This window comes from Sorangium sp. So ce385 (assembly GCF_051474135.1).
In the GTDB taxonomy this organism is placed as follows: domain Bacteria; phylum Myxococcota_A; class Polyangia; order Polyangiales; family Polyangiaceae; genus Sorangium; species Sorangium cellulosum_D.
On record NZ_CP150337.1, the window covers coordinates 3,224,594 to 3,282,264 of the forward strand.

42 protein-coding genes (2 of these 42 running past the window's edge) are annotated in these 57,671 nt (G+C 70.6%); 20 read left to right on the forward strand and 22 right to left on the reverse strand.

All coding sequences use genetic code 11. From position 1 onward, the window contains the following. Window positions 1–472 carry the 5' portion of a sulfite exporter TauE/SafE family protein gene (locus WME83_RS12065; protein ID WP_437319424.1) on the reverse strand. The gene continues 422 nt to the left of window position 1, outside the view, so the window shows 472 of its 894 coding nt (coding positions 1–472); it begins with the start codon at window positions 470–472; its stop codon lies off the left edge, out of view. Between the two features lie 108 nt (window positions 473–580). Here WME83_RS12065 and WME83_RS12070 point away from each other — a divergent pair, with 108 nt between their 5' ends. Further along, a complete protein-coding gene (locus WME83_RS12070; protein ID WP_437319425.1) occupies window positions 581–2,638 on the forward strand; it encodes a hypothetical protein in 2,058 nt (685 codons plus the stop codon). Between the two features lie 83 nt (window positions 2,639–2,721). Further along, complete coding sequence (locus WME83_RS12075) at window positions 2,722–4,506, forward strand: ABC transporter ATP-binding protein (RefSeq protein WP_437319426.1); 1,785 nt, start codon at window positions 2,722–2,724, stop codon at window positions 4,504–4,506. On the opposite strand, the gene WME83_RS12080 is transcribed toward WME83_RS12075, so the two are convergent. Then, the gene (locus tag WME83_RS12080) at window positions 4,487–5,146 is read right to left on the reverse strand and encodes a hypothetical protein (protein WP_437319427.1); all 660 of its coding nucleotides are present in this window, start codon (window positions 5,144–5,146) and stop codon (window positions 4,487–4,489) included. The two genes, WME83_RS12075 and WME83_RS12080, sit on opposite strands and share 20 nt — an antisense overlap. 347 nt (window positions 5,147–5,493) lie before the next feature. Here WME83_RS12080 and WME83_RS12085 point away from each other — a divergent pair, with 347 nt between their 5' ends. Then, window positions 5,494–7,275, forward strand: coding sequence for a hypothetical protein (locus tag WME83_RS12085; protein WP_437319428.1), 1,782 nt, complete (start codon window positions 5,494–5,496; stop codon window positions 7,273–7,275). Window positions 7,276–7,327: 52 nt separating this feature from the next. On the opposite strand, the gene WME83_RS12090 is transcribed toward WME83_RS12085, so the two are convergent. From WME83_RS12090 to WME83_RS12105, 4 genes are all read right to left on the reverse strand, one after another. Further along, window positions 7,328–8,758 carry a DUF1552 domain-containing protein gene (locus WME83_RS12090; RefSeq protein ID WP_437319429.1) on the reverse strand — a complete coding sequence of 477 codons (1,431 nt, stop codon included), beginning with the start codon at window positions 8,756–8,758 and terminating at the stop codon, window positions 7,328–7,330. 2 nt (window positions 8,759–8,760) lie between these two features. Next, complete coding sequence (locus tag WME83_RS12095; protein WP_437319430.1) at window positions 8,761–10,509, reverse strand: DUF1592 domain-containing protein; 1,749 nt, start codon at window positions 10,507–10,509, stop codon at window positions 8,761–8,763. A gap of 563 nt (window positions 10,510–11,072) precedes the next feature. Next, entirely contained in the window at window positions 11,073–12,119 is a 1,047-nt protein-coding gene (locus WME83_RS12100) for an SGNH/GDSL hydrolase family protein (RefSeq protein WP_437319431.1), read from the reverse strand. Window positions 12,120–12,214: 95 nt separating this feature from the next. Further along, a complete protein-coding gene (locus WME83_RS12105; RefSeq protein WP_437319432.1) occupies window positions 12,215–13,960 on the reverse strand; it encodes a glycoside hydrolase family 43 protein in 1,746 nt (581 codons plus the stop codon). 1,136 nt (window positions 13,961–15,096) lie between these two features. Here WME83_RS12105 and WME83_RS12110 point away from each other — a divergent pair. The 3 genes from WME83_RS12110 to WME83_RS12120 all read left to right on the forward strand — a co-directional run bounded on the left by WME83_RS12110 (window position 15,097) and on the right by WME83_RS12120 (window position 19,175). Next, a complete protein-coding gene (locus WME83_RS12110; RefSeq protein WP_437319433.1) occupies window positions 15,097–15,861 on the forward strand; it encodes a hypothetical protein in 765 nt (254 codons plus the stop codon). Window positions 15,862–16,024: 163 nt separating this feature from the next. Then, the gene (locus WME83_RS12115) at window positions 16,025–17,464 is read left to right on the forward strand and encodes an endo-1,4-beta-xylanase (protein ID WP_437319434.1); all 1,440 of its coding nucleotides are present in this window, start codon (window positions 16,025–16,027) and stop codon (window positions 17,462–17,464) included. A 211-nt stretch (window positions 17,465–17,675) separates the two neighbouring features. After that, on the forward strand, window positions 17,676–19,175 hold the full coding sequence (locus tag WME83_RS12120; RefSeq protein WP_437319435.1) for a non-reducing end alpha-L-arabinofuranosidase family hydrolase: 1,500 nt from the start codon (window positions 17,676–17,678) through the stop codon (window positions 19,173–19,175). Between the two features lie 232 nt (window positions 19,176–19,407). On the opposite strand, the gene WME83_RS12125 is transcribed toward WME83_RS12120, so the two are convergent. From WME83_RS12125 to WME83_RS12135, 3 genes are all read right to left on the reverse strand, one after another. After that, window positions 19,408–20,421: an alpha/beta hydrolase family esterase gene (locus WME83_RS12125; RefSeq protein WP_437319436.1), complete on the reverse strand. Its 1,014-nt coding sequence runs from the start codon at window positions 20,419–20,421 to the stop codon at window positions 19,408–19,410. A 235-nt stretch (window positions 20,422–20,656) separates the two neighbouring features. After that, window positions 20,657–22,015: a DUF1552 domain-containing protein gene (locus tag WME83_RS12130; RefSeq protein ID WP_437319437.1), complete on the reverse strand. Its 1,359-nt coding sequence runs from the start codon at window positions 22,013–22,015 to the stop codon at window positions 20,657–20,659. Window positions 22,016–22,029: 14 nt separating this feature from the next. After that, window positions 22,030–23,727 (reverse strand): DUF1592 domain-containing protein, encoded by a 1,698-nt coding sequence (locus tag WME83_RS12135; RefSeq protein WP_437319438.1) that lies wholly within the window; start codon window positions 23,725–23,727, stop codon window positions 22,030–22,032. A 667-nt stretch (window positions 23,728–24,394) separates the two neighbouring features. Between WME83_RS12135 and WME83_RS12140 the strand changes: the two genes are divergently transcribed. Next, entirely contained in the window at window positions 24,395–25,732 is a 1,338-nt protein-coding gene (locus WME83_RS12140; RefSeq protein ID WP_437319439.1) for a PAS domain-containing protein, read from the forward strand. A 100-nt stretch (window positions 25,733–25,832) separates the two neighbouring features. Here WME83_RS12140 and WME83_RS12145 read toward each other — a convergent pair whose 3' ends face one another. From WME83_RS12145 to WME83_RS12160, 4 genes are all read right to left on the reverse strand, one after another. Continuing rightward, on the reverse strand, window positions 25,833–27,209 hold the full coding sequence (locus tag WME83_RS12145; RefSeq protein ID WP_437319440.1) for a DUF1552 domain-containing protein: 1,377 nt from the start codon (window positions 27,207–27,209) through the stop codon (window positions 25,833–25,835). 73 nt (window positions 27,210–27,282) lie between these two features. After that, the gene (locus WME83_RS12150; protein WP_437319441.1) at window positions 27,283–28,644 is read right to left on the reverse strand and encodes a DUF1552 domain-containing protein; all 1,362 of its coding nucleotides are present in this window, start codon (window positions 28,642–28,644) and stop codon (window positions 27,283–27,285) included. Between the two features lie 31 nt (window positions 28,645–28,675). After that, on the reverse strand, window positions 28,676–30,367 hold the full coding sequence (locus tag WME83_RS12155; RefSeq protein WP_437319442.1) for a DUF1592 domain-containing protein: 1,692 nt from the start codon (window positions 30,365–30,367) through the stop codon (window positions 28,676–28,678). Between the two features lie 367 nt (window positions 30,368–30,734). Then, complete coding sequence (locus tag WME83_RS12160; protein WP_437319443.1) at window positions 30,735–31,787, reverse strand: LacI family DNA-binding transcriptional regulator; 1,053 nt, start codon at window positions 31,785–31,787, stop codon at window positions 30,735–30,737. Window positions 31,788–32,124: 337 nt separating this feature from the next. Between WME83_RS12160 and WME83_RS12165 the strand changes: the two genes are divergently transcribed. The 8 genes from WME83_RS12165 to yjfF all read left to right on the forward strand — a co-directional run bounded on the left by WME83_RS12165 (window position 32,125) and on the right by yjfF (window position 42,490). Next, complete coding sequence (locus tag WME83_RS12165) at window positions 32,125–33,732, forward strand: glycoside hydrolase family 43 protein (RefSeq protein WP_437319444.1); 1,608 nt, start codon at window positions 32,125–32,127, stop codon at window positions 33,730–33,732. A gap of 150 nt (window positions 33,733–33,882) precedes the next feature. Beyond that, window positions 33,883–35,562, forward strand: a complete 1,680-nt coding sequence (locus WME83_RS12170; RefSeq protein WP_437319445.1) for a ribulokinase — start codon at window positions 33,883–33,885, stop codon at window positions 35,560–35,562. 11 nt (window positions 35,563–35,573) lie between these two features. Then, window positions 35,574–37,079 (forward strand): L-arabinose isomerase, encoded by a 1,506-nt coding sequence (araA, locus tag WME83_RS12175; protein ID WP_437319446.1) that lies wholly within the window; start codon window positions 35,574–35,576, stop codon window positions 37,077–37,079. A gap of 10 nt (window positions 37,080–37,089) precedes the next feature. Next, window positions 37,090–37,788 carry an L-ribulose-5-phosphate 4-epimerase gene (locus tag WME83_RS12180; RefSeq protein WP_437319447.1) on the forward strand — a complete coding sequence of 233 codons (699 nt, stop codon included), beginning with the start codon at window positions 37,090–37,092 and terminating at the stop codon, window positions 37,786–37,788. A gap of 134 nt (window positions 37,789–37,922) precedes the next feature. Beyond that, window positions 37,923–38,840, forward strand: coding sequence for an ABC transporter substrate-binding protein (locus tag WME83_RS12185; RefSeq protein WP_437321987.1), 918 nt, complete (start codon window positions 37,923–37,925; stop codon window positions 38,838–38,840). A 43-nt stretch (window positions 38,841–38,883) separates the two neighbouring features. Continuing rightward, window positions 38,884–40,407 carry a sugar ABC transporter ATP-binding protein gene (locus tag WME83_RS12190; RefSeq protein WP_437319448.1) on the forward strand — a complete coding sequence of 508 codons (1,524 nt, stop codon included), beginning with the start codon at window positions 38,884–38,886 and terminating at the stop codon, window positions 40,405–40,407. Beyond that, complete coding sequence (locus WME83_RS12195; RefSeq protein WP_437319449.1) at window positions 40,404–41,462, forward strand: ABC transporter permease; 1,059 nt, start codon at window positions 40,404–40,406, stop codon at window positions 41,460–41,462. The genes WME83_RS12190 and WME83_RS12195 overlap by 4 nt, the downstream gene beginning before the upstream one ends. Next, window positions 41,462–42,490 carry a galactofuranose ABC transporter, permease protein YjfF gene (gene yjfF / locus WME83_RS12200; RefSeq protein ID WP_437321988.1) on the forward strand — a complete coding sequence of 343 codons (1,029 nt, stop codon included), beginning with the start codon at window positions 41,462–41,464 and terminating at the stop codon, window positions 42,488–42,490. The genes WME83_RS12195 and yjfF overlap by 1 nt, the downstream gene beginning before the upstream one ends. Before the next feature lie 90 nt (window positions 42,491–42,580). Here the strand turns inward: yjfF and WME83_RS12205 are convergent, their stop codons facing one another. From WME83_RS12205 to WME83_RS12235, 7 genes are all read right to left on the reverse strand, one after another. Beyond that, entirely contained in the window at window positions 42,581–43,654 is a 1,074-nt protein-coding gene (locus WME83_RS12205; protein WP_437319450.1) for a S41 family peptidase, read from the reverse strand. Window positions 43,655–43,665: 11 nt separating this feature from the next. Continuing rightward, complete coding sequence (locus tag WME83_RS12210; protein WP_437319451.1) at window positions 43,666–44,340, reverse strand: DUF3540 domain-containing protein; 675 nt, start codon at window positions 44,338–44,340, stop codon at window positions 43,666–43,668. Between the two features lie 10 nt (window positions 44,341–44,350). Beyond that, window positions 44,351–46,087, reverse strand: coding sequence for a pentapeptide repeat-containing protein (locus WME83_RS12215; protein WP_437319452.1), 1,737 nt, complete (start codon window positions 46,085–46,087; stop codon window positions 44,351–44,353). Continuing rightward, a complete protein-coding gene (locus tag WME83_RS12220; RefSeq protein ID WP_437319453.1) occupies window positions 46,084–48,510 on the reverse strand; it encodes a DUF2169 domain-containing protein in 2,427 nt (808 codons plus the stop codon). The genes WME83_RS12215 and WME83_RS12220 overlap by 4 nt, the downstream gene beginning before the upstream one ends. Before the next feature lie 24 nt (window positions 48,511–48,534). After that, window positions 48,535–49,629 (reverse strand): hypothetical protein, encoded by a 1,095-nt coding sequence (locus WME83_RS12225; protein ID WP_437319454.1) that lies wholly within the window; start codon window positions 49,627–49,629, stop codon window positions 48,535–48,537. Window positions 49,630–49,676: 47 nt separating this feature from the next. After that, complete coding sequence (locus tag WME83_RS12230; protein ID WP_437319455.1) at window positions 49,677–50,930, reverse strand: hypothetical protein; 1,254 nt, start codon at window positions 50,928–50,930, stop codon at window positions 49,677–49,679. Window positions 50,931–51,107: 177 nt separating this feature from the next. Continuing rightward, a complete protein-coding gene (locus tag WME83_RS12235) occupies window positions 51,108–52,229 on the reverse strand; it encodes a DUF4419 domain-containing protein (protein WP_437319456.1) in 1,122 nt (373 codons plus the stop codon). 512 nt (window positions 52,230–52,741) lie between these two features. Here WME83_RS12235 and WME83_RS12240 point away from each other — a divergent pair. Together WME83_RS12240 and WME83_RS12245 are read left to right on the forward strand one after the other, a co-directional pair. After that, entirely contained in the window at window positions 52,742–53,488 is a 747-nt protein-coding gene (locus WME83_RS12240) for a Bax inhibitor-1/YccA family protein (RefSeq protein WP_437319457.1), read from the forward strand. 128 nt (window positions 53,489–53,616) lie between these two features. Beyond that, window positions 53,617–54,015: a cupredoxin domain-containing protein gene (locus WME83_RS12245; protein WP_437319458.1), complete on the forward strand. Its 399-nt coding sequence runs from the start codon at window positions 53,617–53,619 to the stop codon at window positions 54,013–54,015. 43 nt (window positions 54,016–54,058) lie between these two features. Here WME83_RS12245 and WME83_RS12250 read toward each other — a convergent pair whose 3' ends face one another. Continuing rightward, window positions 54,059–54,598, reverse strand: a complete 540-nt coding sequence (locus WME83_RS12250) for a hypothetical protein (protein WP_437319459.1) — start codon at window positions 54,596–54,598, stop codon at window positions 54,059–54,061. Between the two features lie 447 nt (window positions 54,599–55,045). On the opposite strand from WME83_RS12250, the gene rplC reads away from it, so the two are divergent. Together rplC and WME83_RS12260 are read left to right on the forward strand one after the other, a co-directional pair. After that, window positions 55,046–55,747 carry a 50S ribosomal protein L3 gene (gene rplC / locus WME83_RS12255; protein WP_437319460.1) on the forward strand — a complete coding sequence of 234 codons (702 nt, stop codon included), beginning with the start codon at window positions 55,046–55,048 and terminating at the stop codon, window positions 55,745–55,747. An 85-nt stretch (window positions 55,748–55,832) separates the two neighbouring features. After that, window positions 55,833–56,450, forward strand: a complete 618-nt coding sequence (locus tag WME83_RS12260; protein WP_437319461.1) for an SAM-dependent methyltransferase — start codon at window positions 55,833–55,835, stop codon at window positions 56,448–56,450. Window positions 56,451–56,493: 43 nt separating this feature from the next. Here the strand turns inward: WME83_RS12260 and WME83_RS12265 are convergent, their stop codons facing one another. Continuing rightward, window positions 56,494–57,555, reverse strand: coding sequence for an NAD(P)H-dependent flavin oxidoreductase (locus WME83_RS12265; RefSeq protein WP_437319462.1), 1,062 nt, complete (start codon window positions 57,553–57,555; stop codon window positions 56,494–56,496). A gap of 110 nt (window positions 57,556–57,665) precedes the next feature. On the opposite strand from WME83_RS12265, the gene WME83_RS12270 reads away from it, so the two are divergent. After that, window positions 57,666–57,671: the 5' portion of a LysR substrate-binding domain-containing protein gene (locus WME83_RS12270; RefSeq protein WP_437319463.1), read on the forward strand. 897 nt of this gene lie beyond the right edge of the window; 6 of the gene's 903 nt are visible here — the first part of the coding sequence; its start codon is at window positions 57,666–57,668; the stop codon falls past the right edge of the window.

A 57,671-nucleotide genomic window follows, 5' to 3' on the forward strand; every position in this document is an offset into this window, starting at 1 on the left:
TCACGAGGAACTGGAGCAGGAACACGAGCCACGGCCGCGAGGGCAGGGCGAACTCCTCCGCCGCGCCGCCCTTCTCCGAGGGCTTCGCCGGCGCCGAGGGCTTCGCCGGGCGCAGGTTCTGCCAGAGCAGGAGCAGCGTCGCGACGAGCACGAGCCCGGGCACCGCGGCGTCGAACACGCGCTGCGGCGTCACGAGCAGCAGCGCCGAGCCCACGACGCCGCCGAGCAGCGACGGCAGGAAGAGGACGCCGAGGACCCGGTAGTCCCGGGCGAGCTCGCGGCGGTACGCCCACGCCGACGCGAGCGACGCGGGCGTGAGCGCGACGGCGTTCGTCGCGTTCGCGGGTAGCGGCGCGAGCCCCGCCGCGATCGCCGCGGGGAACGACACGAGCGTGCCGCCCCCGGCCACCGCGTTGATGACGCCGGCGACGGCGGCGCCGCCGGCGAGGAGTGCGGCTCGCGTCAGATCCACGCCGCGACATGGCCCGAGCCCGGCCGCGCTGTCAACCGCGGCCCGGAGCCCCTAGCATGGCGCTGCCGCCGATCCCGTCGGCCGCTCCTCCTTGGAAAGCCGAGCGCCATGCCGCGATCCCTCACGTTCTTTCCCGCCGCGTTGCTCTCCGCGCTGTCGCCGTGCGCGCTGCCCGCGAGCGCCGCCGCCGGCGAGGCGCAGCCGGAGCGCGCGCTCGTCTGGGTGGCCGACGACGGCACGCGCGTCCGGCGCAAGGACGTCGGCCTGCCGCTCTCGCGCGGCGACGGCAACGCGCTCTTCCGGCCCGGCGCGCCGATCCGGCTCGGCGCGCTCCGCGCCGAGGTCGTCGCCTTCCAGGTGATCGTCGAGGCGGGCGCCGAGCCCGTGCGCGGCGTCACGGTCGAGCTCTCCGGGCTCGCCCCCGCGGCCGCCGCGGGCGCGCCGGCCGCGGCGCAGCAGGCCCCGGGCGCCGCGCCCGCGGACGCGATCTCGATCGCCCGCTTCGTCGAGCACTACGTCGAGATCCGGCAGCGCTCGCGCAACGACCAGCGACCCCTGGAGTCGCTCGGGTGGAGCCCGGCGGCGCGCCCGCCGGACGACCGGCACCTCGGGTTCCTCCCCGACGCGCTCATCCCGATCGAGCTCGCGCCGCCCTGGGCGCCGTATCCGCTCGAGGTGGGCGCCCGCGAGACCCGGGCGGTCTGGGTCGACCTCCACGTCCCGGAGGGCGCCGCCCCCGGGCTGCACGAGGGCAAGGTGGTGGTCCGCTCGGCCTCGCACGGCGAGCTCGCGTCGCTCGATCTGAGGCTCGACGTCGCGCCGGCGACGCTGCCGTACGGCCCGGTCGACTTCATCGCCTTCTACGAGATCGACCGCGTCGCCGAGCGGATCGGCGACGGACCTGCCGTCGAGCAGCAGCTCTGGCAGCTGCTCCACGAGCACCACGTCGACGGCTTCGCCTCGGTCCGGAGCCCCGCCGAGGTCGAGCGGCTGCGGCCGGCCATCGACGGCTCGCTCTACACGAAGGAGCGCGGCTACCGCGGGCCGGGCCAGGGCGTCCCGCCCGCCGCGGTGGCGCTCGGCGCGTACGGCGGCTTCGGCGATCCGAAGGAGGACACGCTCCGCCGCGTCGAGGCCGTCGCCGACAGCCTCCCGCCGGCGGTGGACGACGTGATGCTCTACGCGGTCGACGAGCAGTGCGAGAGCCCCCGCGGGCCCGGGTGGCGCCGGCTCGTCCGCGGCTCGCGCCTGTCGTCGCGCATCCTCGTGGGGCACTCGTGCGGCGAGGTGCACCCGCTGCAGCAGGACGTCGACCTCGTGCTCACGCCGGCCAACCGCTTCGACTCCGTGTGGGCGCGGGCCGCGCGCGAGGCCGGCAAGCGGCTCTGGGTGTACAACGGCGCGCTGCCGCGGACCGGCACCTTCATGATCGACGCGCCGCTCACCGGGCTCATGGCCGACGGCTGGATCGCGGCGACCCACGAGGTGGGCCGCTGGTTCCTCTGGGAGACGGCGTTCTGGCACGACGGCAACCGCGGCGGGAAGGGGCCCGTGGACCCGTTCACGGTCGCCGAGAACTTCCACAACCGCGACGGCGATGCCTGCCTCGGCGACGGCATGCTGCTCTACCCCGGGACGCAGCGCGGGCGGTTCGCCGCCCGCTCCGTCGGCTTCGCCGGCGTGCTCCCCTCGATGCGCCTGAAGAGCCTGCGCCGCGGCATCCAGGACGCCGGCTACATCGCGCTGGCCAGGTCGGCGTCGCCCGGCGCCGCGGACGCGATCGTGAAGGCCGTGATCCCGGCCGCGCTCGACGAGACGCTCGACGCCTCGCCCACCGCGTGGAGCGGCGACGGCGCCGCGTTCTTCGACGGCAGGGCCGCGCTGCGCGCCCTGATCCCGGCGGGCGCCTCGCTCGACGCCGCCGGCGTCCGCCGCGCGCTCGCCGAGGCGGCGGCCGCGCGGCGCGCGCTCGTCCCGCTCGCGCGGCCCAAGAGCGCCGGGGACGCGCCGCCGGCGGAGGGCCCGGGGCAGGCCGCGCCGGGGCCGCTGCGCCGCTGGGGCGCGACGGGGCTGCTCCTCGCGGTCGTCGGCCTCGGCGCCGCGGCGCTCGCGCTGGCCGCGGCGCTCTACCGGCGGCGGCGGAGGCGCGGGGCCGACCGGCGCTGAGGCCGACGACCGCGCGCCGGCCGCGACGCGGCCCGGCCCGCGACGCGGCCGCCGCCGCGCCGCCTGCTACGCTCGCGCCCGCCATGCAGAGCCCAGACGACGGCCGGCGCCCCGGCCCAGCGCACCTCCGGCGCCTCCTCCGCCTCGCCCGCCCCGAGCTCGGCAAGCTCGCGCTCGGCACCCTCTTCCTCGGCGTCGGCAGCGGCATCAGCCTCCTGCTCCCCCAGGCGATCCGGAAGATCATCGACGACGCGCTCGGCCCGGGCAGCGGCGTCGAGGCGATCGACGACGCCGCGCTCTGGCTCGCGCTCCTCATCGTGGTGCAGGCCGCCGCCGTCGCGCTGCGGTACGTCCTCTTCTCGACCGCCGGCGAGCGCGTCGTGGCCCGGCTCCGGGCGCAGCTCTTCGAGCACCTCCTCCGGCAGGAGGTGGCGTTCTTCGACGACCACAGGACCGGCGAGCTGACGAACCGCCTCGCCTCGGACACCACGGTCCTCCAGAGCGCCGTCAGCGTGAACGTGTCGATGGCGCTGCGCTACGCCGCGTCCGTGATCGGCGGCGTCGCGTTCCTCTTCTACACCTCCCCGCGGCTCACCCTCCTGATGCTCGCGGTGGTCCCCGTCGTGGCGATCGGCTCGGTGGCCTACGGCCGACGCGTCCGCCGGCTCTCCCGCAGCGTGCAGGACGCGCTCGCGCGCGCCAGCGAGGTCGCCGAGGAGGCGCTCTCGGGCATCCGCACCGTCCGGGCCTTCGCCGCCGAGCAGCACGAGGCGGCGCGCTATTCCGGCCGGGTCGCCGAGTCGTTCGACCTCGCCAAAAAGCGCATCCGCGCCTCGGCGAGCTTCATGGGCGTGGTCACGTTCGCCGGCTACAGCGCCGCCGCGCTCGTCCTCTGGTACGGCGGCCACCTCGTCGTCGAGGGCCGCATGACGCTCGGCGGGCTGACCTCGTTCCTTGTCTACACCATCGTCGTCGCCTTCGCCCTCGGCGGCCTCAGCGACCTCTGGGCCGACTTCATGAAGGCCACCGGCGCCGCCGAGCGCATCTTCGACCTCCTCGACCGCGCGCCGGCCATGGCGGACGCGGGCGGCGCCCAGCCGAGCGCCGTCGAGGGGCGCCTCGAGCTCCAGCGCGTGCGGTTCAGCTACCCGACCCGCAAGGACGTGCCCGTGCTCAAGGGCATCGACATCGCCGTTCGCCCCGGCGAGGTCATCGCCCTGGTCGGGCCGTCCGGCGCGGGCAAATCCACGATCGCCTCGCTTCTGCTGCGGCTCTACGACCCCGACGAGGGCCGCATCCTCCTCGACGGGCGCGATCTGCGCGAGCTCTCGCCGACCTGGCTCCGCCGGCAGGTCGGGATCGTCGCGCAGGAGCCGCTCCTCTTCGCCGCGAGCGTGGCCGACAACATCCGTTATGGGCGGGAGGACGCCTCGGACGCGGAGGTCGAGGCGGCGGCGCGGGCGGCGAACGCGCACGGGTTCATCCAGCGGTTCCCGTCGGGGTATCGCACGCTCGTCGGCGAGCGCGGGGTGCAGCTGTCCGGCGGGCAGAAGCAGCGCGTGGCGATCGCGCGCGCGATGCTCAAGGACCCTCGGCTGCTCGTGCTCGACGAGGCGACGAGCGCGCTCGACGCGGAGAGCGAGCACCTCGTGAAGGGCGCGCTCGACGCGCTGATGAAGGGGCGGACGACGCTGATCATCGCTCACCGCCTCTCGACGGTGATGGGCGCCGACCGCGTGCTGGTGATGGATGGGGGTACGATCGTGCAGAGCGGCGCGCACGCGGCGCTCATCGCCGAGGACGGCCTCTATCGCCGGCTGGTCGAGCGGCAGTTCGTGAGCGCGCAGCTCACGACGACTGCTGTATGATGAGCTGCTGCGTCGCCTTGCGCTCGCCCACGATGGAGACGGCCGTCTCCGACGCGAGCGCCGTCGCGCCCTGCGACGTGCGGCGCAGCGTGCCGAGCAGCGCATACCAGCCATGCTGGCCGTTCGTGAGGGCGCGCGCGCTGATCGCGTCCGTGCGGACGAGCGCCTTGCGCGCGACCCGGAGCACGCTGCGCTGGATACCCTCGATCAGGTCGATCGTGGCGCCGAGCCGCTCCTGCGTCTCGACGCGCACGTCGTCGAGGAAGCCGAACCCCGCGCGCACGACCTCGTCGGCCACGCCGAGGCTGCCGTCCACCCACGTATAAATCAGCCCCTCTCGCGGATTGCTGAGCTGCGCGTGGTCGGAACCGTTGCTGCCGGCCGCAATCTGGCCGGAGATGCTCTCGTCCATCTCGAACCCCCTTTCCTCACGGTGGTTGGCAGGCGACTCGCCTGCTGCGAACCCACTATCGACAACCGAGGTCTCGGATGGGTTATCACAGGGCAACAAAGGTGTGAACCCTTTCTTTCTCGTCGCCTCCCTTTCGGATGCGGGCGCGCCGAGGTCACCTGAAGAGGCTGTCGTGAGCGTTCTGCTGAATCCGTGATAATTCAATGAAAACACGTGATAAGCGGCCAACGCGTCGGTGGGGTAAGCTAGCGTCCGCAGGAAGATCCTTAGTCCTTGGCAGGCGCGTCCTGGCTAGCTAGCGTCTCGCGGTGCCCACGCGGCCCACGAACACCGCGCGATTCATGAGGGGAACCACCTTGTCAACGCTCCTTGCCGCCTCCTGCGCCTCCGGCGCGCCGCACGGCGAGGCGCCCCCGGCGGCGCCCGCTCCTGAGCTCCTGGCCTTCGAGATCCAGGAAGGCCGGAATCGTAATCACTTCTTCCGTCGCGGTCATATCGCCGCTCATGTCCTGACGACATCGGGCGAGTCGCCGCGCCTCATCGTCGCTTTTCCGGCGGGCAACACGGGAATCGCCGTGTGGTTCGACGCGCTCCCGGCGCCGGTCGAGCTCTCGGTGGAGGGGGGCCTCTCGGGCGTCGAGCGGCCCGGCGGCATGCGCGGCGTCTCGGCGCTGCTCGCGAGCGCGGCCCCGGCGCTGCGCGTCCATCGGCTGATCCTCGGGAGCATCCGCACGGTGCGCGACGTGGGCCGCGACGCGCCGCTCCCGGCCTGGCTGCGCAGCGACGTCGAGGCGGGCGGCGCGTCGATCGCCGCGCGGCGCACCACGCTGGACGGCGAGCACCACCTCGAGCTGCTCGTCGAGCCGGAGGGCGGCACGACGGCCGCGCTGGGGCCGGACGGGCGGATCGAGCTCACGGCGGGCCCGAGCGGCCTCCGGGTCCGGGTGACGGCGCTCTCGGACGAGCCGCCGCTCACGCCGGTGCCGCTCGACGAGCTCGTCACCGAGCGCGCCGCCGACGACCCGCGCCACCGGCAGGCGCTCGCCTTCCTCGCGTACCGGGAGAAGCTCCTGGCCGGGTCCTGGCGCTTCCTCACGTACTTTGGCCGCGACACGCTGCTCGCGGTGAGGATGCTCCTGCCGGCCCTCGAGCCGGCCGTGATCGAGGCGGGCATCGGCTCGGTCCTCGATCGGCTGAGCCCGTCCGGGGAGGTCGCGCACGAGGAGGCGATCGGCGAGTACGCGGCGCTCCTGCGCCTCGCCGCGGGCCGCGCCGGGGCGCTGCGCCAGCCCGTCTACGACTACAAGATGGTCGACGACGACTTCCTCCTCGCGCCGCTCTGCGCCGAGTACCTCCTCGGCAGCGCGCCGGGCCGGGAGCGCGCGGCGGCGTTCCTCGCGCGCCGGACGCCGGCGGGCGACACGTATGCGCAGGCGCTCGCGCGGAACGTGTCGCTCGTGCTCCGCCTCGCCGCCCCGTTCGCCGAGACGGGGGACCCGAGGGCGCTCGTCTCGCTCAAGGAGGGGGAGTCGGTCGGCGAGTGGCGCGACAGCGAGGAGGGCCTCGCGTTCGGCCGCATCCCGTACGACGTGAACGCCGCCCTCGTCCCGGCCGCGCTCCGCGCGTCGGCGCGGCTGCTCGCGAGCCCGCTGCTCGGCGCCGACGGGGAGCGCGCCGGCCGGGCGGAGCGGCTCGCGCGCGCGTGGAGGGACGCCGGCGTGTTCTTCCGGGTGGAGGTGCCGGAGGCGGAGGCGAGGCGGCGCGTCGCCGCCTATGCGGCGTCGCTCGGCCTGGACGCGGCGCCGGCGCTCGCGTCGCTCTCGGGGCCGCTCTCGTTTCCGGCGATCGCGCTCGACCGGGAGGGCAGGCCCCTTCCCATCATGCACTCCGACGACAGCTTCGTCCTCCTGTTCACCGAGCCGCCGCCCGGCGCCCTCGAGGAGATCGCCGGACGCCTGCTCCGCCCCTTCCCGGCGGGCCTGCGGACGCCGGTCGGCGTCCTCGTCGCGAACCCCGCGCTCGCGCCGGACCCGGCGCTCTGGGCGCTGTTCACGCGAGGCCACTACCACGGCACGGTCACCTGGTCGTGGCAGCAGGCGATGCTGGCCGCGGGCCTCGACCGGCAGCTCGCGCGCGGCGACCTGCCGGCCCCCGCGCGCGGCGCGCTGGAGCGCGCGCGGCGCGCGCTGTGGGAGGTGATTCAGGCGTCGCGGGAGGCGAGCACCCGGGAGCTCTGGAGCTGGGCCGTCGAGGGCGGCCGTTACCGGCTGGTCCCGTTCGGCGCCGAGCGGGCGCACCACGACGAGTCGAACGCGGTGCAGCTCTGGAGCACGGTGTACCTCGCGGTGCGCCCGTGATCGGCGCGAGGCGTGATTGGAGAGGGGGAGAGCTCGCCCCGAACGCTCGCGCCTACGCGAACAGCCCCGAGATCGCCGTCGTGTGGAGGTCGGAGTCCCCGATGACGAAGTTCGGGAGGCCGAACGCGCCCGCGCACGCCATCCAGTAGTCGTTGGTCGACCGGAGGCCGCGGCCGCCGTTGTCCCACACGCGCCCGCCGAGGAGCTTGGTGCCCGCGCCGCCGAAGAGCAGCCAGGCCACCTTGTCCCAGTTGTGATGTCGGGTCCCGACCTCGGTGATGTAAGGAACGAGGGTGTTGTCGAGCAGCGATCCGCCGTTCACGTCCTTTGCGGCCGCGAGCTCCTGCAGGAACCCCACCATCTTGTTGGCATAGAACTCCTCCACGCGCGTGAGGAACTCGAGCGTATCCCGTGTGTCGGGATCGTGGCTCGTCGTGTGGTGGACCTTGAAGATCTTCGAGTCCGGCGGCCACAGATCGCCGAAGCTCACGTGGTTCGTCCCCGGGGCCCACTGGAAGGTCACCACGCGCGTCAGGTCGCACCGGAAGGCCGCCTTGACCACGGCGAAGTGCAGGGCGCCGATGCGCGCGTGCTTCTCGTCGTCGCGCTCTCTCACGACGTGCGACGAGTTGTAAGGGTCGATGTACTCGCTGACGCTGACGATCTCCGGCGGCTGCTCCATGCCGCAGAACGCGGGGTTGGTCGGGTCGGCGTCGAACTCCTTCTCCACCTCGCGGATCGCCTCCAGGTGCGCGTCCAGGAGCTCGCGCTGCGCGCTCGGCGCGAGCTCGTGGAGCCGGCCGATGTCCCGCGTCGCGAAGTCGAGCACGCTCTTCTTCTGCCGGCGCGCCCTGGCGAGCGCCTCGAGGTTGTCGTTCGTCGTCCCGCCGGGCATCAGCGTGCCGAACACCCGCTGGTAGGCGTCGAACGGCTGGTAGTACGGCGTCATCGGGGCCCGCGGGCCGGAGTACGACATGTGGCGCGTCGACACCTCCGGCGTGTCCGCGCGCTTGTCGCACGAGAGCTGGAGCGACGCGATCGCCGTCCCCTGCAGATCGGCCGACTGCTTCTGGATCAGCTGATCGACGCTCGCCGCCTCGGCCATCGGGTCGTCCCCGCCGTTGCCGGGGTAGAGCTGCTTGGTCCGCGTGCCGGTCGCCATCAGGACGGTCCCGCGCTCGTGGCCGCCGCCGACCGACCCCTCGTACGGCAGCTTCAGGTCGCGGAACACCACCATCTTGTCCTTCACCGGCTCGAACGGCTTCAGGATGCGGGAGAGCGTGAAGCTCGTCCCGTTGCCTTGCGGCCACCAGTTCTCGTAGACGGTGCCCACGGGCCGCTGGACGATGAGGAACCGCTTCGGGCTCGGCGCGCCCTCCGCGGTCCGCTCGAGGCCGCGGAGGATCGCGAACATCCCCGCGGCGGCGCCGACGCCCTGGAGGAAGCGGCGGCGGGACGAGACATAGGGCAGGTTGCGGTTCATGGTCACTCCTCCTCCGTGCGCTCGGCGAGCGCGCGCGACGTCGCGACGGCCTTCACGATGGCCGGCAGGGTGCGCTCGCCCACCGGCAGCGCGTTGATCACGCCCTCGACCTGGCAGTCGTCCGGCCTGAGCTCTTCATCGTCGGTGCTGTAGGTGACGAGGTGCCGCGTCAGGCACGCGGCGAACTCCTCCCGTTGCGCCATCACGCCGATGAACTCGACCGCGTTCGGGTAGCTCTCGTACAGCCCGAGGAGCCCGTTCATCTCGATGTTCGAGTCGATGGGCTCTCCATCGAGCGTGTCTCGATAGCGACCCAGCGGATCGTAGTTCTCGAGCATCAGGCCGAACGGGTCGAACCCCCGGTGGCACACGCCGCAGGTGCTGTTCATCGCGCGCGCCTCGGCGCGCTCGCGCTCGGTCATGTCGGCCTTGAGCAGGTCCGCCACCGCCTGCGCGAGCTCCTCCGGCGGCGACGCGAGCTTCGGCAGGCAGAGCAGCGCGCCGCGGACGAACAGCCCCCGCGCGACCACGCTCGTGTTGTCCGTGCGCGAGAGCGTCGCGAGGACGCTCGCGTGCGTGAGCAGGCCGGCGCGCTGGGTTTCGGGCAGGGTGACCCGCGCGAACTCCTCCGCCGCGCCCGTGTGCTCCACGCCGTACACCTTGGCGAGCGGCTCGTTGACGAACGTCTCGCGCGACGTGAGCAGCTCGGTGACGTCCGCGCCGCGCTCCCAGAGGGTCTCGTCCACGAACAGCTCGGTCTCGTGGAACATGGCCGCCTGGAGCCCGGGACCGTATTCGGGGAACATCCCAGGATCCTTGATCGTGCCGAACAGGTTGCTGAGCCCCCACGCCGCGAGCAGCGTCGTGCTCAGGCTGCGCCGCGTCTCCGGCAGCGCGAGCAGCCGCTCCGTCTGCCGTGCGATCTCCTTCGGGTCGCGGAGGGCCCCGGAGTCGGCGGCGGCCATCAGCTCGGTGTCCGGCTGGCTGTCCGTGAGGAAGAACGAGAGCTCGCTGGCGAGCTCGTGCGGCGTCAGCCGCACGACGCCGTCGCTGTCCTTCTCGCCGAGCTCCGTCCGGTAGGAGAAGGAGGGCGACGCGAGGACGGCCTCGACGGCGAGCACCACGCCGCGCTCGTAGCTCTCCTCCTTCCCGAGCGCGAACACCTCCATCAGGTCCGCGAGCTCGGCCTCGCCGATCGGCCTCCGGAACGCCTGCGCCGCGAACCGAGCCAGGAAGTCGCGCGCGCACGCGTCATCCCCGTCCTGCGCGCAGCCCGTCACCTCCTGGAAGCGCCCCTTGAGGGTCTCCGCGGCGTAAGCGGCGCTGTCGAGCCGCCCGCGCACCAGCGATGTGCCGGCGACCAGCCCCTTCTTCATGAACGGCTTGGTCTTGTCGTCGGGCGCCAGATCGGCCCGCACGGCGGTGTCCCCGAGCACGGTGCGCACGGAGTTCGTGAACTGAAGATCGGTGAGCAGCACGACGCGGCGCCCGAGCCGCGGCGCGCACTGCGCCTCCGCGTCCGGGCGCCCGTCGTCGGGTCGCCCGCTGCTGCCGCCTGGTTCTTGTTCGCCGGAGTTGCTCCCGAGGGTGCCCGTACACGCCGCCGCCACGAGGGCCGAGGCGCACGCGGCGAGCCACGCCGCGCGGCGCCACGCGGCGCTCCGAGGCGAGCGCTCCCGGGCGACCTGCCCCTCCCCCGAAGCGGGGGGCGCCGCGCGCTTTATCCGATCCCAAATCCGAGGTCGATGCATGAACAAACCTCCCAATCTATCCCGCGGCGCGAACGCCCGTTCACTCGCCCATCGATCGAGACCAGCCTACGGCACGGGGCGAGGTGGACTTAACCGGTGCAGAAGGCAAGCCTCCCTCGACTGGACCCCATCCCGAAACCCCCATGCTCCACACCCTAGGATGCGAAGCCGCGCAACGACAAACCGTGTCGTCGCCGCAGCGAAGTGCCACCTCGCCGTCGGGCGAGGATCCTCCGGGGGCGAGCGCGCGGTGCTGCCGAGCGCTCTGCTCACTTCCGGACATGCTTAGTTTCAACTACACACGCTCATGAGTCAAACCAATTTGTCGCGATCGGGGCGTTTGACGAGGACGCCAAGTTTACGACAATACAGCAGTTTTCCGGCGTCCGCGGCGCGTGGAGGCGCCCAGCGCGACGCGTTAGGCTGTGCTCCTCCTGGAGCAGCACCGATTCGCGCGCCGGGGCCTCTGCGCCCGCGCAAGCTACGATGTCGGTGGACCGGCGCGGTCCGGCGGCGCGGCGCGCGGGGATCGCCTCGCAGAGAGGCGATCGCGCGCCGTCGCCTCACGGCAAGAGGTCGCCGATCGCCGCGTACCAGACGTTGGCCATGCGCGCGTAGCCGGCCTGGTTCGGGTGTACCATGTCCGGGAGCTCCGACAGCGGAAACCCGGAGTGCTGGTCCACCAGCACCACGTGCTTCCCTGCGGACGCCCGGGCCTCGACGATATCCTCCAACGCATCGTTGTAGGCGACCGCCTTGGGATCGGCGAAGCTGATCGGGATGATCTTCGCCACGACCACGAGCGTGTCGGGAGCCGCGGTGAAGATCTTGTCCAGGAGCGCTCCCAGGCGCTGCGGCGCGTTGGCGAGGTCATCGTTCTGGGTCACGTCGTTGGTCCCCACCATGAGCAGCACGATGTGCGGGCCGCTCGAGAACGCGGGCGTCGGCACGAGCCCACCGATCTGGCTGATCCGCCAGCCGCTGTGCCCCTCGTGGGCCCGCGGAAACGCGACGCCGTCGACCATCGCCGGCCCGTTCATCAGCGAGCCGACGAACGTGATGTTCTTGCCCGCGGCGCGCGCCTTCTTGAACAGCTCGATCCGATAGCCGCCGCCGCCTTGCACCCCCCCGATCCCGTCCGTGATGGAGTCGCCGAGCGGCAGGATCTTGCAAGGCTCTCCGTTCGTCGGGCACGGCGTGAACCCGGCCGCGCCGCCCGCGCCGCCCGCGCCGCCTTCGCCCCCCGCGCCGCCTCCGCCCTGGGCGCCCGTGCTGGCATCGCCGCCGCCGTCCGAGCCCCCGGCGCCGCCCGCGTTGTCTCCGCCGCCGCCGCTCGCGCTGGTCGCGCCGCCGCCCGTCGTGCTCGCGCTCGCGCTGGTCGTGCTGCCGCTCGTCGTATCCCCGCTGCTCACGCTCGAGGCAGCGCCCCCGCCGGTCCCGGAGCCGGTCGACGTCGTGTCGCCCGGCTCATCGGAGCACCCGCCGAGCAGCGCCACCAGGGCGACGGCCGCCGCCCTGGCGGCCCACGTCGAACGGCGCGGCCTGCGGTGCTCCGCATCGCTCCGTTCGTGCGATCCATGCCGCGGGTACTGCATTTCAACCCGATTCATTGCATTCCTCCATGACGCGCACGCTGAATGGCAGAGCCGGGAGTGAACCCGATGCGCTCGCGGGCCCCAGGTGAGACCTCGCGCGCAGCTCGAGCTCACGCGGTCTTCGCGGAGCGTCGACCCGCGGCCCCGCGGCGCCCAGGTCCTTGCGCACGGCGCCGCCGCGCGGCGACCGCGCCCAGCGCCATCAACGCGGCGAGCGCCCCCGCGGGGGAGCTGGACCCCGAGCTGACCCGGAACGCGCACCCGGCCTCGTCGTGGCTGCCGCCATCAGCGGGGGCGGCGCCGGCGCCCCCCGTGCCGCTGCCCACCGTTGCTCCGGTGCTGGTGGTCGCTGCGCCGCTGACGCTCCCACCCTCGCCCGAGCCGCCGGTGCCCGTGGCTCCTCCTTCACCCGTGCTTGGAGCGCCCCCGCCGCCCCCGACGCCGGTGGGCTCCGGATCCGGGGCGTCGAGCGGCGTGAATTTCCACCAGTTGAAATTGAACAGGGGACCGTTTCCGCCGGTGAACTTCAGGAACAGATCGTGTATCCCCGTCGCGCCGTCGACCGCGCACGACGTGGTCACCCAGGTCTGGGCGCCGCCGGTACCCTGAACCGTGCAGGTCCCGACCAGCGTGCCGGTCGGGCTGTCGAGGCGCAGCTCGATGCTGCCGCCGCCGGTCGCCGAGGCCACCCTCGCGTCGAAGGACACCGCGCCGGTGCCAAAGTCGACGCCCTTCACCTTGATGTAGTCCCCGTTGTCGATCGAGGTGACGTTCACGCCGCCCTCGCTGCATTTCTCGGTCTCGACACCGGACTCCCAGGCGATGGTCTCAGCCTCCGTCATGACATACGGATTCAGGTTCCCGACGCCGGGCGGGCCCTCCTTGGTCATCCTGATCGTCGGGAATGTACCGTCGGCGTTGAACGTGAATTGCTCCACGGCCGCCGATCGGTGGAAGCCTCCGCCGCCCGGCAGGGCACCGTTGTGATAGAAGAAGTAGGAGTTCCCCTTGAAATCGATGACGCCCGCGTGGTTGGTGAAGCTGCTGCCCTCCGTGGGCATGATGACCCCGCGGTACGTCCACGGGCCGGTGGGGCTGGTGCTCGTGGAATAGGCGATGTATTCGGGGATGGGGCCAGCCGCATACACGAGGTAGTACAGCCCGTCGCGCTTGTAGAGCCATGGGCCTTCTTCGTACTTGGTCGTATGACGACCATCATTTTCCCCGGTGCGCTGCCCGAAGCTCGTCGCCGTCATGGGCACGTGAACGACGCCTCCCTGGTAGGAGATCATGTCCTCGTTCAGCTTGACGTAACACGAGCTCGGGTTCCCCCAGTACAGATAGGCCTGGCCGTCGTCGTCGATGAGCACCGTCGGATCGATGTCGCCGCAATCGGCCGCGACGAGCGGCTTTCCCAGGGCGTCCTTGAACGGACCGGTAGGGCTGTCCGACACGGCCACGCCGATGGTCATCCTGTTGAGCGAGCGGCTCGTCACGGGCACGTAGTAGTAGAACTTCCCGTTCCTGTGGACGGCCTGGCCTGCCCACGCGTCCCCCTTTGCCCAGCTGAAATCGCTGAATTTCAGCGGTGAGCCGTGGTCCGTCCAGTTCACCATGTCCTTGGAGGAGTACACCCTCCATTCGTTCATCCCGAACCAGTCCGTGGCGCTGTCCTCGTCATGACCGGTGTAGAGGTACACCGTGTCATCGTGGACCATGGGAGCGGGATCGGGGGTATAGATGGTCTGAACGATGGGGTTGTCCGCCAGGGAGACGGACGGGAATGCAGCCACGCCGCAAAGTATCGATGCCGCCGTGAGGGCCTTACGTTGGAGGAGCGTCGTGTTCGTTGCCATTCTCGGATCCTTGCTGGTCTCCTGAAGCTTCGTCAGGGTTCGTCGATGTCGTAGGCGGCTCGGCCCTGAATCACCGGACGGCGTGGCGGCAGGTCATCATGAGCTCGTCAGCGCTCGCGTCCGACACCACCGCGCGAACGGAGTCGGTGCCGAGCTCGGTCGAATGACGAGGGGTCGGGCGCGGACGACCCATCCCTGGGGAAGCAGAAGGATACTTCTCCTGGCCAATGTGAACGCTAACATGGCCGTAGTCAACACAGATCGACCGGCCAGCGGGTCGTCGTCCGGCCCGGGGGCGGACGAGGCTGGCGGGGCTCCTCCGGCCCGCGGCATCGAGCGGAGCGGGCGCGAGGCGCCGCGGGATATCGAGGGCGGGCAGGACCTCCAGCCCTCGATCTACCCGCTACCCGAGCACACGAGGTGTGCGTTCGCGGCCCCAGCTGCGGAGAAATCCAGGCGCACTGTCGAGTGCGGCAGCATGATGAAATGGATGAAGCCCCAGCTGCGGAGAAATCCAGGCGCACTGTCGAGTGCGGCAGCATGGATGAAATGGATGAATATAGATGAAGCCAGCGCCCGCGCTTCGTGACGCGGCGCTCCGGAAGAGCCCGGTCAATCATCTCACTTCAGTTTCGAGGAAGACGTAGCGTGGTCGATCTGGATTGACATCGTCTCTGTTAGCGTTAACATGAGAACCCATTCGTATCTCTTGCTTCGCTCCGGAGGGGTGGCCATACGCGTCGAGAGCTTCGTCAGCCGATCGATCTCGGCGCAGGTTCCGCACGCTCGGTTGTCGCGTGCGCGAGCCACGGTGAGCTCGCGGACGCCGCAGTCGCGGGTCAGCAGCGCTGGGCGCGGGGTCTCGACGACGACCCGCGCGCGTGTCGGTTCGCGAGCAACCGCTCGACGCGCTGCACATCGACCGACATGACCCGCATCGACGACCTCAGGCGGATCACGGCCTGAGAAACCCGTCGAGACGGTCATGCGGCGAGCCGCGGTGCTGCGCCGGGCCGCTCACGACCCCGGCGTGGCCATTCGAACGAGGCGCGATGTCGACGAGACGACGTTTGGCATTCCCACCTACAATACCGGCGCGCTCGCCGGACTGGTGCAAAATGAGAATTTTTCCACTCGTGGTCCCTGCATTCATGCTCCTCGTCGCCTGCGGCTCCGATGCCGACCCGCCTTCGGGCGACCAGGCCACCTCCAGCGCCAGCTCGACCGGCGTCGGGGGGGCCGGCGGCGGCGCCGCGACGAGCGCCAGCACGAGCGCCTCCAGCAGCGCGAGCTCCGCGAGCTCCAGCGGCAGCGGGGGAGACGGCGGCGGCGGCGGAGCCGGCGGCAATGGGGGAGCCGGCGGCAGCGGCGGCGAAGACCTGCTCGCGGCGGCCGCCAGCATCGACGGCTTCCGCTGGGAGATCCCCTGCGACCAGGACCCCGGCAACCGCGACGAGTGCGCGACGTCCACGCGGGTCGACGAGAAGAGGACGTTCGGCGGCTCGCCCGACACGGTCTACCAGGTGACCGTCCGGCTCCGGGGCGTGGTCGAGCCGGAGACGTATCGGGGCGGCACGCCCGACGGCATGCACTTCCGCGTGGGCGGCACGCCCGACAACCCGACGTACAACAGGTACAGCTTCTCGGTGTCCGACCCGCCCGAGGTCTACTACCTCAACGACAACCCCACCGTGGGGCACGACGTGTTCATCATCGACCACACGAAGACCATCCCGATCCGCGGCGGAGCCACCGTGTCCTTCCTGGGCGACGATCCGAATCGTACCATGATCGCCAACTTCAAGCATCTGGTCGTGGACGGCGTGCCGCCGGCGCCCGAGCCGTTCATCGGCCAGTTCATCCAGCTCGACGTGCAATCGGTCGAGCTGGCGCAGCCGTGACCTCGCGCCGCGGCGCAGCCGTGACCGCGCGCCGCGGCGCTCGCGCCCGACCGCCTTGAGGAGCGACGTTATCCTCGAGGAGTGACGTTAGATCGATGCATCCATGCGTCGAAGCATCCGGTTTTACTCTGCAACCTTACTCGCTTAAGCACAGGAGAACCTTATGAGAATGCGACTCGAACGATGGCCCCTGCTGACCGCCCTCGCGCTCGTCGCGTGCGGTCCCGTCGATCAGCTCGACGAAGCCGAGTTCGATTTCGGCGACGCAGCCGAGAGCGTCACCATCGACACCGCGGCGACCTACACGATCACCGGCGTGCAGAGCGGAAAGTGCGTCGAGGTGGCCGGAGGCAGCACCGCTGACGGAGCGGGCCTGCAGATCGCGACCTGCAACGGCTCGGCGCGGCAACAGTTCCGCATGGAATCGGCGGGCGGCGGCTACTACCGCATCCGCAACGTGGGCAGCGACCGCTGCATGGATGTCACGAGCGCCTCGACCACCGACGGCGCCCGCGTCCAGCAATACGCCTGCTGGACCGGGGAGAACCAGCAGTGGTCGTTCACGGACGTCACCGGCGGCGCCGTGCGCCTCACGGCGCGCCACAGCGGCAAGTCCCTGGACGTCTACGGCCGCGGCACCGCGGACGGCACCGCCGTGATCCAGTGGGCGTCGAACGGCGGGACCAACCAGCAATTCCGACTCGCGCCCGTGACCTCGGGCGGAACGGGGACCGGCGGCGGGGGCGGCAAGTTCGTCGGCAACATCACGACCGGCGGGCAGGTGCGATCGGATCTGGCCCGGTACTGGAACCAGCTCTCCCCGGAGAACGAGGGCAAGTGGGGCTCCGTCGAGGGCCAGCGGAACGTCATGAACTGGTCCGGCATGGACCGGGTCCGGGATTACGCGCGCCTGAACAACATTCCGTACAAGGGCCACACCCTGATCTGGGGTGCCCAGCAGCCGGGCTGGCTCGCCGGTCTGTCGCAGAGCGAGCAGCGCGCGGAGGTGGAGGAGTGGATCCGAGCGTTCTGCCAGCGCTACCCGGACGTCGCCATCATCGACGTCGTGAACGAGCCGCCCCCGCACACCACGCCGGTGTACATGAACGCCCTCGGCGGCGCGGGAGCGAGCGGGTACGACTGGATCGTTCAGGCGTTCAAGTGGGCGCGGCAGTACTGTCCGAACGCCAAGCTGCTGCTCAACGACTACAACAACATCGAGTACAGCGGCGACAACCAGAACACCATCAACATCGTCAATCGGATCCGGGCGGCAGGGGCGCCCATCGACGGCATCGGAGCGCAGGCCCACGCCGCGTTCTCGATGCCGACCAGCACCGTGAAGACCTTCCTCGACCGGCTCGCCGGCACCGGCCTGCCGGTCTACATCACCGAGTACGACATCAACCTGGCGAACGACGCGCAGCAGCTCAGCGTGATGCAGAGCCAGTTCCCCATGTTCTACGACCATCCGAGCGTGAAGGGCATCACGCTGTGGGGCTACATCAGCGGCCAGACGTGGCTCTCCAACTCGGGGCTCATGAGCAGCGGCGGCCAGATGCGGCCCGCCATGTCCTGGCTGATGGGCTACCTGGGGCGCTGACCGCGCCGACGCGCGCGTCCCCGACAGCCGCGCGCCCGGAGATCGCCGCGCAGGCTCGTCCTCACGGCGCAGGTTCGACGGAGCCTGCCCGTGAGCCCGAGCCCGCGCGGCCCATCCCGGGCGCCTCATGCGTCTTATTTACCGCTTCAGCTCCCGGTGAGCACAGGAGATGATGATGAGAGTCGTACTTCAACTATCTTTGCTGTCCACGATGGTCGTCGCCGCAACCGCGTGCGGTCCCGCCGAGCAGCTCGACGAAGCCGAGTTCGACTTCGGCGACGCGGCCGAGAGCGTCACCATCGACACCGCGGCGACCTACACGATCACCGGCGTACAGAGCGGAAAATGCGTCGAGGTGGCCGGAGGCAGCACCGCTGACGGAGCGGGCCTGCAGATCGCGACCTGCAACGGCTCGGCGCGGCAACAGTTCCGCATGGAATCGGCGGGCGGCGGCTACTACCGCATCCGCAACGTGGGCAGCGACCGCTGCATGGACGTCACGGGCGCCTCGACCACCGACGGCGCCCGCGTCCAGCAATACTCCTGCTGGACCGGGGAGAACCAGCAGTGGTCGTTCACGGACGTCACCGGCGGCGCCGTGCGCCTCACGGCGCGCCACAGCGGCAAGTCCCTGGACGTCTACGGCCGCGGCACCGCGGACGGCACCGCCGTGATCCAGTGGGCGTCGAACGGCGGGACCAACCAGCAATTCCGGCTCGCGCCCGTGACCTCGGGCGGAGGGACGGGGGGCTCCGACGGCGGGGGCTGCGGCTTGCCCACCTCCTTCCGCTGGCAGTCGAGCGGCATCCTGGTGAGCCCGAAGTCTGACTCCACGCACAATATCGTGTCCATCAAGGACCCGACGGTCGTCTTCCATAACCAGCGCTACAACATCTATGCCACCACGGCGAACACCGCCGGCAACTGGCAGATGACTCACCTGAACTTCACCGATTGGCCCCAGGCCGCCTCCGCGTCGCAGTACTATATGGATCGCACGCCTGGGTTCAGCGGCTATCGGTGCGCGCCGCAGATCTTCTTCTTCAGGCCGCAGAACAAGTGGTACCTCATCTATCAATCGCAGCCGCCGCAGTTCTCCACGACCGACGACCCGAGCCGCCCGGAGACGTGGAGCAGACCCCAGAACTTCTTCTCGTCCACGCCCTCTGGCATGCCCAGCCTGCCCATCGATTACTGGGTGATCTGCGACAGCGCCAACTGCTATCTCTTCTTCACCGGCGACGACGGTAAGATGTACCGCAGCCAGACGGCCCTGCGCAATTTCCCGAGCGGGTTCGGCCCGGTCTCGGTCGCCCTTCAGGACTCGAATCGCAACAATCTGTTCGAGGGGAGCTCCACGTACAAGATCAAGGGCATGGACAAGTACTTGACGCTCATCGAGGCCATCGGCCCGACGGGCGCCAGGTTCTACCGCTCGTTCACCGCGGATCGCCTCGACGGCGCGTGGACCCCGCTCGCGCATACCTGGAACGCGCCGTTCGCAGGCCAGAACAACGTCACCTACGCGTCGGGCGTGGCCGACTGGAGCGACGACGTCAGCCATGGCGAGCTGCTCCGCGACGGCAACGACGAGACCGCGACGATCGACACCTGCAATCTCCAGTTCCTGTATCAGGGGCGCGATCCGAGGTCGGGCGGCGAATACTCGCAGCTCCCGTATCGCCTCGGTTTGCTGAAGGCGGTGCGCTAGAGCGCCGATCAGCCTGAAACGCTCGAGAAGGAAGGGATTGGAACCACGGGGGCGCAGAGGGCACAGAGGGATGAAGAAAAGATCCTGATCTCTCCCTCTTCTCTCTTCCTCTGTGTCCTCTGTGCCCCTGTGGTTCAACCGCGGCGCGCCAAGCGACCCGGGCCGCGACCCCACGCCGGTGAGGTTCGCGTCCGGGTCGCCGGGTCTGGGCTCCGCCCGACGAGGCCTCAGCTCAGAACTGCGTGAAGAAGTCCCAGACCTCGCGAGGGTTCCAGGTCGTCGACTGGCCTCTGTCCTTCGGCGAGGGGGTGTGATCCCCGTCGAACGCACACCAGCGCGTGGGGTGTCCGCTCGAGCAGCCGGTGTACGAAACGCAGGTGTGCGTGCCGCTGCCCCTGGCCGGCTCGGGTGGATCCTGCGCCGTGCAGCCGTTGTTCTTGACGAACCTGTCGCGGATCTGCTCGCCCGAGGTGTAAGCGCAGGTCCCGTCGCTCACGCCGTGGGCGCCGTAGAACGCGAGGGGCATCGTCCCTCCGTCGCAACCGGCGAGGAAGTCGGCGCCCCCGTACACCGCGATGGCGCGGAGCAGGTCAGGTCGAGCACAGCCAAGCGCCTTGGTCATCCCGCCGCCATAGCTGAAGCCGTTCGCGAAGATCCGCGACTTGTCGACGCACAGGTCGGCCTCCACCTGCTCGAGGATGTCCTCGGTGAAGGTGACGTCCTCTCCGTTCGCGTTGCCCCAGCCAGCGTTCAGCCCGTCGGGCGCGATGAAGATGGTGCTGTCCTCGGCAAGGTCCCAGAGCCCGTAGAACGGGCTTTGCGTCGTGTAGCACCGGATCCCTTCTTTGGTGCAATCCACGACCTGCTCCGCGCTGCCCGTGTACCAGTGGTAGGCGATGACCAGCCGGTAAGGACGGTCCTTGTCGTAGCCGGCGGGGAGCCACAGGATGTACTTGCGGTCCTTGCCACCGCTGCGGATCGTGACGGTGCTCTTGTCCTTGAGCGTGGGCACCTTCCCGCAGCCTTCGCTCGGAACGACCCCGCCGCTCGAGCCCCCCGAGCCGCCGCTGCCGCCCGAGCCGCCGCTGCCGCCCGAGCCGCCGCTGCCGTCGCCGCCAGTGCCGCTGGCGACATCGCCGCCGCCGGACGTCGCTCCGCCCGAGCCCCCGTCGCCGGGGGCGCCTGCGCCAGCTGCCGTCGACCCTCCCGCGCCTGCGCTCCCGGGCGAGCCCGTGCCTGCAGACACGGCCGTACCCGATGCGTCGCCCGAATCGCCCGCTCCGCAGCCGGCGAGGAGCCAGCATAGCGCCAGCTCGGGCAACCGTGTTCTCGAATTCATCCGCGCTTCTCCGTTGTTCGATAGGTCGGACGCAGCCCGCCTCGGAATGAGACGGAGCTGGTCGCCGCGTGACCGGACGCCGCGAGCGGCGGGTCCAGCACCCGGGCTCGGCGCCTCCGAGGCGTGCGGGCCTCCTGCTCCCTCAGGCGATGATCGGGTCGACGAGCCCGCCTTCGAGGCTCTCGTCACCGAAATCGTCGAGCGGGCCTCCCTGGGCGTTCTTGCAGCCGACGGCCGCGCCGATCGTGTTCAGCAGCTTGTTGTTCGTGACCTTGACGTCGACGAACTGGCCGGTCTTCAGGTAGCCCGCGGCGCCGCCGGCGAGGATGTACGGGACCCTCCGGTACCCGTGGAACTTGTCGGCGTTGTCGTTGAGCCACACCGCCACGCCGTGGTCGAGGAGCGTCCCCGAGCCGAGCTCGTAGGACGAGAGCCTGTCGAGCAGGTACTTGAAGAGCCGCCCGTGGATCCGGTCGATCTGGTGGTGAAGCTCCTGAGCGCCCTCGATCGGCGGGCCCGAGGTGCCGTCGCTGTCGATGCGGTGGGAGATCTTGTGGTAGCTCTTCTGCCGGACGCCATGGATCGTGTACTCGGTCCCGTCGTTGCCGTCGCCCACCTGGAGCGTCGCCGCGCGCGTCACGCCGCACGCCATCGCGAGCGCGATGATGTCCATCTGCATGCGGGTGACGGTCTCCACGTTCTCGGATCTGCCGACGTTCGGCGAGATCGCATCCATCGCGGCGACCGCCTCCGCCGGGAGATTGCACGCGAGCGCGACCTCGAGGTCGCGGATGCTGTCGAAGTGGAGCTCAAGCCGCTCGCGATCGCTCTTGCTGAGGTCCTTCCGGCCCATGAGCGCCCGCATCTCCCCGCGCACCAGGTCGTTGACGCTGGCGCGGCGCTCGGTCAGCGCCTGCTGGGCCTCGGCGCCCACGTCGGCGAGCCCGAAGAGCTTCTTGTACGCGTTGGACGGGTTGCGCTCGGCGGCGCGCAGCTGCTTCGGCCCGCGGTACGAGAGCACCTCGTTGATGTAGCCGGACATCCTGCCGGCGTAGAGCGTCAGCGGCTCGACGCCGGGCGGGTTGAGCTCGGTCGCGATGCGGTTGTCGATCGACTCGCCCATCGCGAGCGACTCGTTGCCCGACGGCTGATCCGACACGCGCGCGGCCGTGAGGCACTGGTTGCCGCCGCCGGAGTGGCCGCACCCGTTGGCCTTGAACGCGAAATCCACGCCGCGAACCAGGATGAGCTGGCTCGCGTAGTCCTTGAGCTCGCTGACCGCGCGGTCGCTGTCCCGCTCCAGGGACGCCTTCGACAGCGGGCCCGTCTCGCTGGGCCAGAACATCTCGGGCTCGTCGCCGGCCGCCTGCGCCACGCCGTTCGCCTGGCGCATGAAGATCGCGAAGGGCGGCACGTCGCCCGTGCCGGCCGCGGCGCGCCGGGGCGCGAACGTCTCCAGGAACGGGAGCGCGACCGTGACGCCAAACAGGCCTCGAAGCACACGTCGTCGGGTGATCATTGCGCCTCCGCAGGAACACGGGTGAGGAAGGTGTCGGACGAGACGACCTGAAGGATGAGCTCCTTGGTGGAGGCGCCGCCGCGCGACGCCTCGCCGAGCTCCTTGATGGACTGCCGGTCCTTCGCGCCCGTGTTGCGGCCGTGCGCGAACTCGATCCAGCGCCGCGCGTAGCACGCGTGGGCCTCGTCGCTCTCGGCGAGGATCCGGCTGAACTCGATCGCGTCCGCGTAGCTCTTCAGCGCGCCGCCGAACCGGTAGGCGTCCGCGGCGTCGACCGGCACGCCGTTGTCGGTCGTGCGGTACTTGCCGATCGCGTCGTAATGCTCGAAGGCGAACCCGGCCGGGTTGATCCAGGTCCCGTGGCACGCCTCACCGCACGTGCCCTTGCCCGTGTGCGCCTCGACGCGCTCGCGGTTGGTCGCGTGCTCGCCCGGCGGCAGCCCCGTCGCGTCGTCGGGCGGCGGCGGCAGCGCGGCGCAGAGGATCCTGAGGTTCACGAAGACGCCGCGGTGGATCGAGTCCGGCTGCCGCGCCGTCGCCTTCGACGCGAGGAAGCCGAGGCGCGTGAGCAGCCCCGAGCGCTCCGCCCCGGCGAGCTCCACCTGCTCGAACTTGTCCGAGAACTCCCCCTCGATGCCGTAGACCGCCGCGAGGTGGTCGTTCACGAACGCGGTGCGCGAGGTGAGCAGGTCGGTGAGCCCACCCTCCTCGTCGAAGACAATGTGCTCCACGAACAGCTCCGCCTCGCGCTGCATGTCGTCCCCCATCTCGGGGACGAACTCGGGGTAGAGCGCCTGGTCCTTGTTGAGGTCGTGGTACTGCTCGTAATCGTAGAGCTGCCGGTGGAACGCGCCGATGACCTCGCGGGCGCGCGGGTCGTCGAGCATGCGCTCGGCGTAGGCGCGGACGGCCTCGGGGGTCGAGAGCTCACCCGCCTTCGCCGCCGCGAGGAGCTCGTCGGAGGGCATCGTGTTCCAGAAGAGGTACGAGAGCTTCGTCGCGATCTCGTGCCCGCTCAGCGGGATGAGCCCGCCCTTCGCCGGCCCGGCGCCGAGCTCGACCCGGTAAACGAAATGGGGTGATTGCAGAAACGCCTCGAGGGCAGCGCGCGCGCCGGCGGCGAACGGGTCTTCGCCCTCGAAGAGCTCCTTGCCCCGGTGGAACAGCGCGAGGTACGTGTCCCGCTCGCCGGCCGTGAGCGGGCGCCGGAACGCCCGCTCGCCGAACCGCTCGACGAACGCCTGCGCCCGCGCCTCCGGCTCGTCCGGCAGGTCCGCGGGCGCGATCCGATCGAGCTTGCCCGCGTCAGCGGTCACCATCGCCGCGAGCTCCTCGGCGGCGCGCTGGTAATCGCTCCAGAGCCCCGGGGTCACGAGGAGCGCGGCCTCGTTGTTGTCGAACACGCCTCCGAGCGGATCGGTCGTGAAGGACGCCGAGAGACCGGGCCTGTCGTCGAGCCGCAGGAGATCGCGCACCGTGTTCTCCCACTGCGCGTGGCTGAGCCGCGGGAACATGCTGCGCTCGGCGACCTGCGACGCCGCCGCGCCGCCCGGCGAGGCACCGTCGCCCTGATCCGGGTCGCCCAGGGAGCCCGTGCACCCGGCGAGGAGGAGCGCCGCAGCGCAGAGCCCCGCGCCGAGCGCCCGCCTCCAGCGCGGCCGGCCGGTGATTGAAAAAGACGGTGAGGTCATCATTGTCTCCTGAATAGGCTCTGACGAATGAGCAGCTCTTTCAGCGTGGCTAAGGGCGCAACCACCAGAGACCAGAAACGGCATCTCCTTCTGCGTCGTCGAGCGCGGCCTCGGCTTCCCCCGCAATGTCTGGCCAGCGGTCGATCGACGCCGAGTCCTTCGAGCCTGACCGGAGCTCGTGACCTCGCGCACGCGCGAAATCGCGAGAAACCGCGCGATCCCGGGGGGCGGCGCGACCGCGGGCAACCTGCGGTCACGCCGAGCCGCCGCTCGCGGCGCGCACCGCCGGGCGCACGGAGCCGGCGCCGGAATCGATCGGACGACGAAGTCCTCGGGTGCACGAAGGCCCACCGAGGCGAAGCAAAAGGATACCGCTTTGGCCGATTGTGAACGCTAACATGATCGGTGTCAACGCCAATCGACCGACGCGCCCGCTGTCCGCCGGCGGTGCCAAGTCGGATTTTTGGTGGGATCTCGACTTGCAAGTCCGTTACACTACGGACAACGCGCTTTCGGAGCAGCGCGCGAAGGGGCGAGCATGAGCCGCGACAGGAGCGAGAGCACGTCCGGACCGAGCGGACGCGCAGACGCGCACGGGAGATCCGGAGGAGATCGCCACTCGGGAGCAGCGAGCTCGGCGGGCGGGCCTCACCAGCTCGGCGGGATCCCCATGCCGAGCGGGATGTCCGTGCGCATCGATGGTTATATCGACCACGAGGCAGAGAGCGCGGCGCTGCGCGCGCGCGTCGAAGAGCTGGAGAAGGAGCTGGCCACGCTGCGCGGTGAGCTCGCGCGCGAGCGAGGGCTGGTCAGCGCGGCAGCGGCGTACCTCGGCGCGCCGTTCGCGCGGGGCGCCACGCAGGCGCCGGCGCTGGTCAACTGGCGCCTGGATGGCACCGTGACGCGCTGGAACGACGGCGCCGAGGGGCTCTTCGGTTGGCGCGAGGGCGAGGCCGTGGGCCGCCGCCTCTCCGACCTCGTGGCCGCGGATCCGGTGTCGCCCCAGGCGGCGCAGGCGTTCGACCACGACGCTGGCGAGAGCTTCTTCGCCACGACCACGAGCGCGGGCAGGACGAGAGCGGGAGACGCGATCACCTGCCGGTGGACCTATGCCGTGCTGCGCGACGAGCGAGGCGGCGTCCGAGAGATCGCGGCCATCGTGGATGACGGCGACGACCCGCGGCGGAGAGAGCGCCTGGTGCACGAGCGCTACCAGCTCCTCCTGCAGCTCGTGGACAACTCGCCGAACGTCATGTTCATCAAGGACGCGGAGGGGCGGTACGTGTTCGTCAACCGCCATTACGCGCGCGCGCTCGGGCGGCACGCCATCGAGTTCCTCGGCAAGGACGAGCATGAGTTCGGCGCCACGCCGCCCGGCGTCGCCGACGCGATCGTGGCGAAGGAGCGGGAGGTCCTCGCGAGCGGACGGCCGATGCGGTACGAAGAGGTGCTGGACTACGGCAGCCAGAATTACTACTTCTCCACGGTCAAATTCCCCGTTCGCAACGAGCGCGGCGAGCTGGTCGGCGTCGGCGGCGTCGTGAGAGAGGACACCGACCTGAGGCGCTCGGAGGCCGAGCGGGCCGCGCTGCAGGAGCAGATCATCGCCGCGCAGCAGGAGACCCTCCGGGAGCTCTCGACGCCGCTCGTCCCGCTCGCCGACGGCGTCCTGGCCATGCCGCTCGTCGGAACGCTCGACCGCGCGCGGGTGGGGCAGGTCATGGAGACGCTGCTCGCCGGGATCAGCAGCCAGCGCGCCCATACTGCGCTCCTGGACATCACCGGCGTGCGCGCCGTCGACGCGCTCGTCGCCGAGGCGCTGACGCGGATCGCGCGCGCCGCCCAGATGCTCGGCACGCGCGTGGTGCTCACGGGCATCCGCCCGGAGGTGGCGAGGGCCCTGATCGAGCTCGGCGCGGACCTCTCCGGCATCGTCACGCTGAGCAGCTTGCAGAGCGGCATCGCCCACGCGCTCCGGCCCATGGAGCGTCGGCGCGCTGCCCGTTGAGCGACCGAGCCGGCGCCGCCGGCGCTGGCAGGCCGCGCCCGGCCTCGCGGTCACGCACGGGCGAGCGCGGACGGAGCGCCCGCTCCGAGCTGCGCCGCGCTCAGACCTGGATGCCTTGGAGCGGTGCGTTGACCCGCCCCGCGTCGATGCCGAACTCGGTCGCCTTCGAGCCCATGATCTTGGCGACCGTCAGGAGCGCTTTGCTCAGGTTGTCGCCGGGGAAGTTGTGGTGCTCGTCGCCGCGCAGCCGCCCGCCGGCCTTGCCCGCGAAGAGCACCGGCCATTCCGTCCTCGAGTGGGTCTTGCCCCAGGCGGTGTCGGACGTGACGAACACGAGCGAGCTGTCGAGCAGGTTCGAGCTGCCGTGCGGCGTATTCTTGAGCTTCGTCAAGAACTCGTTGAGGCAGCGCATCGTGTAAATCACGCCCTTGTCGACGCGCGGCTGGCTGGATTGGTCGCCGGGATCCCCGTGACAGATGGTGTCGTGGAAGTCGTCGTTCATGTCCTGCGCGAGGTGCCGGTAGTAGACGTGCGCGGCGGGCAGCGAGAACATGAACGAGAGCACGCGGGTCCTCTCGCAGGCGAGGGCGAGCGCCGAGAGCTCGACCATGGCGGTGTTCACCGCCGGGGGGGCTTCGCTCTGCATGTCCTTGCCGACGGCGGGGGCCGCCGGGCTGCTGCACGCCGTCGGCGTGCCGTCGCCGGGAACCGTCGTCACCAGGCGCCGCTCGATGGCGCGGATCGACTCGAGGTGCTGCTCCACGCGTTGCTTGTCGGCCGCCCCGAGCCGTTGCTGCAGGCTCGCGCCGTCTTCCAGGACGGAGTCGAGCACGCTCTTCCGGACCCGCGCGAGCTTCGCGGCCTGCTCCGCTTGCGGGTCGCTGGGCGCGGGCGACGTGCCCATGAACAACCGGTTGAACACGGCCTTCGGGTCGAACTCCGGGTTGTTGCGCGAGTTCGGCCCCCGGTGCGAGATCGTGTGCAGCGAGTCCTGGGGGCCGTTCGGCGTCGCCGGCGTCACGCCCACCTCGAGAGAGCGGTACGGCGCCCCCTCCGAGATGGCGTCCGCGACGATCTGGTCGATGGAGGCGGCCCGCACGGCGTTGCCGCCGAGCGGCGCGCCGGTCGTCGCCCCCGCCGACCCCGTGGGGTGCTCGAGGCCGGACACGACGAGCTTGTTCTCGAGGCCGCTGATCACGGTGAGGTGCGACTTGTGGTCGGCGAGCGGCTGGAGCTCCGGGCTGAGCTCCCAGGCCGAGCCGGAGCCCGTGCGCGCCGGCTTCCAGCGGCCGGGCAGGGTGCCGTTCCCGAAGAACCAGGTGACGTAGAGCGGCGACACCGGGGTGTTCGGCTGAGCGTACGCCGTGCCGCTCTGGTTCAGCATGATCTCCAGCAGCGGGAGCGGGATGGTGACGGCGGCGCCCGTCGCCAGCATGCCCCGGAGTACGGTTCGTCGATTCAAAGCTTTGATCGCCATGGGGAACACCGTGCGATTCGGGGTGACGGGTTGGCGAGCGCGGGCGGAGCGCCCGCTCCGAGCTGCGCCGCGCTCAGACCTGGATGCCTTGGAGCGGTGAGTTGACCCGCCCCGCGTCGATGCCGAGCTCGGTCGCCTTCGAGCCCATGATCTTGGCGACCGTGAGGAGCGCTTTGCTCAGGTTGTCGCCGGGGAAGTTGTGGTGCTCGTCGCCGCGCAGCCGCCCGCCGGCCTTGCCCGCGAAGAGCACCGGCCATTCCGTCCTCGAGTGGGTCTTGCCCCAGGCGGTGTCGGACGTGACGAACACGAGCGAGCTGTCGAGCAGGTTCGAGCTGCCGTGCGGCGTATTCTTGAGCTTCGTCAAGAACTCGTTGAGGCAGCGCATCGTGTAAATCACGCCCTTGTCGACGCGCGGCTGGCTGGATTGGTCGCCGGGATCCCCGTGACAGATGGTGTCGTGGAAGTCGTCGTTCATGTCCTGCGCGAGGTGCCGGTAGTAGACGTGCGCGGCGGGCAGCGAGAACATGAACGAGAGGACGCGGGTCCTCTCGCAGGCGAGGGCGAGCGCCGAGAGCTCGACCATGGCGGTGTTCACCGCCGGGGGCGCCTCGCTCTGCACGTCCTTGCCGACGGCGGGGGCCGCCGGGTTGCTGCACGCCGCTGGCGTGCCGTCGCCGGGGGCCGTCGTCTCGAGGCGCCGCTCGATGGCGCGGATCGCGTCGAGGTGCTGCTCCACGCGTTGCTTGTCGGCCGCGCCGAGCCGCTGCTGCAGGCTCGCGCCGTCTTCCAGGACGGAGTCGAGCACGCTCTTCCGGACCCGCGCGAGCTTCGCGGCCTGCTCCGCCTGCGGGTCGCTGGGCGCGGGCGATGTGCCCATGAACAACCGGTTGAACACGGCCTTCGGGTCGAACTCCGGGTTGTTGCGCGAGTTCGGCCCCCGGTGCGAGACCGTATGCAGCGAGTCCTGAGGGCCTCCCGGCGTCGCCGGCGTCAACCCCACCTCGAGAGAGCGGTACGGCGCCCCCTCCGAGATGACGTCCGCGACGATCTGGTCGATGGAGGCGGCCCGCACGGCGTTGCCGCCGAGCGGCGCGCCGGTCGTGGCCCCGGCCGAACCCGTGGGGTGCTCGAGGCCGGACACGACGAGCTTGTTCTCGAGGCCGCTGATCACGGTGAGGTGCGACTTGTGGTCGGCGAGCGGCTGGAGCTCGGGGCTGAGCTCCCAGGCCGAGCCGGAGCCCGTGCGCGCCGGCTTCCAGCGGCCGGGCAGGGTGCCGTTGCCGAAGAACCAGGTGACGTAGAGCGGCGACACCGGGGTGTTCGGCTGAGCGTACGCCGTGCCGCTCTGGTTCAGCATGATCTCCAGCAGGGGGAGCGGGATGGTGACGGCGGCGCCCGTCGCCAGCATGCCCCGGAGTACGGTTCGTCGATTCAAAGCTTTAAGCGTCATGGGGAGCACCCTGCGATTAGCGTTGGGGGGCGACGGACGAAAAGGCCTTGCTCGTCACGACGTCGAGGACCAGCTCGCGCAGCTGGAACCCCGACGCCTCGAACGAAGCGCTCAGCTCGTTGACGACGCTGCCGTCGACGTCTCGCTCCTCGTGCCCCGCCGCGTACGTGTAGTATTTGCGGACGAGGCATTGCGCGACCTTCTCGTTCGAGCCGATGGCCTCGCCGAGCTCGCGCGCGTCGGCGACCGGCTGCTTGTCGAACGATCCGCTCGGGTCGATCGGCAGGCCGTGGTCGGTCGTGCGGTAGCGGCCGATCGCGTCGAAGTTCTCGAGCGGCAGGGCCAAGGGGTCCATGAACGCATGGCAGCCGGCGCAGGTGGGGTCGGTCCGGTGGCGCTCGAGCCGCTGACGCTTGGTGAGGGGCATATCCGCAGTCGGCTCGTCGAGGACGATGTCGACGTCGCCGGGGGGCAACGGGATGGTCTTGCACAGAAGGGCCTCGCTCATGAACCTGCCGCGCAGGGTGGGGGAGCCCTCTTTCTGGTTCGCGAACTGCGAGAGGAAGCCCGCCTTGCCGAGGATCCCGATGCGCGGGCCGTCCGCGGGCAACGAGCGGACCTTGAAGCTGTCCGAGCTGAGGCCGGTCGTGTCGAGGCCGTAGAGCTCGGCGAGCTCCGTGTTGACGACGACCTTCGTGGTCGAGAACAGGTCGAGCGCGCTCGCCTGATCGTCGAACGCGAGGACCTCCCAGGTGCCTCGCATGTCGCGGACCATCGCCTCTTGCAGCGCGGGGCCGTACTCCGGAAATAGCTCCGTGTCCTTGGCCTGCGTGCCGATCCGCTCGAGCCGCATGTACTCCTCGGCGAACGCGCCGACGGCCTCGCGCCCAGCCGGCGTGTCGAGCAGCCGCGTCGCCGCTCCACGGACCCCCTCCACCGTCTCGAGGGCGCCGCTCTCGGCCTGGTCGAGCAGCTCCTTGTCCGGCAGGCTGTTCCACACCAGGAACGCGAGCCGGGACGCCATCTCGTAGCCCGTCAGGCGGAGCGACCCGCTGGCGCTCGGCGCTCCGAGCTCCGGGCGATACAGGAAGTTCGGCGACGTGAAGAGGGCCACCGTCGCCCAGCGGGCACCCTCGACGGCGCTCCCGAGCTCGGTCGCGGCCGTCGCCGCGACCCCCGCGAGCCGGTCGACCTCCGCGGCCTCGAGCGGGCGGCGCCACGCTCGGCGCCCCTGCGTCTCGATGAAACCGCGCACGCAAGCGTCGTCCTGCGCGCCGCTGGGCGCGCAACCGATGAATCGGTCCCGCCTCGCGGAATCCGCGAACACCGTGTTCACGGCGTCCTCGATGGCCGTGTGGTACTGCTCGACGCCTCGTTCCGAGGTCACGACGGTCGCGGCGCCGATGACCGCAAAATTCCCGTTCCAGCTGTCGGAGTCGAGCTTGTTGACATCGACCTCCACGTCGAACACGTCGCGCACCGCGTTGCGGAACTGCGTTCTCGTCAAACGGCGCAGCATCCCGGCCGCGGGCTGGAACGGCGGAGGAGCCGAGCCCGTCGACGGTCCATCGCTTCCGGGGGGGGACGTCCCATCGTCGTCCGTCGAGTCATCACCCAGCGTGCCCGTGCACGCGGCCGCGAACGCGAGCGTGCACACAGCGGCGATCTCTCTTGAAGTACGGCGCTCGTGCCACCACGGCTTCTTCATCTTGCTCTCCGATAACGTAAGGGAGTGACGACGCACGGGAGCCCACGGCGGGCGATCCTGCCTCCGGGCTGCTGCACGCACCTCGAACCGCACCTCGCCCGGCGTGACCTGGGCACAACGTCGATCACCGTCAGCGATCGCTTGCGCGACGACCGTGCGAGCGGTGTCGGCGCGCGGATCGATCCCGATCCCGAGGATGGAGGGCCCGGTACGCGCAGCGGCCTCCTCCGGGGCAAAGCGAAAGAATACCCCTGGGGAGAATGTGAACGTTCACATGGCCGATGTCAAAACAAATGTGACGGCGCGTCCGCGCCCGGACCCGGTGGAGGACCGGGCCGGCGGGCCTACGCCGGAGGCCCGTGCGCGCTCAGCGATTCCGGGGGGCCGCGGCCGTGCTCTTGCGCACGACCAGCTTGGTCTCGACCACGACGTGCGCATAGGAGCGGTGGCCGCTCTCGATCTGACCGAGCAGGAGGTGGAGGCACCTTCGCCCGAGCGCGGAAAAATCCTGGTTCACGGTGGTGAGCGGCGGCGTGAAGTAGGCGGCCTCCGGGATGTCGTCGAAGCCGACGATGCTGATGTCCTTCGGCACGTCGCGCCCGGCCTCGTGCAGATACCGGAGCAGGCCGAGCGCCATCTGGTCGTTGGCCACGAACACGCCGGTGATGCCCGGCGTGCGCACCAGCTGCGGGCCGAGCTCGTACCCCGAGCGGGCGCTCCAGTCGCCGCGCAGGAGAGGGGGCCGCTCGACGCCGGCGGCGACGAGCGTCGAACGCCAGCCGTCGATGCGCTGGTCGGCCTCGAGCCAGTCGGGCGGACCGGCGATGTGCCACACCGTCTTGTGGCCCAGGTCGAGGAGGTGGCGGGTCGCGGCCGCCGCGCCGCCGTGCTGGTCGACGGCGACCACCGGGATCGAGTCGTCCGGCCCGCCCTCGACGGCGACCACCGGCACGTCGGAGGTGATGTGGCGGAGCGCGTCCACCGCCGACCGCTGCGGGGCGATGACCACGACGCCGTCGGCGCCCTGGTCGCACAGCCGCTTCACCGCGTCCACCACCGACGTGCGGCTAAGGGACTTGACGCTGGCGATGCTGACGCCGTACCCGGCGTCGTGCGCCGCCTCCTCGAGCCCGAGGAGCGTCGACGCCGGACCGTAGAGCGTCGTGTCGAAGCTGACCACGCCCAGCGTCCGCGAGCGCCCGGTGACGAGCGCCTGCGCCACGGAGCTCGGGCGGTAGTCGAGCTGGCGGATCGCTTCGAGCACGCGCTCCCGCGTCTCGCGGTGCACGTGGGGGCTGTCGTGCAGGACCCGCGAGACGGTCTGGTGCGAGACGCCGGCGAGCTTGGCCACGTCGACCATGACCGCGGCGCGGCGCCCGCCTCGCTTGACGCGCCGCTCTGGAGGGGAGTTCTCAGCCATCGGAGCGGGAGCTTAGTCGTGAACGGACGGATTGGAATCCACATCGAACACGACCGCGGCGCGTCGCCCGCCCGCCGGCTTGACGCGCCGCTCCAGGAGCGATGCGCCAGCCGCCGTCGGGCCCCGGGCTCAGCAGCGGCGGGCGGGATCAAGGTTGACTTCGGCCATGTGAACGTTCACAATGGCGTCTCATCCTTCGGCTTTGCCCTGAGCGGGCCGCCATGCGTGCCTGGACCGTCGCTGCCGGCCCGTCCGGCACCGACGCCGTTCGGCCGTCGCCGTGGGGCAGCCCAGCCGCGCGCGGGAGGGGCGAGCGAGGCCGGGACCAGGAGCCACGATGACCATGAGGAGACTCGTTCGTTCTTCGTTGATGTTTGCTGCTGCCCTCTCGGCGCCGAGCTGCGCCGGACCCCTCGACACCCCGGGGACCTCGACGGGAGGAGGTCAGGGCGGCTCCGCCGAGGGCACGACCGTCAGCACCGGCGGCGCCTCGACGGCCAGCGCCGCCGTCTCCACGACGGGCGGCACCGGCGGCGGAGCGACGACGGGCGGGGCCGATGCGACCGGCGGCGGCGGCGCCGGCGCCGGCGGCGCTCCCCCCGGCGTGGCGAACGGGTACGCCCGGAACCCGATCGTGAGCCACATCTTCACGGCGGATCCGTCGGCGCACGTGTTCGAGGGGCGCGTGTACATCTATGCGTCCCACGACCCCGACGACCAGTCGGGCTACTCGATGGTCGACTACCACGTCTTCTCGTCGGACGACCTCGTGAACTGGCAGGATCACGGGGTCGCGCTGGCCGCGGCGGACACGTGGGCCAGGTACCTGTACGCCCCGGACTGCTGCTACAGCGAGGCTAACGGAAAATACTATCTGTACTTCCCGGACTCGGGGAGCGGGATCGGGGTCGCGGTCTCCGACACGCCGGGAGGCCCGTTCAAGGAAGCGCTGGGCAAGCCGCTCATCTCGAAGAGCACGCCGGGCGTCGGGGACGTGGACTGGCTCTTCGACCCCACGTGCTTCATCGACGATGACGGCCAGGCGTACCTCTATTTCGGCGGAGGTCCGACCGGCACGGGCGACAATGCTCGCGTCATCCGCCTCGGCCGGGACATGATCAGCCTCGCGGACGCGTCGGCGACGACCATCAAGGCGCCGGCCTTCTTCGAGGCGTCGTTCATGCACAAGCGCGACGGGAAATACTACTTCTCGTACTCGACTGACTTCACGGGCCACGCCGCGTACATCGATTACATGATGAGCGACAACCCGATGACCGGGTTCACCTACGCAGGGACCATCCTGCCGAGCCCGGCCGACAACAACGGCGACAACAACCACCACTCGATCGTCGAGTACCAGGGCAACTGGTACATCTTCTTCCACAACCGCGTGCTCGCGAAGCGCGACGGCTTCTCGAACTACCAGCGCAGCATCACGGTCGACAACCTGATGTACGACGCGCAGGGCAAGATCGTCCAGGTGTCCGCCACGAAGGGCAGGGTGGCTCAGCTGAAGAGCGTCAACGCGCGCGCCCGCATGGAGGCGGAGACCATGGCCGCTCAGCGCGGCATCGAGGTCGACGTCGTGCAAGAGGGCGGCGCGCGGGCCGGGGTCGCCGTGGGCTGGATCAACAACCAGGACTGGATCGGGTACTCGCAGCTCGACTTCGGCGGCGGCACCGAGACCTTCCATGCGCGCGTGTCCTCGGGCTCGACCGCCGGCGGCTCGATCGAGGTGCTGCTGGGCGGCTGCGAGGGGTTCACCGACACGCCGGGCGAGCGCATCGGCGTGTGCGCGGTCGGCCCCACGGGAGGCTGGCAGGCGTGGACGGATGTCGAGTGCGCGGCTCCGGTTCCGCCGGGAGTCCACGATATCTGTCTACGCTTCACCGGTAGCGGTTCTGATCCTCTGCTCAACCTGGATTATTTTCAGTTCAAGTGATCGCGGCGCCGCGCTCGACGCGCCGGTCAGACGAGCTCGCCCGCCCGGGAGCCGAGCCGCAGGAGCGGCACGGCGATTGTTGTTGACATCGAAGATGTTAACGTTCACATTGAAACATCGTCACTTCGGATTGGCCATGAGCAGGTCGTCATGAGCACTGGGACCTTCGTCATCGGGATCGATTTCGGCACCGACTCCGTCCGTTCGGTCGTCGTGGACGCGCGCGACGGCGCGCTCGCGGGGGCAGCGGTCGCGCCCTACCCGCGCTGGGCGCAAGGTCGTTATTGCGACCCGCGCGAGCACCGGTTTCGCCAGCATCCGCTCGACTACCTCTCTGCGATGGAGTCGTCGATCCGATCGGCCCTGGAGCAGGCGGGCGGCGACGTGGCCGCGCGCGTGCGCGGGATCTCGGTCGACACCACCGGCTCGACGCCGGTCCTGGCCGACGCGAAGGGCAGGCCGCTCTCGCTGCTCCCTGGCTTCGAGGAGGATCCGGACGCGATGTTCATCCTCTGGAAGGACCACACCGCCGTGGCCGAGGCGGCGCGGATCAACGAGCTCGCCCGCACCTGGGGCGGCCCGGACTACACGAAGTTCTCGGGGGGCGTGTACTCCTCCGAGTGGTTCTGGGCGAAGGCGCTCCACGTCATCGAGACCAACCCGGCGGTGGCGCGCGCGGCGGTCACCCTCATCGAGCACTGCGACTGGATCCCCGCGGTCCTCACCGGCACCGAGGACCTCGGGCGGATCCGGCGGAGCCGCTGCGCCGCGGGCCACAAGGCGATGTGGCACCCGGAGTTCGACGGGTATCCGTCGAGCGATTTCCTGGCGCGGCTGAGCCCGCGGCTGTCCGCGCTCAGGGCCACCCTCGGCTCGCGCACCTTCACCGCGGACGCGCCCTTCGGGACGATCTCGCCCGCGTGGGCCGCGACGCTCGGCATCCCGGGGGACGTCGTCGTGGGCGTCGGCGCCTTCGACGCGCACATGGGCGCGGTGGGCGGCGACATCCAGCCTCACCACCTGCTCAAGGTGATGGGCACGAGCACGTGCGACATGCTCGTCGCCCCGAAGACGGACGCGCCCGAGGTCCTCGTCGCCGGGATCTGCGGCCAGGTGGACGGCTCGATCCTCCCCGGCGCGATCGGCTACGAGGCAGGGCAGTCCGCCTTCGGCGACGTCTTCGCGTGGTTCAAGCAGCTGCTCAGCTGGCCGCTCCTCGCGATCCAGCCGGACGCCCCGGCGGCCGGCGATCCCGGCCGGGCGGCGCTCGCCGAGGCGATCATGGACCGGATCATCCCCGCGCTGGACAAGGCCGCCGCGGAGATCCCGCCGTCGCGGAGCTCGGTCGTCGCGCTCGACTGGTTCAACGGGCGGAGGACGCCGGACGCGGACCAGCGGCTCCAGGGGGCGATCGCCCGCCTCGATCTGGGCACCGACGCGCCGCGGATCTACCGCGCGCTGGTCGAGGCGATCGCCTTCGGCTCGCGCGCCATCGTCGAGCGCTTCCGCGCGCAGGGGATCCGCATCGACGGCATCATCGGAATCGGAGGGGTCGCGCGCAAGAGCCCCTTGACCATGCAGGTCCTCGCGGACGTGCTCGACATGACCGTCGAGGTCCGCGCCGGCGAGCAGCCGGTCGCCCTGGGCGCGGCGATGTTCGCCGCGACGGCGGCGGGCCTGCACGCCACGATCGAGGACGCGCAGCGCGCGATGTCCTCCGGGACCGAGGCCCGTTATCGACCGGATCCCGCGCGCGCCAGGCTCTATGACGCGCTGTACAGGGATTATGTCGAGCTCGGATCGTTCGTGGAAGAGGAGCTGACGCAATGAGCGGTGTCGCGATGCAGGATCTTCGGGAGAGCTTCGAGGTTTGGTTCTTGACCGGCAGCCAGGACCTCTACGGCGAGGACACGCTGAAGCAGGTCGCCGAGCACGCGCGGGAGATCGCCGGGTATCTCGACGCCTCGGGCAAGCTCCCGGTCAAGGTCGTCTGGAAGCCGACGCTGAAGAGCCCCGAGGCGATCCTCGCCGTGTGCCGCGAGGCGAACGCGGCGCCGCGGTGCGCCGGCGTGATCACGTGGATGCACACGTTCTCGCCCGCGAAGATGTGGATCGCGGGGCTCTCGCGGCTGGAGAAGCCCATCGCTCACCTGCACACGCAGCACGGGCGCGAGCTCCCCTGGGGGAGCATCGACATGGACTTCATGAACCTGCACCAGTCCGCCCACGGAGATCGCGAGTTCGGGTACATCGGCGCGCGCCTGCGCATCGAGCGGAAGGTCGTGGTCGGGCACTGGAAGGACGACGACGTGCTCGCCAAGCTCGACGTCTGGGCGCGCGCGGCGTGCGCGATGGTGGACGCGCGGCGGCTCAAGATCGCCCGCTTCGGCGGCATGAACATGCGCGAGGTGGCCGTCACTGGCGGGGACCGCGTCGAGGCGCAGGTCAAGCTGGGGTGGTCGGTGAACGGCTACGGCGTGGGCGATCTCGTCGGGCGGATCGCGGACGTGGACGAGGCCGAGGTCGATCGCCTGGTGGCGGAGTACGACGAGGCGTACTCGGTCGCTCCCGCGCTGAGGAAGGGCGGCGCGCGCCGCAACGATCTGCGCTACGCGGCGAGGCAGGAGGCGGCGCTGCGCTCCTTCCTGAAGGAGGGCGGCTTCGGCGGGTTCACGACGACGTTCGAGGATCTGCACGGGCTCAAGCAGCTCCCCGGCCTCGCGGTGCAGCGGCTCATGGCCGACGGCTACGGCTTCGGCGCCGAGGGCGACTGGAAGTCGTGCGGCCTCGTCCGCGCGCTGAAGGTCATGGCGACCGGGCTGCGCGGCGGCGTCTCGTTCATGGAGGACTACACCTATCACCTCGTCGACGGGAAGGAGCGGGTCCTCGGCGCCCACATGCTCGAGATCTGCCCGACGATCGCCGCGGGGCGGCCGTCGCTGGAGATCCACCCGCTCTCCATCGGCGGCAAATCGGACCCGTGCCGGCTGGTCTTCGACTCCGGGACCGGTCCGGCCGTGAACGTGTCCATGATCGACCTTGGCGGCCGCATGCGGATGGTCGCGAACGAGCTCGAGGCGGTGCCGCCCGAGGAGGAGATGCCGAACCTGCCCGTGGCGCGCGCGGTGTGGATCCCGAAGCCGGACTTCAAGCGCGCGTGCGAGGCCTGGATCCTCGCGGGGGGCGCTCATCATTGCGCGCACAGCCGCGCCGTGACGATGGAGCACCTGGAGGACTTCGCGTCGATCGCCGGCGTGGAGCTGATCCGCATCGGGGTCGGGACCGACATCCACGCGCTGAAGAACGAGCTGCGCTGGAACGACCTCGCCTACCGGCTGTCGCGCTGAGGGACCTGACGTGAGCGCGACCTACCGAGAGCTGCGAGAGCGCGCCTGGGCGGCGAACCTGGAGATCCCGCGCCGAGGGCTCGCGATCTACACGTTCGGCAACGTCTCGGCGTTCGACCGCGACCGGGGCGTCCTGGCCATCAAGCCGAGCGGCGTGCCGTACGACCGGCTGTCGATCGACGACATGGTGGTGGTCGATCTCGAGGGAAACGTGGTCGAGGGGCGACTCCGACCTTCCTCGGATACCCGGACGCACATCGTCCTCTACACGAACTTCCGCGGGGTGGGCGGCATCGTCCACACCCACTCGACCTACGCGACCGGCTGGGCGCAGACGGGCATGCCGATCCCGATCTACGGGACGACCCACGCCGATCACCTGGCCGAGGACGTGCCGTGCACCGCGGTGATGCGGCCGGACGCCGTGCAGGGCGACTACGAGACCGAGACCGGCAGGCAGATCCTCGAGTGCTTCGCGGAGCGGAACCCGCTCCACACACCGATGGTGCTGGTGGCGGGACACGCCCCCTTCGCGTGGGGAGAGGACGCCGACAAGGCGGTGTACAACGCGGCGGTGCTCGAGGAGATCGCGCGGATGGCGTTCATCACCCGCACGATCCACCCGGGCGCCGCGCGCCTCCCGGACGTGCTCGTGCGCAAGCACTTCGAGCGGAAGCACGGCAAGGGCGCGTATTACGGCCAGAAGTAAGGCCCGACACCGCGGGGCCAGTACGAGCGAGTGTTCCGCGGATGAGATGTGGATAGGATGGAGCGGAAAGGAGCTGCGCCATGATGAGGAGCCGTGTCGCCGCGGTGGCGGTGATGGTCCTGGCTGGACTGTCGATGATTCTGGGTGGGCTGGGCTGTCAGTCGGAGAAGAAGAAGATCACGCTGGGGTTCTCGCAGATCGGCGCTGAGAGCGAGTGGCGGACGGCGAACACGAAGTCGATCGAGGAGGCCGCCAAGGCCGCGGGGATCGAGCTCAAGTTCTCCGACGCGCAGCAGAAGCAGGAGAACCAGATCAAGGCCATCCGGTCGTTCATCGCTCAGAAGGTGGACGTCATCGCGTTCTCGCCCGTGGTCGAGACCGGCTGGGAGCCCGTCCTGCGCGAGGCCAAGGCGGCCAAGATCCCGGTCATCTTGACCGATCGCGCCGTGGACACGAAGGACGACAGCCTCTGGGTCACCTTCATGGGGTCGGACTTCGTCGAGGAGGGCCGCCGCGCGGCGAAGTGGCTGGTCGAGAAGACGAAGGACCAGCAGGGCACCGTCAACATCGTCGAGCTGCAGGGCACGGTCGGCTCCGCCCCCGCCATCGATCGCAAGAAGGGGTTCGAGGAGATCATCAAGGACAAGCCGAACTTCAAGATCCTCCGCTCGCAGACGGGGGACTTCACCCGCGCCAAGGGCAAGGAGGTCATGGAGGCGTTCCTCAAGGCGGAGGGGAAGAACATCAACGTCCTCTACGCCCACAACGACGACATGGCGATCGGCGCGATCCAGGCCATCGAGGAGGCCGGCCTGAAGCCCGGCCAGGACATCCTGATCATCTCGATCGACGCGGTGAAGGGCGCGTTCGAGGCGATGATGGCCGGCAAGCTCAACGTGACGGTCGAGTGCAGCCCCCTGCTCGGGCCGCAGCTCATGAGCGCGGTGAACGACCTCGTGGCCGGCAAGACGTTGCCCAAGCGCATCGTGACCGAGGAGGGCGTCTTCCCGATGGAGACTGCCGCCGCGGAGTTCCCGAAGCGCAAGTACTGAGCGCGACGGAGAGCTCGGCGCGGAGGCCGGGAGGAGGAGTGCGATGATGAGCGACGCCGTGCCCATGCTCGAGATGAAGGCGATCTCCAAGCGGTTCTCCGGAGTGCAGGCGCTCCAGTCGGTCGACTTCCGCCTGCTGCCGGGGGAGGTGCACGCCCTCATGGGGCAGAACGGCGCCGGCAAGTCGACCCTGGTCAAGGTCCTCACCGGCGTCCACACCGCGGACAGCGGGCACATCCTCCTCGAAGGCCGGGAGATCCGGGCGACGAGCCCGCTCGAGGCGCAGAAGCTCGGCATCAGCGCGGTGTTCCAGGAGGTGAACCTCTGCACCAACCTGTCGGTCGCCGAGAACATCTGCCTCGGCCGGGAGGGCTCGAGCCCTTACGCCCTCCGGTGGGGGGAGATGCACCGGAGGGCCGCCGCGGCGCTCGCGGATCTCAACGTTCACATCGACGTCACCGCGCCGCTCTCCGAGTTCTCGCTCGCCGTCCAGCAGATCGTCGCGATCGCCCGCTCGCTGACCGCCCGGGCCAAGATCCTCATCCTCGACGAGCCGACGTCGAGCCTGGCCGAGGACGAGGTCCGGGTGCTGTTCTCGATCATCCGGCGCCTCAAGGCGCAGGGGATGGCGATCCTGTTCATCTCGCACTTCCTCGATCAGCTGTTCGAGATCTCCGACCGGGTCACGGTGCTGAGGAACGGGCAGCTGGTCGGCGAGTACCCGATCGCCGAGCTGACGCGGCTGCAGCTCATCACGGCCATGGTGGGGCGCGAGGTGCGCGACGAAGGTCCGAGCCGGGCCGCGCGCCCCCGGGCGGAGCGGCCGGCGGGTGGAGACGCGCCGCTCTTGCGGGCGCGCGGACTGGGCAAGAAGGGCTCGGTCCATGACATTGACATCGAGGTGAGGCCGGGGGAGGAGCTCGCGCTCGCGGGGCTCCTGGGCGCCGGGAAGACGGAGACGGCGCGGCTCCTGTTCGGGGTCGACCAGGCGGACGAGGGCACCATCGAGATCGACGGCGCCGAGGCGCACATCCGCTCTCCGCTCGACGCGATCGCGCACGGGCTCGCGTTCTGCCCCGAGGACCGGAAGTCCGAGGGCATCATCGGCGACCTCTCGCTGCGCGAGAACATCGTCCTCGCCCTCCAGGCGAAGCGCGGCATGTTCCGCAACCTGTCCCGGGCTCGACAGGACAGCATCGCCCGCGGCTACATCGAGCGGCTCGGCATCGCGGCGGCCGACGCGGAGGTGCCCATCTGCAAGCTGAGCGGCGGGAACCAGCAGAAGGCGCTCCTCGCCCGGTGGCTGGCGACCGATCCGCGCATGCTCATCCTCGACGAGCCGACCCGCGGCATCGACGTGGCGGCCAAAGGTGAGATCATGGGTCGGGTCATGGAGCTCTGCGATCGGGGCATGGCGGTGGTGATCGTCTCCTCGGAGATGGCCGAGGCGCTGCGCTACGCGGACCGGGTCGTCGTCCTGCGCGACCGGCGCAAGGTGGCGGAGCTCGACGCGGGCGAGACCGACGAGCAGGGGGTGTACCAGATCATCGCGGGAGGGCACGCGTGAGCGCGGCGGCGGCTTCCCTGCGCCGGCTCGCCGGGAGGAGCATCTCCTTCCCGCTGGCGATGCTCGGCCTGCTCCTCCTGTTCAACCTCGTCAACAACCCGCAGTTCTTCGCGATCACGGTCAAGGACGGCCACCTGTACGGCAGCGTCATCGACATCCTGAACCGCGCGTCGCCGCTCATGATCATCGCCATGGGGCTCACCCTGGTGATCGCCACGCACGGGATCGACATCTCCGTCGGCGCGGTCGTCGCCATCTCGGGCGCGGTCGCGGCCGCGCTGATCGGCGGCCAGCTCGTGCTGAGCGGCGGGACCGGCATGGCGGACGTGACCCAGGTCCCGCTGCCGCTCGTCCTCGCCGGCGCGCTGGGCGTGGCGCTGGCCTGCGGCATGTGGAACGGCGCGCTGGTGTCGCTGGTCGGCATGCAGCCGATCATCGCGACCCTGATCCTGCTCGTCACGGGCCGGGGCATCGCCCAGCTCATCACGGGCGGCCAGATCATCACGATCTACTACAGCCCGTACCATGCCATCGGGAACGGCTTCTTGCTGGGCGTCCCGGCGTCGCTGTTCATCGTGGCGGGTGTGGGCGCCGTCCTCGGGCTCCTGGCCCGCAGGACCGCGCTCGGCATGTTCATCGAGGCGATCGGCATGAGCCCGGTCGCCTCGCGGCTCGCCGGGATCCGCGCGCGCTCGATCACCTTCGCCTGTTATGCGGTGTGCGGCCTGTGCGCCGGCATCGCGGGGCTGATCGTGAGCTCGAACGTCAAGAGCGCCGACGGCAACAACGCGGGCCTGCTCTTCGAGCTCGACGCCATCCTGGCCGTGGTCCTGGGCGGGACGTCGCTCGCCGGGGGCAAGTTCACGCTGGCGGGGAGCGTGGTCGGCGCCCTCATCATCCAGACGCTCACGACCACGATCTACGCGGTCGGCGTCCCGCCCGAGGTCAACCTGGTGGTGAAGGCGCTCGTCGTCTTCGTGGTCAGCATCCTGCAATCGCAGAAGGTCAGGGGCCTCCTTGGGAGGCAGCGGGCCGGGAGAGTGGCCGTTCCATGATGGACACCGCAGCCGTGACGGGGAACACCGCAACCGTGACCAGGCCGTCGCTCCGGTTGAGCCCGCGACACCTGCCCCTGGCCGTCACCATCGGCCTGTTCGTGCTCATGTTCGGCGCCGGATCTTGCCTGTTCGACGGGTTCTTCTCGCTGCAGGTGTTCCTCAACTTCTTCATCGACAACGCCTTCCTGGCGATCGCGGCCGTCGGGATGACCTTCGTCATCCTCTCTGGCGGGATCGACCTCTCGGTCGGCTCGGTCATCGCGCTGACCACGATGGTCTCGGCGTCGCTCGTCGAGAAGCACGGCGTCAGCCCGGCGGCGGTCATCCCGCTCGTCCTGGCCATGGGCGCGGGCATCGGCCTCGTGATGGGGGTGATCATCCACTACTTCGAGGTCCAGCCCTTCATCGTCACGCTGGCGGGCATGTTCCTGACCCGCGGGCTCTGTTACCTCATCAGCATCGACTCGATCACCATCCACGACGGCTTCTACGTCGCCGTCTCGTCGCACCGCATCCCGTTCCTGTTCGACACGTCGATCACCTGGAACGTGATCATCGCGCTCGCGCTGTTCGCCGCGGCGATTTACCTCGCGCACTACACGCGCTTCGGCCGCACGGTCTACGCGATCGGCGGCAACGAGCAATCCGCCCTGCTCATGGGCCTCCCGGTGGGGAGGACCAAGGTGCTCATCTACACCTTGAGCGGGTTCTGCTCGGCGCTGGCGGGCGTCGCCTTCACGTTCTACATGGTGTCCGGCTACGCGCTGCACGCCGGCGGGATGGAGATGGACGCCATCGCCGCCGTCGTCATCGGCGGCACCCTGCTGACCGGCGGCTTCGGCACGGTCGTCGGGACCCTGTTCGGCGTGCTCATCTACGGCACCATCCAGACCCTCATCATGTTCGAGGGCACGCTCAGCTCCTGGTGGACCAAGATCGTCGTCGGGCTCCTCCTCCTGTTCTCCTGCCTGCTGCAGCGGATCTTCGAGCGGCGCCTGGCCGGCGGGACGCCGAAGCGGCCATGACGACCGACATCGGCGAACGGCGGGTTCGCGCTCATGGCCGGACCTGCGCCGGAGCCAGCTACGGTTTGAACGGGTAGAGCCTCGGACGGCTCACGGATTCGAGGTGACTCCGGCGAAGAGCTGGGCAATCGACGGCGGCACCCCGTCCGGCGCAATCGCCTCGCTCCCCAGCTCGATGTCCGGCCGGACGCCGACCGCGTGGATCGCCTCCCCGCCCGGCAGGACCATCATCGCCGCCGGCGCGAGCACCGGCGCGCGCCCCGCCGGATCGACCGCGACCTTCAGCGCCGTCCCCTTGCCGTACGTCCGCTCCCCCGCGACGATCGCCCGCCCGTGCCACTGCAGGCAGCCGGCGAAGAGCTCCGCCGCCGATGCCGTGCCGCGATTCACCAGGATCCACAGCGGCGCGCGGCACGGGTCCCGGTGGCGCGACCGGTACACGACCTCGTCGCCGTCCGCGTCGATCGCCCGCGCGACGACGCTCCCCGGCTCCAGGAAGTCGCCCGCGAGCTCGCGGAACGCCGTGAGCTCCCCGCCGGGGTTGTCGCGCAGATCGAGCACGAGCGTCTCCAGCCCCTCCGCCTCGAGCGCGCCGATCGCCGCGTGGACCCGGGCCGGAACGTCCAGCGAGAGCCGGCGGATGCGCAGATAGCCGATCCCCGGCCCGATCCAGGCGCTATCGACGACGCGCGACGCGTCCCCGCAGGGGTGGATCGACGCGACAAGCGCATCGACGTCCGCCGGGCGCGGGGCGCCGGCGGGCAGGGCGCCGCCTGCGCTCGCCGCGTTGTAGGCGAAGAACACGTTCACCGCGCTCGGCAACACCTGGATGCCGAGGATGCAGTTGAAGTTGTTGCCGATCCTCACGCACAGCAGCATCGTCCCAGGAAGGTAGTTGATGAGGATCTTGAAATAGCCGAGCGTGTACCGCGCTTGCCCCATGAATGTCGGGTGCAGCGTGCCCGCCTGATCGCCCGCCGTGATGGGGCTGAACGACCCCTGGTTCAGGGCGGCCGCCATCGAGATCCACACGTTGAACGAGAACGGGAACTTCATCCCGTTCGGGCTGAAGTTGGGGAAGGGGAACAGACCGAGCACCGGCGACAGGCATACGTCAGGAAAACCGGCGCTCAGGCCGACCGCCTTGTTGTTCGCAGGGAGCATCGCGCGGCCTCCTAGCCCAAGAGGATCTGCTTGCCGTTCACCGTGACCGTCTCCTCGGTCAGGATCGTGGCGTTCTTCGCCTTCGTGAACGAGGTCTTCTCCACCACCGTGTGCGACTCGCTGGCCTGGACGCTCAGGAGCGCGCTCACCCGCTGGTAGACCGACGCGAACTTCTGGACCACGGCGTCGGCCACCATCCGGATCTTGCCGGCCTGCACCTCGAGCTCCGGCCCCCGGATCTCGACGCCCTTGTCGCCGCACAGCGAGAGCGCGCCCTCCCGCGCGTGCACCGCCACGTCGCCCTGGAGCGACAGGACCGACCGCCCCCGCCCGTGGAGCACGCCGATCGCGTAATAGGCGTCGTCCCGCCCGATGACGAGCAGCGTGTCGTCCAGCGCGGGCTCGTAGGGCAGCGCGAGCGCCATCTGGACCGCGACCGGCTGGCCGCCCGGCAGCTCCACCGCGATCGCGCCCGCCTCCGCCGAGGTGACCCGCGCCGGGCCCAGGTACTCCCGCGGGAGCGCCGCGGCCGGGCCCGCCTCGCCCTCCGCCGCGGCGCCGGCCCGCGCCAGGCCGATCCTGGGCACGTCGGCGCCCCGGTCGCGCGCGGCGTGCTCCTCGCCCCCCGGCACGTCCACCCGCACGGCCGCCGCGCGATCGCTCTCCTTCATGGCTCCCATCGACATGGCTCCTCCTCTACGAGCGCCGCTCGGGCGGCATCCAGGCCTCGGCCTCAAGCCGGTCCACGTCCGTGCGCCTCGCCGTGGCGAGGTTCGCGTCGAGATAACGCGCCTTCTCGTCGCGGATATGGTGCAGGTTCGCCCACGTCAGGTCCGCGCCGGTGAAGTCGGCGCCGGTGACGTCCGCGTGCGAGAGATCCGCGTAGTGCGCCTTGACGCCCACGAACAGCGCCCCGGGCGCGCGGGCCTCGGTCAGCAGCGACTCCCGGAGATCGGACCCCGCGAGGTTCGCCCCCGCGAGATCGGCCTTCACGAAGATCGCGTTGCGGAGCATCGCCTGCGTCAACACGGCGCCGGCGAGGGTGCCCTCGCCGAAGAAGGCGGCCTTCGCCGTGGCGCCCGACAGGACGGCGTGCCGCAGGTTCGCGTCCTTGAAGTTCGCGTTGGCCAGGATGGCGCCCTCCAGGCGGGTGCGCTCCAGGTTGCACGCGGTGAAATCGCAGTTCGACAGGTCGCACCCCGACAGGTCCATCCCCGAGAGGTTGCCGAGCGCGAAGAAGCACCGCGAGATGGTCAGTCCGGCGAGCGACGTGCGCGTCAGGTCCACGCCGGAGAAGTCCACGCAATCGAAGATCGCCTTGTCGAAGCGGATGCCCTCCACGCGGGCGAGCCGCAGCGTGGTCTGCGAGACGAGCGCGCGGGTGAGGTCCGCGCCCGAGAGGTCCGCCCGCTCCAGGACGCAGCGCACGAGCCGCGACCCGGACAGGTTCGCGCCGGAGAGGTCGGCCTCGGTGAAGACGACCATCTCGAGGTCCTTGCCCGAGAGATCCGCGCCCGGCAGCCGCGCCCCGTACAGCATGCACGACTTCAGCGTCGCGCCCCGGAAATCCGCGCCGGTGAGGTCGCAGTTCGCGAGCGTCGTCTGGTCGAGCGTCGCGCCCCGGAAGCTCGCGCCGCGGAGGTTCGTGCCCTGGAGCGACGACAGCGTGAGGTTCGCGTTCTCGAAGCTCACCCCGGCGAAGTCCATCCCCTCCAGCGCCGCGCCCGCGAGGTCCGCGCCGGAGAGGTCGAGCCGGCCGAGGCGCGCGCCGTCGAACACCGTCTTCGTGAGCTTCTTCGGGAGCACGGCCTCCCGGAGATCGGCCTTGAGGAACACCACCGTGTCGAGCTCGGCGCCCGAGAGATCGGCCCGCCGGAGGCTCGCCTCGGCGAACGACGAGCCCTCGATCCGCGCCTGCACCAGCGAGGCGCCCGAGAGGTCCGCCCGCGCGAACGAGGCGTGCGCCAGCGTCGCGCCGTCGAGCGAGGCGTCCGACAGGTCGGCGAGGTCGAGCCGCGCGTTCGACAGGGTCGCCCCCGAGAGCTCCGCCCCCGCGAGCCGCGACTCGGCCAGGTTGGCCCCCTGGATCCGCGCGCCGCTCAGGTTGGCGCCGGCCAGCTGGCCGCGGACCAGGTGGGCCCCCGCGAGGTTCGCGCCGGAGAGGTTCGCGCCCGAGAGATCGCTCTGGGCCACGGCGGCGCCCTCGAGATCGGCGCCCGACAGGTCCGCGCCGCGGAGCCCGCACCAGGCGATCTGCGCCCCGCGGAGGTCGGCGCCCGACAGATCCGCGCCGTCCAGCTGCAGCCGGCCGAGCTTCGCGCCGCGCAGCCGCGCCTTGCGGAGGTCGGCGCCCCGCAGATCCAGGTCCCCGAGCGCCCGGCCCTCGAGCGCCTCGCCCGCCTGGACCTGCGCCTTCAGCTCGTCCGGGGTCATCGATCCCGCTCCAGCGTCGAGCGCTTCAGGTTCGCCCCCCGGAAATCACAGCCGGAGCCGGAGGTCTGGTAGAATTTTGCATCATAGAGGTTCGCATCGACGAACTTCGCCTCCGGGACGAGCGACTTGTGCAGGTCCGCGTCGAACAGGTTGGCGCGCGTGAAATCGGCCCGCGTGAGGTTCGCCCGGTCGAACCGGGCGCCGCGCGCGTTGACGCCGAAGAAGCTCGCCCCGTCGGCCACGGCCTCGGTGAAGTGGGCGCTCGTCAGCACGGCGAGGCTGAAGTCGGCGCCGGTGACGGTCGCGCCCAGCCACACGCTGCCCTCGCCGCGCGCGCCCGCGAACACGGCCTTTCGCAGATCGGAGCCGGAGAAGCTCGTGCCGAGGAGGGTCGCGCCCGCGAACGTGGCGGAGGCCGCGCTCACCTTCGACACGAAACACCGCAGGAGCGAGGCCTGAGAGAAGTCCGCGCGCTCGAGCGCGGTGCCCTCCAGGAATGCCATCGTCCACTTCGCCCCCCGCGCGGTGGCCCCGGTCATGTCCGACCGCGAGAAGACGATCTGCGCCCCCTGGCTCTCCGAGAGATCCGCGCCCATGAGCCGCGCGCTGTCGAACGAGGTGGCCTCCAGCGTGGCGCCGCGGAAGACGGCGCGCTCTGCCCACGCGCTCTGGAGCGTCGCGTGGCTCAGGTCCGCGCCCGTGAAGTCGGCGTCCCGCACGTCGGCGTCGAACAGCACCGCCTGCCTCAGCGTCGCGCGCGCGAGCTTCGCGCCCCGGAGGTTCGCGCCCGTGAGGATGGCGCTGTTGAGGTTCGCGCCGGTCAGGTCGACGCCGCTCAGGTCCTGCTCGCTCAGGTCTTGGCCGGAGAGGTCGCTCCCCGGCCCGGGCTGCCCCGGCGGCCGCGGCGGGGCGGCGGACAGGCCCATCGCCGCGAGCTTCGGGTCGCTCGCGAGCTTGTCCCACGCCGCGAGCGCCGGGACCTGCGCCCCGCGCGCGGCCGCCAGCGACTTCGCCTCCTCCACCGCCCGCGCGACCCGCCGGAAGGCGGTCCGGAGCTGCGCGTCGGTCACCGCGGGCCGCGCGTCCGCGCTCGGCGGCGGGAGGGCCTGCGACGACCGCGGCAGGTTGCGCAGCGCCTCGGCGATCAGGCCGCCGAGGGCCTTCCCCCCCGGCACCGCGATGCCCGCGAGCCCCGCCATGGCCCGGCGGATCTTGTCCTGCTGCGGCTTGGCGGCGTCGCCGAGCCGCGCCTTGAGCAGCGCCGACAGCGGGTCGAGCCCGGACGCGTCCGCCGGCGCCGCCTCGTCGCCCTTCCGCGCCAGCGCCTGCAGGGCCTTCCACTCCTCCTTGAGCTCCGGCGCGATCTGCTGCTCGATCTCGAGCGGATCGGCCTCGAACCGCTCGAGGATCTCCCGGTAGTGCTCCGGCGGCTGCGACGGCCCGTCGAGCGGCTCGGAGGCGACGAGCGTGGTGGTGCGCGAGAGGTCGTCGTCGGTCACCTCGGTGAGGCCCCGCCAGGTGAGGTACAGGGCCTCCTTGTCCAGGTCGGCGAGCAGCGTGTCGAGGTGCATCGGCACCTCGCGGAACCCGCGCTCCGCGTCCTTCACGAAGACGCGGATCCGCAGCCCCGGGAGCTGCGACCGGAACACCTCCGCGTCCGGGTGGAGGTTCTGGAACAGGAGCTCCTCGTCCCCGCGCAGGTAGGGGAGCCACTGGTCGGGCGGGGCGGCGTTGAAGTACGTCCAGTCGAAGTCCTCGGCGTAGTACGGCGCCCGCTTCTCGCGGTACGACTTGCCGTACTGCTTGCCGACCCTGGCGCGCCGGTCGGGCCGGTTTGGCGAGAGGGGCCCGAAGCCCGCGGGCGCCGGCCGATCCGAGCGCGACAGCAGGAGATCGTCCGCGTTCTCGACGTTGGGGAGCTCGCGTGTCCCGTGGCCTTTGCCCACCGGGTTCAGCGGGTGTTCGGGCCCGCCGAAGCTGTACCGATCGCCGAGGGGCATCCGGTCGAAGGGGACCGGATCGCTCATGGCCGGCCCGAGCAGGCCATCCATCCACACCCGATCGCCGACCACGCGCAGGATCTTGGACCACGATCCGACGCCGAACCGCACCGGACACTCGGTCATGCGCGCCTTGCCCGGCGTGTGGCAGGTGCCGAGCAAGAGGACGTCCGCGTGCGGCTTGAAGTCGGCGAGATCGCTCGGATACAGGCACTCGCCGGTCATGTCGTGGTCGTCGTCGCGGAACACGTCGCCGCGCAGCGTCTCCTGCGCGAGCGCCGGGTGGCCTTCGGGCAGGGAGAGCGGCGCTCCGGGCCGCAGCGTGAACTTCGCTCGGACGATCAGGGTCATCTCCGGCTGGGGCGGCCGGCGCGAGGTGACCTTGCTGCCGAAGAGGAACGGGGTGAGGTTCTTGTTCGCCATCCGTGGTTTCGCCGCGCTCCTGCGTCACACCAGGAGGTGGACCGCCGCGATGTTCGTGCGGACGGGCGCGGCCTTGCTCCGGTCCAGGGAGATCTTCTCGCGCGAGGGCCCCATCGAGAGCGAGGGGCCGATGCTGGCCTCGAGGGTCGCGGTCACGCTGACGGACGCCTCCAGGCCGACCGTCGCGTCGACCGTCGCCCCGACCGAGAGGGTCGCCTCCCCGCCGAGCGTCGCCTCGACCATCGCCCCGAGGACGACCTCGTTCACCACGCCGAGGTTGATCGTGGTCTCGATCCCGTCGACCACGGTCTTGCTGTTGCCCTGCGTGTACGAGTCCGCGTCTCCGTACATCTCATCCTCGGTGTCGGCGCGGGTCTCCGAGATGATCTTGTCGGCGGTGGTCTTGTTCTTGATGGTCCCGGCCTTGGTGGTGTCCGAGATGGTCTCTTCGACCGTGGTGGTGGACGAGATCGACCCGGCCTTCATGGTGTCTTTCGACGGCCCCTCGACGGTCGTCTCGTCGGTCATCGTCGTGACGTGGGTCTTCGACACCATCGCCTCCGCCCAGGTCTCCTCGTGGATCGAAGGCACCGGCAGCTTCGCCGAGCCGGTATAGGACGAGATGCTCTTCGCCCACGTCCTGGAGACGATCGTGGGGTTCTCGGTCATCACCGACGGGTAGTCCTCGATCGGCGTCGGCGTGTTCGGGTCGCCGGTGCGGCTCACCAGCTTGCCGCCGTAATGGTACTCGTACGAGTCGCCGTGGTAGGTCGAGTGCACCTCGCCCTTGACGGTCGTTTCGCGGATCCGCCGCTGGCCGCGGGGGCCCTTCACGATCTCGATATCGCTCCGCCCCTGGAAGGTGATGCCGCCCTGCTTGATGCGCCCGTCCTCCACCTCCGAGCTGGCCTTGAACGCCCTTCGACCGAGGACCGTCATCGAGTAGGTGCCCCCGATGATCTCGATCTTGTCGCCCCGGGTCGTCGTGATCCGGTTGCCGTCGGTCTCGTCCCGCCACGTGTAAGGGTCTTCGGGCGTCGCGCCGATGCGCAGGTACGACGACATCCCCTCGCTGAAGTCGGGGACGTGGAGGATCGCGTATTTGCCATCGCCGGCCATGGGAGCTCCGTATCCGGTGGGCGCGTCGAGCGGGGCGCTCGCCGCCCTCAGAAGAAGAGGTTGAACGCCGAGAGGACCTTGTGCGTGAGCGCGATCTCGGTCTTGCTGGCGTGGAGCTCCACGCCGGCCGTCCCCACCTCGAGCTTGGGGCCGACCGAGAAGTCGACGCTCGCGGTCATGCTGAGCTCCACCTTGGCGCCGACGGTCACGTCGAGGGAGCCCCCGGCCGTGAACGTCACCTCGCCGCCGAGCGTCGTCTCGATCATCGCCCCGAGGACGACCTCGTTCACGACGCCGAGGTTGATCGTCGTCTCGATCCCGTCGACCACGGTCTTGCTGTTGCCCTGCGTGTACGAGTCCGCGTCTCCGTACATCTCGTCCTTGGTGTCGGCGCGCGTCTCCGAGATGATCTTGTCCGCGGTGGTCTTGTTCCGGATCGTCTTCGCCGTGGTCGTGTCCTCCATGGTCCCGTCGACCGTGGTGGAGGACGTGATCGACTCGGCCTTCATCGTGGACACCGACGCTTCCTTGACGGTCGTCTCGTCGGTCATCGACTTGGCGTTCGTCTTCGAGACCATCACCTCCGCCCAGGTCTCGTTCGTGATCGTGGGGACCGGCAGCTTCTCCGAGCCGGTGTAGGACGAGATGCTCTTCGCCCACGTCTCATCGATGATCGTCGGGTTCTCCGTGGGGATCGACTGCGGGGAGGGCGGGTTCGTGTCGTCGATGTAGTCGTCGGTGACCTGCAGCGTGGGGAACGTGTCGGTGCCCGTCTGGCTCTGCTTGATCTTGCCGTAATAATAGTCGTAGACGTCGCCGTGGTAGGTGGTGCGCACCTCGCCCTTGACGGTCGTCTCGACGACCTTCCACGTGCCGCCGTAGTTCTGCACCCACTCGATGGTGGTGCCGCCGCCGAAGGTCTCGCTGACCTCGGTGAGGTGTCCTCCGGAGATGTCCCAGCCGGCCTGGTGCTCGCCGCGGCCGAGGATGAGCAGGCGGTAATTGCCCCCGATCACCTCGACCTTGTCGCCAGCGGTCGTCGAGATCCGGTTGCCGTCCGAGTGATCGCGCCAGCCGCCCTTCGTGTGCAGCTTCGCCGTCTCGGCCTGGCGCTCGCCCTCGGGCACGAAGTCGGGCGAGCCGTCGCGCTTGCGCGTGTCGTCGGTGAAGGTCTGAATCCGCTCCGCGAGGTCGTCGCCCGCGCTCTCGCCGAGCGGCGCGGCGGCCCCGAGGCGCAGGTACGACGGCTGCCCGCCGTTCAGGTCGGGGACTTCGAGTAGCGCGAACTTGCCTCCGGGCACTGGAGCCTCCGTGTCGAGCGTGATGAACGACGCATGCCGTCGCCCCGTGGCGGGCTCCCTATCCTAGGTCACGGTGAGCCGGCCGTCCATGCAGAACCGCCCGCCGCGTTCCCGCCTCGAGCCCCGCACGGTCGGTCGGCATGCGCGCGGCATGCGCGCATGCGCGGGCGCGCCGCTTCAGGAGGCCTCGGCCGGGCGCGCTGCGGCCGACTCGGCTGCTTGGTGCACCACGGCCCACACGAACTCGGGGATGAGCGCGAGCGAGTGCGGGTCCTGCGTGACGCCGATCAGGCCGCTGATGAACTCCATGGGGTGCGGCCGGCGGCCCCCGTCGACGAAGCGCAGCTGGGCGCTCGTCAGGCCGGGCGGTATCTCGGAGAGCCCGGGCCCTTGCGGGTTGCCGAGGCCCCCGAGCGCGTCGCTGCGGGACTCCGCCTTCAGCCACCGCTCGTGCCAGCTCTCGATATAGGGGTTCGGGGCGAAGTAGTCGTTGGGCCAGGCGCGCAGGTAGGGAAACAGCACGTGGATCCACCCCGTGAGCTCGTCCGCCGGGTTCTCGTAGCGGAAGAACGCGCGCCAGAACGACCTGTCGGCGCGCCCCTCCGACGAGGCGGCGATCTGGTCGAGCACGGGCAGGAGGGCGCGCGTCCAGCGCTCCTGTCCGACGGCGCCGAGCATCGCCACGCGCTGGCGCACCCAGCGCCAGTCGTCGGAGGTGCCGAGCAGGTACACGCGCGGGATGCCGCGCTGCGGGTACACGAGATCGCCCGGGAACGGCGGCCCCCCGTCGAAGTGCGGCGCGAGCGGGGTCGCCACCGTGAGCTCCGACGACACCCGCTCGACAGGACCCGTCGTGGAAAAGTTGGCTGTCACGAGATCCCGCAGCGTCCCGACCCGCGCTGAAACCTGCCTGGAGAAATCCGGAAACGACGCGGGCCACGGGTTCACCTGGCCGAGGGTGAAGTCCGGCCGCTCGACGACGAGCTCGAAATCGCGGTCTTCCGCGAGGAAGCGGCGCCGCTGCTCGTCGCTCGCGGCGAGGTGGAGCGTGAAGCCGCGCGCCAGGCAGAACCAGACCACGTCGGGCGAGATCACGAGGGGATAACGCTGGGTGAAGGCGGTATAGGCCGCCTGGACGAGCGGGTGCAGGTCGGTGCGCCCCACGAGCGGCAGCCGGTGCCGGTAGGACGCCTCGATCGGCGCGACCAGCAGGCTTTGCACGGCGGCCTCGCTGTCGAACCCCGGCAAGGGCGCCGTCGCTGGCTCGACCTCCGCGACGGCGATCGTCGTAACGTTCATGACCCCTCGTCCTCCTGGCCCGGCGCGACGCCGTCGTGATCCGGCGCTTTTCTTCCGTACACGAGCGTGCCGCGCGCGACAACCTGCCGGCTCGCGCGGCCCACGCCGGCCTCGCGGCATGAAACCGCCGCCTTCGCAGGATGAAACGCGGCGGTCACGGAGGCTCGCGGCGCGACTGCGGCTCGCGGCGCGACAGGCGCACCGGCCGGGGCGCGCGTCGGGCGTGGGGGGCATGGGCCGCCTCGGGCCGGCGGCGCGCCGCCGACGCCCCGGCGCGTGGCGCGTGGCGCGTGGCGCGTGACGACTGCGCGCGGGCGATGCCGTGGGCATGTGATTTTTCGCGGATGACGGATGTTTGTGGGCGCAGTGTAGGCGCTGTGTGGGCGTAGATCGCGCGCGGATGCCGGACGTTGGTGGGCCTCGTCGCAGCGGTGTTGCACGTCCGTGGCGAATGGTGCACGACTAGACGCTCGCGCAGCGGCGTCGATCGGCTTGAAGGAGGAGCGCAGCAGATGAGTTCACGCCAGGCGGGTTCGTACGTGGCGGGGGCACCGGCCAACGCGAAGGCGGCGCTGCGGATCGACTTTCTGAAGAAGGTCTATGGGCTCTTCACGGCGAGCCTCGTCGTGTCGTCCCTGGGCGCGATGTGCGCGCTCTACATCGGGGCGCCGGACGCGGAGGATGCGGCCGCGGGGGGCCCGATGCCGCCGCTGGTGGAGCTCTTCGCGAGCCACCCGATCGTCTCGATGCTCATCGTGTTCGGCGTGATGTTCGGCGCCCGCGCGGTGCGCCGGATCCCCGGCGTCAACGTCCTCGCGCTCTTCGGGATGGCGGCGATCCTCGGGGTCACCACGGCGCCTGCGCTCTACATGGCCCAGGTGGCCGCGGGCCTCGGCGGCACCCTGTCGTCGGCCCCGGTGCGGGACACGTTCATCCTGACGGTCCTCACGTTCGGCAGCCTCACGCTCGGTGTCCTCCTCTCGAAGGAGGACCTGTCGTTCCTGGCCAGCGGGCTCGTGATGGGCGCCATGGTCGTCCTCGGCGCCATGCTGCTCAACGCCCTGCTCGGGAGCACGCTCCTCGGGCTCGCGATCGCCAGCGTGTCGGTGCTCGTGTTCGGGGGATACGTCCTCTACAACACGTCGCGCCTGCTCCACTCGGACGAGCAGGACCCCGTGGGCGGCGCGCTCGACCTCTACCTCAACTTCATCAACCTCTTCACGTCCATTCTGCAGATCCTCTCGGGCCGCCACGGCTGACGGCCGCCCTGGCGGCGCGCGATCTGCATTCCGCCGTCCGCCGTTCCGCGGCCGCGTGCGCGCCCGGGGCGGACGCCCGGGGGGCGCGGCTTGACGTTCCCTGGGCGCCAGGTAAGAACGCGCGGACCATGGGTTGCCCGCTCTTCGCCGCCGCGCTCGCCCTCCTCCTGTCGTCGCTGCTCGCCGGCGTCGCTTGCAGCAAGCCCGCCGAGGAGACGAAGGCCCTGGCGGCCGTCGAGCTCGCCGCGCCGGCGGGCGTGAAGCGCGTCGACATCGCCGTCAACGACAGCGGCTTCTCCCCGTCGACGATCGAGCTCAAGAAGGGAGAGCCGGTGGTGCTGCGCTTCACGCGGACCACGAAGAGCGAGTGTCTGAAGGCGATCGCGATTCCCGATCTCAAGGTCGAGAAGGACCTGCCGCTCAACACGCCGGTCGAGGTGGCCATCACCCCGGAGAAGGAGGGGAAGATGGTGCTTCAGTGTTGGATGGCGATGGTCAAGGCGACCATCAACGTGGTCGGCTCGTGACGCGGCCGCGCCCTCGTCCGGGGCGCGGCGCCGTGCGGACCCGTCAGAGGATGAGCCAGAGCTCGGCGTCGTAGCGCCTCGCGCCGCCGGCGTCCCGCGCCGCGCGGCGCGTCCCCGAGGCGGGCGCCTCGGCGCGGCCCGGCTCGGCGGGGGAGCCGGCGTCGCATGCCGCCGGCGCGGCGGCGTGCGCCAGGTCGACGCGCGCCGCCGGCGCGGCGGCGTGCGCCAGGTCGGCGCCCGCGGCGGCGCAGCGGGCCACGGCGAAGCGGAGCATCTCGCGCACGTCGCTCGCGGCGAGCATGCCGTTCGTCCGGTGGCGCGCGAACGCGGCCGCGCGCTCGACGCACGCGGCGCAGGGCGCCGACTCCGACCTGAACCTGAAGAGCAGCGTCCCCTCGGGCCACCCGAGCGCCGTCGCCTCGATGCTCACCACGACGAACTCGCCGTCACGGACCACCTGCGTGCCGGCCACCCCCGCGCCGCCCTCGCCGGCGCCGGGAGCCTCGCGCCTCAGCAGGAACCAGTAGCGATGCATGAGGCGCTCGACGCCGCGCGGCTCACCGTGAGCGATGATGTCTGTCATCCATGACCTCCGACGTCGGAATTTGAGGCCTGCGCCTCGGAGCGGCGACGCCGTGGAGGGTCAGGAAATGTCAGAGGAGACGGACAATGTCCGGGCAGCCTCGGCTGCGGCGGCGCTCGCCGTGCTCCGCGGTCACCGAGCGGCGCGGCGTCTGCGGCGGCACCCTCACGGACGGCGCGCCCGCGCTTGCGGGCGGCTGCCGCGCTCGCGGCGGCTCAAAACGTGAAAAGTGAGATGGCTCACGTCTGAAGCGGAAACTTTCGCTTCCCTTTGGGTTTGCCGTGAGTAAGCTCTGCGCCCCCCAACGCACCCGGCGGGCGACCGCCCCGGTTCTTCGCTCCGAACCGGCTCGTGACCGAGGCGTGCCGAGGGGATCGCGCCCGCGGCGTGCCGCGCGCGCGGAGGCAGTCCGAGCCACCCCAGACGGAGCGAAGAGGCAACCGCATCATGAATCAGCATCCCGGCATCATCGGCAAGAAGATCGGCATGACGCAGATCTTCAGCGAGACGGGCGAGGTCCTGCGCTGCACGGTCGTGCAGGCGGGCTGCGTCGTCGTCGGCAAGCGCACGCTCGAGAAGGACGGCTACAGCGCGCTCATCCTCGGCCTCGGCGAGCGGGCGGAGAAGCACACGACGAAGCCGCTCGCGGGCGCGTTCAAGAAGTCGGGGCAGACGCCGAAGCGCGTCGTGCGCGAGCTGCGCTGCTCCCCCGAGCACGCGGCGAAGTTCGAGCTCGGGCAGGCGCTCAAGGTCGACGAGATCTTCGAGGTCGGCCAGCGCGTGGACGCGCAGGGCCGCTCGCGCGGCCGCGGCTTCAGCGGCGTCATCCGGCGGTGGAGCTTCGCCGGCGCGGTGAACTCGCACGGTACCCACGAGTACTTCCGCCACGGCGGCTCGATCGGTACGAACATGACCCCCGGCCGCACGCTGCCCGGCCTGAAGATGCCCGGCCACTACGGCGACGAGACGGTGAGCGCGCTCAACCTGAAGATCGCGAAGCTCCTCCCCGAGGACAACCTCATCCTCATCGAGGGCCCGGTCCCCGGTCCGAAGAACCAGGTGGTCACGATCCGTGGCGCCGTGAAGAAGCGCGGCGGCAAGGGGCTGCCCACGCCGGCGCAGCAGCCGACCAAGAAGAAGGGCGGCTGATCGGCTGATCCACGCGCCGCTGGTGGAGACCGCGCGCCGCTGACGAAGCGCGCGCGCCCCGCCGGCGGCGCCCTCCGGTCGCACCGTGCCGCAGAAGCCCAAGAACCCGTACAAGCGTCCGGACGCCTTCACGAAGGCGGCGAAGGCGCAGGGCTACCCTGCGCGCAGCGTCTTCAAGCTCGAGGAGATCGATCGCCGGGTGCGGCTGCTCCGCCCTGGCCAGCGCGTGCTCGACCTGGGCGCGGCGCCCGGCTCGTGGTCGATGTACGCGGCGCAGCGGATCGGCGCGGCGGGGAAGCTGCTCGCGGTGGATCTGTCGCCGATCACGGCGGCGTTCGGCCCGCAGGCGACGGTGGTGCAGGGCGACGCGCTGTCGCTGACGAACGAGGCGCTCGCGCAGTTCGCGCCGTACGACGTGGTGCTGTCGGACATGGCGCCCGCGACGAGCGGCAGCAAGATCGCCGACCAGGCGCGGAGCTACGAGCTGTTCATGCGCGCCGTGGCCGTGGCCGAGGCGCTGCTCGCGCCGGGCGGCGCTTTCGTCGGGAAGATCTTCATGAGCGAGGATTTCGTGAAGGCCCGCGACGCGCTGCGGAACCTGTGCGAGGAGGTCCGGAGCATCCGGCCCGAGGGGACGCGGGCGAACAGCGTGGAGATCTTCCTGGTGGGGCTGCGCAGGAAGGCGCCGGCGAAGGCGGGGTAGGGGCGAAGAGCGGGCCTGCCCGGCCGCTGCGAGCGGCGACACGTCAACAGGCCGCGCCCGGCCAGCTCTCCCACATCTCGCGCACCAGGGTCTCGACGAGCTCCCGCGCGGGCATCGGACGCACGAGCGGCGCCCCCTGGCCCGCCCACAGCAGCATCAGGTCGGCGCGCCCCTGCTTGGCGGCCGCGGCGCGGAGGTCGAGCGTCCTCCGGTGCTGCTCCGGGAAGGGCGGCGTTTGCCGGCCCTCGAGCGCCTCGGTGAAGCGGTTCCGGATCGCGCGCCCCGGCCGCCCCGTGAAGGCGCGCGTGACCACCGTGCGCAGCGCCGCGTCCGAGCGGAGCGCGGCGCGGTAGGCGGGCGAGATCCCCGCCTCGGGACAGCCGAGGAACGCGGTGCCGAGCTGCGCCCCCGCGGCGCCGAGGGCGCGCGCCGCCGCGATGCCGCGCCCGTCCATGATGCCGCCCGCGGCGAGCACCGGGACGCGGACGTGCGCCGCCACCTGCGGCACCAGCGCCATCGTGCCGACCAGGCCGTCCTCGAACGAGCCGTGGAAGGTGCCGCGATGCGCCCCCGCCTCCGCCCCCTGCGCCGAGATCGCGTCGACCCCCGCCTCCTCGAGCAGCACGGCCTCATCGACCGTGGTCGCCGTCCCGATGACGACGATGGACGCCGCGCGGAGCGCGCGCAGGTGCTCCGGCGCGAGCAGGCCGAAGGTGAAGCTGAACACCGCCGGGCGGCACCGGAGCACCGCGTCGAGCTGCGCCTCGAAGCGCCCCTGGACCTGTGGCGGCGCCGTCTCGCTCGGGAGCCCGAGCTCCGCGCGGAGCGCGTCGAGCACCGGCGCCGTCTCGGCGGCAACCTCGGGCGATGACGGCTTCGGGGCCTGGGGCGCGAACAGGTTCACCGCGAAGGGCGCGGAGGTCCGCGCCCGGATATCGGCGCAGATCGCCTCGATCGCCTGCGGCGCCATGTACGCCGCGCCGACGGAGCCGAGCGCGCCGGCGCGCGACACTTCGGCGGCGAGCTCGGGGGTCGTGATCCCGCCCGCCATCGGCGCCTGCACGATCGGATGACGTATGCCGAGGAGGCTCGCAAGTTTGCTCATGAACACCCTCCTGTGAGTTGCCTGAACCAGGGATAGCGTCTTCCATGTATCGCGTGCAGTGATTTGATCTGATGCGAGCCATCGTTCAAAGTGATGCCCGAGGTGCTCCCATGAAC

What these genes read in the sequence shown, in the direction of transcription:
- WME83_RS12075 (WP_437319426.1), top strand. Translation starts at nt 2,722, where the DNA reads ATGCAGAGCCCAGACGACGGCCGGCGCCCCGGCCCAGCGCACCTCCGG.
- WME83_RS12135 (WP_437319438.1), bottom strand. Translation starts at nt 23,727, where the DNA reads ATGATGACCTCACCGTCTTTTTCAATCACCGGCCGGCCGCGCTGGAGG.
- WME83_RS12190 (WP_437319448.1), top strand. Translation starts at nt 38,884, where the DNA reads ATGATGAGCGACGCCGTGCCCATGCTCGAGATGAAGGCGATCTCCAAG.
- WME83_RS12090 (WP_437319429.1), bottom strand. Translation starts at nt 8,758, where the DNA reads ATGAACCGCAACCTGCCCTATGTCTCGTCCCGCCGCCGCTTCCTCCAG.
- WME83_RS12215 (WP_437319452.1), bottom strand. Translation starts at nt 46,087, where the DNA reads ATGACCCCGGACGAGCTGAAGGCGCAGGTCCAGGCGGGCGAGGCGCTC.
- rplC (WP_437319460.1), top strand. Translation starts at nt 55,046, where the DNA reads ATGAATCAGCATCCCGGCATCATCGGCAAGAAGATCGGCATGACGCAG.
- WME83_RS12225 (WP_437319454.1), bottom strand. Translation starts at nt 49,629, where the DNA reads ATGGCCGGCGATGGCAAATACGCGATCCTCCACGTCCCCGACTTCAGC.
- WME83_RS12205 (WP_437319450.1), bottom strand. Translation starts at nt 43,654, where the DNA reads ATGCTCCCTGCGAACAACAAGGCGGTCGGCCTGAGCGCCGGTTTTCCT.
- WME83_RS12145 (WP_437319440.1), bottom strand. Translation starts at nt 27,209, where the DNA reads ATGGCGATCAAAGCTTTGAATCGACGAACCGTACTCCGGGGCATGCTG.
- WME83_RS12170 (WP_437319445.1), top strand. Translation starts at nt 33,883, where the DNA reads ATGAGCACTGGGACCTTCGTCATCGGGATCGATTTCGGCACCGACTCC.
- yjfF (WP_437321988.1), top strand. Translation starts at nt 41,462, where the DNA reads ATGGACACCGCAGCCGTGACGGGGAACACCGCAACCGTGACCAGGCCG.
- WME83_RS12140 (WP_437319439.1), top strand. Translation starts at nt 24,395, where the DNA reads ATGCCGAGCGGGATGTCCGTGCGCATCGATGGTTATATCGACCACGAG.
- WME83_RS12235 (WP_437319456.1), bottom strand. Translation starts at nt 52,229, where the DNA reads ATGAACGTTACGACGATCGCCGTCGCGGAGGTCGAGCCAGCGACGGCG.
- WME83_RS12105 (WP_437319432.1), bottom strand. Translation starts at nt 13,960, where the DNA reads ATGGCAACGAACACGACGCTCCTCCAACGTAAGGCCCTCACGGCGGCA.
- WME83_RS12120 (WP_437319435.1), top strand. Translation starts at nt 17,676, where the DNA reads ATGGTCGTCGCCGCAACCGCGTGCGGTCCCGCCGAGCAGCTCGACGAA.
- WME83_RS12095 (WP_437319430.1), bottom strand. Translation starts at nt 10,509, where the DNA reads ATGCATCGACCTCGGATTTGGGATCGGATAAAGCGCGCGGCGCCCCCC.
- WME83_RS12070 (WP_437319425.1), top strand. Translation starts at nt 581, where the DNA reads ATGCCGCGATCCCTCACGTTCTTTCCCGCCGCGTTGCTCTCCGCGCTG.
- WME83_RS12240 (WP_437319457.1), top strand. Translation starts at nt 52,742, where the DNA reads ATGAGTTCACGCCAGGCGGGTTCGTACGTGGCGGGGGCACCGGCCAAC.
- WME83_RS12245 (WP_437319458.1), top strand. Translation starts at nt 53,617, where the DNA reads ATGGGTTGCCCGCTCTTCGCCGCCGCGCTCGCCCTCCTCCTGTCGTCG.
- WME83_RS12220 (WP_437319453.1), bottom strand. Translation starts at nt 48,510, where the DNA reads ATGGCGAACAAGAACCTCACCCCGTTCCTCTTCGGCAGCAAGGTCACC.
- WME83_RS12210 (WP_437319451.1), bottom strand. Translation starts at nt 44,340, where the DNA reads ATGTCGATGGGAGCCATGAAGGAGAGCGATCGCGCGGCGGCCGTGCGG.
- WME83_RS12265 (WP_437319462.1), bottom strand. Translation starts at nt 57,555, where the DNA reads ATGAGCAAACTTGCGAGCCTCCTCGGCATACGTCATCCGATCGTGCAG.
- araA (WP_437319446.1), top strand. Translation starts at nt 35,574, where the DNA reads ATGCAGGATCTTCGGGAGAGCTTCGAGGTTTGGTTCTTGACCGGCAGC.
- WME83_RS12165 (WP_437319444.1), top strand. Translation starts at nt 32,125, where the DNA reads ATGACCATGAGGAGACTCGTTCGTTCTTCGTTGATGTTTGCTGCTGCC.
- WME83_RS12250 (WP_437319459.1), bottom strand. Translation starts at nt 54,598, where the DNA reads ATGACAGACATCATCGCTCACGGTGAGCCGCGCGGCGTCGAGCGCCTC.
- WME83_RS12155 (WP_437319442.1), bottom strand. Translation starts at nt 30,367, where the DNA reads ATGAAGAAGCCGTGGTGGCACGAGCGCCGTACTTCAAGAGAGATCGCC.
- WME83_RS12185 (WP_437321987.1), top strand. Translation starts at nt 37,923, where the DNA reads ATGATTCTGGGTGGGCTGGGCTGTCAGTCGGAGAAGAAGAAGATCACG.
- WME83_RS12100 (WP_437319431.1), bottom strand. Translation starts at nt 12,119, where the DNA reads ATGAATCGGGTTGAAATGCAGTACCCGCGGCATGGATCGCACGAACGG.
- WME83_RS12115 (WP_437319434.1), top strand. Translation starts at nt 16,025, where the DNA reads ATGAGAATGCGACTCGAACGATGGCCCCTGCTGACCGCCCTCGCGCTC.
- WME83_RS12160 (WP_437319443.1), bottom strand. Translation starts at nt 31,787, where the DNA reads ATGGCTGAGAACTCCCCTCCAGAGCGGCGCGTCAAGCGAGGCGGGCGC.